Origin of the sequence: Planococcus donghaensis MPA1U2, assembly GCF_000189395.1 — a bacterium.
GTDB lineage: Bacteria > Bacillota > Bacilli > Bacillales_A > Planococcaceae > Planococcus > Planococcus donghaensis_B.
Genome location: NZ_AEPB01000064.1, coordinates 1 through 57,671 on the forward strand (window position 1 = coordinate 1; position 57,671 = coordinate 57,671).

A 57,671-nucleotide genomic window follows, 5' to 3' on the forward strand; every position below is an offset into this window, starting at 1 on the left:
AGAGGAATATGCGCGTTCCAACAAAAATACGCGCGCTCACCACAAATCCGGCAATTTCTTTTATTCAAAGAGGTAGGCGGTCGATATCCCTCGCCATCTTCTGTATAATAAAAGAATACGCATCACAGAAATCAAGAAGGATGGATCCCATGCGAAAAGCTGTACACTACATAATCATCGCCATCTGTGTCATACTGATTTTCTTCCTGTACAATAAAGCTTTGGGATCGATTCCATTTATGGTTCTGGCGATTTATTTATTTTATTTCGGATGGAAACAAATAGATCCGAGAAAAAAGAATACACGGTAGCGGAGACTAGTTAGTTTGTATATAATGAATTAAGTTAAGAAGAAGAAGGGACGTGCACGGAATGAAAATTCGTGAATTATCTAAAGAAGAACTAATAGAAGAGTCGTTTGTAGACTTGACATATGCAATGTTGGAAGAGACACATGAAACAAAAACATATGCAGAACTTGTTGCAGAAATCGAGAAATTATTGAACTTGTCTAAAGAAGATATGAAAGAAAGGTTAGTCCAATTCTATACGGATCTAAATATTGACGGACGCTTTTTAATCTTGGGCGAAAACCGTTGGGGTCTTCGTGAGTGGTACCCGGTTGAACAAATTGAAGAAGAATCGGCACCAACTGTTAAAGCACGTAAAAAGAAAGCGAAAGTTGCTGACGATGAAGGCTTTGACGATTTAGATGAATTGGCATTAGAAGATGAGTTGGAATTCGAAGATTTCGGCGAAGACGATGACGATGATGACGACGACGATGAAGTGGTTAAATCACCTATCGAAGTGCTTGATTTTGATGCGGATGACGACAAAGATGAAGACGACGTATTAGTTGAAGATATGGATGGCAATATCATCGATGACGAGGATGACGACGAAGACGAAGACGACGAAGAAGATGACTTGAAGTAATCTGAACATTTTTTCACCTTGACTTATAAGGCCAGACTGGATAATATTTTATTTGGGCTCCTTATACATAGGAGAGATGATTCGTACAGTTTACGCGCTCCCCCTGCATGCAGCAGGAGGAGCGCTTTTTATTTTTACAATAAGAGGAGGAACTAAGCATGACAAAGTATATTTTTGTAACCGGTGGTGTTGTATCATCGCTTGGAAAAGGAATTATAGCAGCATCATTAGGCCGTTTATTAAAAAACAGAGGATTGAATGTAACAATTCAAAAATTCGATCCGTACATCAATATAGATCCAGGAACTATGAGTCCATATCAGCACGGGGAAGTTTTTGTGACGAATGATGGCGCAGAAACGGATTTGGATCTTGGTCATTACGAGCGCTTTATCGACATCAATTTAAATAAATACTCAAACGTAACAACAGGGAAAGTGTATTCGACTGTTATTCAAAAAGAACGTCGTGGTGATTACTTGGGCGGAACAGTTCAAGTTATTCCACATATCACAAATGAAATCAAAGACCGCTTATTGCGTGCTGCAAAAACTGCAAATGCAGATGTGGTCATCACTGAAATTGGTGGAACCGTTGGCGATATCGAATCACTGCCATTCTTAGAAGCGATTCGTCAAATGAAATCAGACCTTGGCCGTGAAGAAGTAATGTATGTTCACTGTACGTTAATTCCATACCTTGGCGCAGCGAAGGAAATGAAAACAAAACCAACTCAGCACAGCGTAAAAGAGCTTCGGAGCCTTGGAATTCAACCAAATCTAATTGTTGTGCGCACAGAACACCCAGTGCCACAAGACATGAAAGATAAAATTGCGTTGTTCTGCGATATCAAATCAGAAGAAGTTATCGAATCACGTGATGTTGATGTGATTTACGAAATGCCGCTTCGCTTGCAAGAGCAACATATGGATCAAATTGTTTTAGATCATTTCGGAATCGAAGCTCCAGAAGCAGACATGACGGATTGGAAAACACTTGTTGAGAAAGTGCAATCACTTAAAAAGAGCGTGCGTATCGGCCTAGTAGGTAAATACGTTGAGCTGCAAGATGCCTATATTTCTGTTGTAGAGGCATTAAAACATGCAGGCTTTGCATTCGACTCTGAAATCGAAGTAGATTGGATTAATGCAGAACACGTAACAGCTGAAAATGTTGCAGAAAAACTAAAAGATTGCGACGGCGTCCTAGTTCCTGGTGGATTTGGCGATCGTGGCGTTGAAGGGAAAATTGCAGCTACTCAATATGCACGCGAAAACAACGTACCGTTCTTCGGTATTTGCTTGGGCATGCAATTAGCATCTGTTGAATTTGCTCGCAACATCATGAATTTAGAAGACGCACATTCTTCTGAATTGAACGCAAAAACAGCTTACCCAGTTATCGATTTACTACCTGAACAAAAAGACATCGAAGATTTAGGCGGTACACTTCGTCTTGGACTGTACCCAGCGAAACTTGAAAAAGGTTCAAGAGCGCACGAAGCCTATGGCGAAGAGTTAGTATACGAAAGACACCGTCACCGTTATGAGTTTAACAACGAATACCGTGAAGCTTTCGAAAACGCTGGATTTAAATTTACAGGCACGAGCCCAGATGGTCGTCTAGTGGAAATTATTGAAGTGACTGACCACCCTTGGTTTGTAGCTTGTCAATTCCACCCAGAGTTTATCTCGCGTCCAAACCGTCCACAACCATTGTTCCGTGACTTTGTTAAAGCAGCTATCGCTAACAAATAAACGACAAAAGCCTTCCCTTAAGACAAAGGGAAGGCTTTTGTATAGAAGGTTTTTTATTCAGCTAGTAGTTTATCAATGCGCAATTTAACGGCATAATAAATATAAAGACCAGCAAATGTGTGCGGAACTAACGCAGCTTTGCCACCGTCCTGTAAAAAGGAAGGTTCTTCACTAGTTAAGGGGAAGAAGGCATCTGCCAAGTCACTGTCGGTTGAAGAGGGCGCAACAAGTGCAAAAGGAATGCCAGCATCTGACAGGCGACCGGCAAGTTCCACACCTTCGCTATGTGGTGCTAAAATGAAGACGCGATCGATATCAGTCACAATGCTTGTAGGTGACCAGTCAGCTGCAACGAATAAAGGTTCATCGCTATAGAGGGCAGCAGCTGTCACAGCCTTCATCTCACCGAACGCAGCGATAAAAATTGTGCCTTCTGCAATAGCGGCTTGCGCCAATACAGCCGCAATGCTGTCGAAGGCTTCGTGTTCTTCTGAAAGACGCTCGAATACACGAGTCAATTGAATTGTGAACAAATCCATAAAAATCACCTCGTGTAAAAAAGTATAGCAGATAAAGGAGAGGCTCTTTTTGAAAACCGTTTTGATAGTAGACGATCAGCCAGGAATCCGGTTGTTGTTAAAAGAAGTCTTCACCAAAGAAGGTTACCAAGCGATAACAGCTGGAAGTGGTTTAGAGGCGATTGAAAAAGTTCAAGAAATTCCACCAGACCTCGTCTTATTAGATATGAAAATTCCAGGTATGGATGGCATCGAGATCTTGAAACGCTTGAAAAAAAGCAACCCAAGTATTCATGTTTTGATGATGACGGCATACGGGGAACTGGACCTAATTCGAGAATCCATTAATTGGGGCGCAGAGCATTATTTTACGAAGCCTTTTGATGTTTTTGAAGTTCGCGATGCTGTTAAGCAATTATTAGATTAGCATTTATCGAAGAAGTAGCGTAAATAGTGGGTTTTTGATATAGTATAAAAGATATTCGCTTTAAACATTGCTGAGGAGGAAATTTAAATGCCGTTAGTTTCTATGAAAGAAATGATGATAAAAGGTAAAGAAGAAGGATATGCAATTGGTCAATTCAATTTGAATAATTTAGAGTTTACGCAGGCTATTCTTCAAGCCGCACAAGAAGAAAACTCTCCAGTTATTTGTGGGGTTTCTGAAGGTGCTGCTCGCTACATGGGCGGATTCACTACAGTTGTTAATATGGTCAAAGGATTAATGCATGACTATAAAATTACAGTTCCCGTGGCGATTCATTTAGATCACGGTTCGAGCTTTGAAAAATGTAAAGAAGCGATTGATGCAGGATTCACATCAGTTATGATTGATGCTTCTCATCACCCGTTTGAAGAAAACATTGAAATTACAAAACAAGTTGTAGAATATGCTCGCCAACACAACGTTTCAGTTGAAGCTGAATTAGGAACTGTTGGTGGACAAGAAGACGATATCATCGCTGACGGCGTTATTTATGCTGATCCAAAAGAATGCAAACAAATGGTTGACGAAACAGGTATTGATTGCCTAGCGCCTGCTCTTGGATCTGTTCACGGCCCTTACAAAGGTGAGCCGAATTTAGGATTTAAAGAAATGGAAGAAATCTCACAGCAATGTGACGTGCCTCTTGTTTTACACGGTGGAACAGGAATTCCGTTAAAAGACATTCAACGTTCAGTATCTCTTGGTACATCAAAAATTAACGTGAACACGGAAAGCCAAATTACATCGGCTCAAGCAGTTCGCGATGCATTAAACAACGATCCGGATGTTTACGATCCACGTAAATACATGGGACCAGCTCGCGAAGCCATTAAAAAGACGGTAATGGGTAAAATGCGCGAGTTTGGAAGTTCTCAAAAAGCGTAAGTAGAAAACAAAAAAGAGGCGAGAGAAGCGTTCAAAAGACGACTTCTCTTTTTCCCATGATACTGGAGGAGAAAAAACAATGAAGTTTTTTATTGATACAGCAAACTTTGATGAAATTAAAGAAGCACACGCTTGGGGAATTCTTTCAGGTGTAACGACAAATCCATCATTGGTAGCAAAAGAAAAAAATGTCTCATTCCATGATCGCTTAAAAGAAATCGCTGCATTAGTTGATGGTTCAATTAGCGGCGAAGTTATTGCACTTGATGCAGAAGGCATGATCAAAGAAGGCCGTGAGCTTGCAGATCTTGCACCAAACATCACAGTGAAATTGCCAATGACACCAGAAGGCTTGAAAGCTTGTTCAGTTCTTGCTTCAGAAGGCAAAAAAGTAAACGTTACATTGATCTTCAGTGCTAACCAAGCATTGCTTGCAGCACGTGCAGGAGCGGCTTACGTTTCACCATTCCTTGGACGTCTTGATGATATCGGACATAACGGCATGGACTTGATCGCAACAATCGCAGAGATGTTTGCAATCCATGATATTTCTTCAGAAATTATTGCAGCATCTATCCGTCATCCGCAGCACGTTACAGAAGCTGCTTTAAACGGTGCACATATTGCAACAATGCCGATTAAAGTTATGCACCAAATGTTCAAACACCCATTAACAGACCAAGGAATCGAAGCGTTCCTTGCAGATTGGGAAAAGCGTTCAGTTTAAAATAAGGTCAGATAAAAAATAATCAGGATCCTTCTTACCAATAAGGTAAGAAGGGCACTGACCGCTTAAGCGGAGAAAACCTAAGTTGTGATCGGCAATCCTTTTATAGCCGAACCAATTGAACTTTTCAGGCTAGCTTAACAGCCAGAAAAGTGGATAAAGGAGAAATTCAATGGATGTTTATAAAATAAAAGGCGGCAATCGCCTTTCCGGTACAATTAAAGTCAATGGTGCTAAAAATAGTGCAGTTGCTTTGATTCCTGCATCGATTTTGGCAAATTCGCCTGTATCGATTGAAGGGTTACCGGGAATTTCTGATGCATGGACACTGAAAAGTATTTTGGAAGAAATCGGTGGAGAAGTAACATTTGAAGATGGAACGATGACTATCGATCCAACGAAAATGATTGATATGCCATTACCAAATGGTAACGTCAAAAAATTGCGAGCATCTTATTACATGATGGGCGCGATGTTAGGGCGTTTTAAGCATGCGGCAATTGGTCTACCAGGTGGCTGTTTCTTAGGACCTCGTCCAATCGACCAACATATTAAAGGCTTTGAAGCACTTGGCGCAAAAGTTACAAATGAACACGGTGCCATTTATTTGCGTGCTGATGAACTTCGCGGAGCTAAAATTTACCTAGATGTAGTGAGTGTTGGAGCAACCATCAATATTATGTTGGCAGCTGTTATGGCAAAAGGGCAAACAACGATTGAAAATGCTGCAAAAGAGCCAGAGATTATTGATGTTGCAACATTATTGACGAATATGGGTGCAAAAATCAAAGGTGCTGGAACAGATGTTATCCGTATCGACGGAGTTGAAGAATTGCATGGAACAAACCATACAATTATTCCTGACCGTATCGAAGCTGGAACATTTATGATTATGGCAGCAGCTGTAGGCGATGGCATAACAATTGATAACGTTATTCCATTCCATATGGAAGCATTGACTGCTAAATTACGTGAAATGGGCGTTGATGTGCAAGAAGGCGAAGAATCGATTTATATTCCAAAGTCCGAGCAATTAAATGCGATTGATGTGAAGACATTGGTTTACCCTGGATTCCCAACTGATTTGCAACAGCCGTTTTCTGTCTTAATGACGCAAGCTCATGGTTCTTCTATGATTACAGATACGATTTATTCAGCTCGCTTTAAACATATTGACGAACTTCGTCGAATGAGTGCAAGTGGCCGTGTTGAAGGGAGAGCTGCGATTGTAACTGGTCCAACTCCATTGACCTCTGCAACCGTAGTAGCATCTGATTTACGTGCAGGAGCAGCTTTAGTAATTGCTGGTTTACTCGCAGAAGGTGAAACTGAAATTCGTGAAATTTATCATATCGAACGAGGCTATTCATCTATTATCGAAAAATTACAAGGGTTAGGTGCTGATATTCGGAGAGAGACAATTGATCCGGTAACAAGCATGAAGTCTGACCTTAGCCAAGACACGAATTGACTCTCTGTTAGTGCAAAAATATATGCTACAATAATATAGATATAGTTAATGCCGAACGGAGGAACTAAAAGTATGGAACGAAGTCTATCGATGGAATTAGTGCGCATCACTGAAGCAGCAGCAATTGCTTCTTCAAAATGGATGGGCCGTGGCTTAAAGAACGAAGCAGATGACGCAGCAACAACAGCAATGAGAACCGTATTTGATACGATCCCAATGCGTGGAGTTGTCGTTATTGGTGAAGGAGAAATGGACGAGGCTCCTATGCTTTATATCGGTGAAGAGTTAGGGACGGGTAATGGTCCAGAAGTGGATGTTGCCGTAGATCCTTTAGAAGGTACAAATATTGTAGCAGCGGGTGGTTGGAATGCGTTAGCAGTTCTAGCAATCGCTGACCGCGGTAACCTTTTAAATGCACCAGATATGTATATGGAAAAAATAGCGGTTGGACCGGAATCAGTCGGCAAAATCGATATTAATGCACCTGTCATTGATAACCTTCGTGCAGTGGCAAAAGCCAAAAATAAAAACATCGAAGAAGTTGTCGCTACATTGATGGATCGACCACGTCATCAAGACATCATCGATCAAATCCGTGCAGCGGGCGCTCGTATTAAACTAATTTCGGATGGCGACGTAGCTGGTGCAATTAATACAGCGTTTGACCAAACCGGCGTAGATATTTTATTCGGTATTGGTGGTGCCCCTGAAGGCGTTATCGCGGCAGTTGGTTTGAAATGCCTCGGTGGTGAAATTCAAGGGAAACTTCTTCCTCAAAACGAAGAAGAAGCGCAGCGTTGCATTGATATGGGCATTGACGTAAGCAAAGTCCTAATGATGGACGACCTTGTAAAAGGCGATGACGCTATTTTTGCAGCAACCGGTGTTACAGACGGTGAATTGTTAAAAGGCGTTCAGCTAAAAGGTGGATTTGCAGAAAGCCATACATTGGTTATGCGAGCAAAATCAGGAACAATCCGCTTTATCGAAGGGCGTCACAGCCTGCAGAAAAAGCCGAATCTTGTAATGAACGATTAACGATCCTACTTCATAAAATGAGTCCGGCATTTTGCCGGACTTCTTCTTTAAAGATCTTCTCAATCATTCACTACTGATCCTCAATAATTCTACAAACAAAATAATACAAATAAGAGTGGTGTCCGATATATGGCAACGATTACAATCTCCGCATTGGAGAATATGACGCTAAAAGAACTTTATAATTTAGCGAAAGAATACAAACTAACCAACTACAGTAAGCTAACTAAAAAAGAACTTATTTTTGCGATTTTGAAAACACGCGCAGAACTAGAAGGTTTTTTCTTTATGGAAGGTGTATTGGAAATTATTCAATCAGAAGGTTTTGGTTTCTTGCGACCAATCAACTACTCACCAAGTTCGCAGGACATTTACATTTCGGCTTCACAAATACGTCGATTTGATTTGAGAAATGGTGACAAAGTTTCAGGGAAAGTGCGTCCACCAAAAGAAAACGAACGTTACTTTGGCTTGCTTCAAGTAGAAGCAGTGAATGGCGAAGATCCAGAAGTGGCAAAAGAACGCGTCCATTTCCCAGGACTTACTCCGCTTTATCCAGATCGCCATATTCGTTTAGAAACGACACCGGCGCACTTGTCTACACGCATCATGGATTTAGTTTCACCTGTTGGGTTTGGTCAGCGTGGATTGATTGTTGCGCCGCCAAAAGCAGGAAAGACGATGTTGTTAAAAGAAATCGCTAATTCGATTACAACCAATCACCCAGAAGCAGAATTGATCGTTTTACTAATTGATGAACGTCCAGAAGAAGTGACGGATATCGAACGATCTGTAGACGCTGATGTTGTGTCATCAACTTTTGATGAAGTACCTGAAAACCATGTGAAAGTGGCAGAACTTGTTCTTGAGCGTGCAATGCGTCTTGTTGAACATAAACGTGATGTGGTCATTTTAATGGACTCGATTACCCGTTTGGCACGAGCATATAATTTGGTTATTCCGCCAAGTGGTCGTACACTATCAGGAGGAATTGATCCAGCGGCTTTCCATAGACCTAAACGCTTTTTCGGAGCAGCCCGTAATATTGAAGAAGGTGGCAGTTTAACAATTTTAGCTACAGCTTTAGTAGAAACAGGGTCACGTATGGACGAAGTCATTTACGAGGAATTTAAAGGAACAGGCAATATGGAATTGCATCTTGACCGTTCTTTGGCTGAGCGCCGTATTTTCCCAGCACTTGATATTCGCCGTTCTGGAACGCGTAAAGAAGAGTTGCTTATCGAACCTAAACAACTTGAAAAACTGTGGGCGATTCGAAAAACTTTCTCAGATTCGCATGATTTCGGCGAACGTTTCTTAAAGAAATTAGGCCAAACAGATACCAACGAAGAATTTTTCGAGCAATTGGCTACGGAAATGAAAACACATCGAAGCAATAAGAAGATGATCTAAGTACTTGCAAAAAATGCGGGTATTTGATAAGATAATGTTAGTGATTTAAATCAAAGCTATTGCATATACGGTCTAAAGAACCGTGTAAGGCAATAGTAAAATAGATTAAACTCTGTTCCAGATGGTTCAGGGCGAGAGGAGAAAATTATTATGAAAACAGGAATTCACCCAGATTACAAACAAGCTACAGTAACTTGCTCATGTGGGAACTCTTTCACAACTGGTTCTGTAAAAGAAAACATCAACGTTGAGCTTTGCTCTGAATGTCATCCATTCTACACTGGACGTCAGAAGTTCGCTGCAGCAGACGGCCGCGTAGATCGTTTCAACAAAAAGTACGGCTTAAAAGAAGAAATCAACGAGTAATATTTGCTCAGCAACAGACTGGAACTGGGAATTTTCAATTTGCGAATTTCCATCATCCAGTCTTTTGCTTTCAAGTATCAATTAAAATTATACCTGCCTCGCGCGAAAACGCCAGGCGGGTATTTTTTTCGGTTTAAATCTGAAAAAACACCTTACATATCCCAAAAAATCAGCAGAATGCAGCATTATTTTGGTATGATAAATAGAGGGCTAACTTAGTAAAAATAAGCTTTTGATCAAGAATACAAGTCTGTAGATAGCATCACTTATTAGCGTTAATAACCATGGTAAAGCAACATTACAAAGTGTTTGAAAGGGGTCTCACCTATGTATGTCATGAAACAAACGGGATGGGTTGAATTGATTTGCGGGAGTATGTTTTCCGGGAAATCAGAAGAACTAATCCGCCGTGTCCGCCGTTCCCAATTCGCAAAACAAAAAATTGCTGTTTTTAAACCGAAAATCGACGACCGTTATAGCAAAGAAGCGGTTGTTTCGCATAATGGTGCAACTGTAATTGCACTACCGATTTCACGCTCTTCCGAAATGTGGGATTACATCACGGACGAATTTGATGTAATCGCGATAGATGAAGCTCAGTTTTTTGATGAAGCCATCATCGAAAATGTCCAGAAACTCGCCAATCACGGTTTCCGTGTAATTGTTGCAGGACTCGACCAAGACTTTAGAGGCCGTCCGTTCGGACCAATGCCCGCACTACTCGCAATCGCTGAGCAAGTAACCAAACTTCAAGCGGTCTGCACAGTTTGTGGTTCTCCAGCTAGCCGAACGCAACGCTTAATCGACGGAAAACCAGCAGGATCCGATGACCCGACTATTTTAGTAGGCGCATCAGAAGCCTACGAACCGCGCTGCCGCCACCACCACGAAGTCCCAACAGGTGTAACCGTTAGCGAATAAACTTTTAATAACATTTACAAAGATATGGAGCAAACTAGCGGAGACTCTGCTGATTTGCTCCATATCCAAAAAATACTTTGGCTATAATTAATAGTTACTTATAAAGTTTTACAACATATTTAGAAGAAAAAGCGGAAGGCGGCGAAGTGCGAAGATATGCTCCTGCATCGCTTCGCTAGCTTCGTCGCAAAGCCATTGGCCGAATTGCATTCGTTCAATGACTTTCCTAGGGGATTAGGACGAGCTGAAGACCCTGGACTGAGCGGAGCGAGGGAAGCGGCTGAAGCCGGCCCCCCTGGAAAGCGTCCGCCTGGAGCGATTTCTTCATTAGAATAAATAACCAAAAATTAGAACTTGAGGTGACACCTATGTTTGATCGATTACAATCAGTAGAAGATCGGTATGACCGTTTAAATGAATTGCTAAGTGATCCAGATATCGTTAGTGATACCAACAAGCTACGTGACTATTCAAAAGAACAGTCAGACTTACAAGAAACGGTTGAAACGTACCGTGAATACAAAGATTTAACAACTCAATTGACTGAAGCGAAAGCGATGTTTGACGAGAAAATGGATGCTGACATGCGTGAAATGGTCAAAGAAGAAGTTAATGAACTAGAACAACAGGTTTCTGTTGTAGAAGAACGCCTTCACAAATTATTGATTCCGAAAGATCCAAACGATGACAAAAACGTTATCATGGAAATTCGTGGAGCAGCGGGTGGTGACGAAGCGGCTTTGTTCGCTGGAGACTTATACCGCATGTATACGCGTTTTGCTGAATCCAATGGATGGAAAATCCAAGTGATGGATTCGAACCCAACTGGTCTTGGCGGATTTAAAGAAATTGTCTTTATGATTACCGGTAAAGGTGCCTATTCAAAAATGAAATATGAAAACGGCGCACACCGTGTACAACGAGTTCCTGAAACAGAATCAGGTGGGCGTATTCATACGTCAACTGCTACAGTGGCTTGTTTACCAGAAGTCGAAGAAGTAGAAGTAGATATTCATGAAAATGATATTCGTACCGATACGTATGCATCTTCCGGAGCTGGTGGACAATCCGTAAACACGACCATGTCTGCTGTTCGTTTAACGCATCTTCCAACGAATACGGTAGTAACGTGTCAAGATGAGAAATCGCAAATTAAAAACAAAGCGAGTGCAATGAAAGTATTGCGTGCGCGTGTTTATGAAAAATTCCAGCAAGAAGCTCAAGCTGAATACGATGCAGTTCGTAAATCAGCTGTTGGGACAGGAGACCGTTCTGAACGAATCCGCACATACAATTTCCCTCAAAACCGTGTAACTGACCACCGAATCGGTTTGACGATTCAAAAGTTGGATCAGATCTTGCAAGGGAAAATGGATGAAATTGTCGATGCATTAATCGTGGAAGAGCAATCTGCTCGTATGGAAAGTCTCAATAATGACCAAGCTTAAGTACGTTTATGAGGCCCTGAAGAGGGCTTCTTCTTTTTTACAGGAACACGGCCGTGAAGAAGGAGCTGCACGAATTTTACTTCAGCACGAACTGGGTCTCTCATATTCCGGGTTAATCGCCTCTATGCGAGATGAAATAAGTGACGCGCAATTGGAGAACTTCTGGGCAACTATTGAACAACATGCAAAAGGAATTCCTGTTCAGCATTTGACTGGGACTGAAGAATTTTACGGCAGGAAATTTCGCGTAAATGCAGATGTGTTAATTCCGAGACCAGAAACAGAAGAGTTAATAGAAGAAACGCTGCAATTAATCGAGCGTCATTTAGTAAAAAAAGAGTTAGCGCTTGCAGACATTGGCACTGGGAGTGGCATTATTGCGATTACGATGAAATGCGAATTGCCGCACGCAAATGTTACTGCAACCGATATCTCACAGTCAGCGCTAGAAACAGCAGCGCAAAATGCAGAAACGTTAAATGCGGAAATTGACTTTCGGTTAGGAGACTTAACAAAACCAATCGAAAATGAAAAGTGGGATGTTATTTTATCCAATCCACCGTATATTGCTTATTCTGAGGCACCAGACTTATCGGATAGTGTGCGCGATTTTGAACCACATCATGCATTGTTTGCAGATAACGAAGGTTTAGCGCTATATGAAAAAATGGCAGAGCAATTTCCAAAAATGCTAAATAAACCTGGGATAATTGGCTTTGAAATAGGTTATCAACAAGGAAAAGCCGTTGAAAAAATGTTAAAAGATGCTTTTCCTGATGCTTTCGTCTATTGTAAAAAAGATATCAACAAAAACGACCGAATGGTTTTTGCTGTAATTGAGTAACTTATACACAGATTACGCACAAGACGCATGTTTTTATCCACGGATTGTGGGTAAAAATTGAAAAACCCTTAAAAATAGGAGTTGTTCGTGTGAAAACGGAAATGATTGTTGTGGATAAAAATGTGGATGAAGAAAATAGTTATGCACAAGCTGTGGAAAACTTGAAATCAGGTGAAGTTGTCGCTTTTCCTACAGAAACAGTTTACGGATTAGGAGCAGACGCGACAAATTTTGAAGCAGTTAGCAAAATATTCGAAGCAAAAGGACGCCCGGCAGATAATCCTTTAATTGTCCACGTGGATAAGAAAGAATCTGCATTAAATTATGTGCAAGAAGTTTCTGCAAAAGCGTTGCAATGTATGGATGCTTTTTGGCCAGGGGCGTTAACACTGATCATGCAAGCAAAGCCAGAAACGTTTGCGAATAATGTAACGGCAAACCTTCAAACAGTAGGAATTCGTGTGCCAAACCACCCTGTAGCGTTAAAGCTATTACAAGAAGTGAAATTACCTTTAGCAGCACCAAGTGCAAATACGAGTGGAAAACCAAGTCCAACGTTGGCCAGTCATGTTCGTCACGACATGGATGGTAGAATTCCGTTAATTTTAGATGGTGGCGCTACAGAAATTGGCATAGAGTCAACTGTATTAGATACCACTTGTGAACCACCAGTTATTTTGCGTCCTGGAAAAATAACAAAAGAGCAGATTGAACAGGTAATTGGCACAGTTCGTACATCGTCTGGAAACAAAGACAATGTGCCGAAATCACCAGGGATGAAATATATGCATTATGCACCTACTGCACCTTTATATTTGATTGAAGATGAAAAAAGCTTGATTGAAAAAGCGATACAATATGTGCAAGAAAAAGGAAAGCGTGTAGCTGTTATTAGTGAAACGGATTATCCACTTGCAGATTTCAATTTTCCATTATCAATGGAAAGTTTATATGCTAGTTTGCGAGAATGTGATTTAACTGATGCAGATTTAATATTAGCGCCAGTAAAATCAAGTGACCAAGATCAGGACGCATTGATGAACAGACTTGAAAAAGCAGCAGACCATAAATGGTTTAGTTGATCGGGTGAAAGGAGATAGATGATGAAGATTCTTTTTGTTTGTACGGGTAATACATGTCGCAGTCCTATGGCTGAAGCAATTGTGACAGCTAAAAATTTGAAAGAAATAGAAGCTCGTTCTGCGGGAATATTTGCAGGGGAAGCCCCTCTTTCTGAAAATGCACAGCTAGTATTGAACCAACAACAAATTTCTTTTAGTCATACTTCAAAACCATTAGATAGAGAAGACTTGGAATGGGCAGAACTGGTTTTAACGATGACCAATTCGCATAAAACAGCGATATTGCAAGCTTACCCTGAAACAGCAACAAAGCTTTTTACATTAAAAGAATTTGCAGCTGATTCAACAGCAGATGTTAGCGATCCTTACGGTGGACCACTCGCGCTTTATGAAAAAACATTCCAAGAGTTAAAATTATTAATCGACAAATTAATTGTGAAGTTGACTTGAATGAAAAGGCAGACAATCCGAGAGGCTAGTCTGTCTTTTTTGCGTGAAAATGGTAGAATTGATTTAAAGCGTAAAAGGTTTTGGACATAATTCGACAATGACGCTTTAACGGATCTATAAATTTGATTTCAAGAAAAGAGGGTTTATTATGAAAGTGGCAATCTCATCAGATCACGGCGGCAATAACTTGCGTAAGGAAATCGTTAACTTAATGAACGAAATCGGAATTGAATATCAGGATTTTGGTCCACATACAGACGATTCGGTAGATTATCCGGATTATGCAAAACCGGTTGCAGATCGCGTAGCAAGCGGAGAATTTGATCGCGGGATTTTGATTTGTGGGACAGGCATTGGCATGTCCATCTCTGCGAATAAAGTAAAAGGCATCCGTTGTGCTCTTGTTCATGATGTTTTCAGTGCAAAAGCAACAAGAGGGCATAATGATTCAAATATTTTAGCAATGGGCGAGCGCGTTATTGGCCCAGGACTTGCACGTGAAATTGCTCAAACTTGGTTGACTGAAGAATTCGAAGGCGGCAGACACGAAAAACGCATCCAAAAAATCACGGACCTCGAAAAATAAGGAGGAGTCGACATGCAAACTTTATGGCAATTGCAACTTGAAGAGGTTTTAAGTGAATTAGAGCAGCAGATCGAGTTCAGGAAAGGCCAAGTGTTTGTAGTCGGCTGCTCAACATCAGAAGTAGCAGGAAAACGCATCGGAACAGGCGGAGGGCTTGATATTGCCGAAAGCTTGTTTGAACCTTTAGAAAAATTCGCAGCTCGTCACCATATTTTTTTAGCATTCCAAGGTTGTGAGCATATTAATCGTGCTTTAACAGTAGAACGTCGGGCAGCTGAAAAATATGGTTGGGAGCCTGTCACCGTTGTACCAGCTCCAAAAGCGGGCGGTTCGTTGAGTGCATATGCATTCAGCAATATGGTCGATCCGGTAGTGGTAGAAGAAGTTCAGGCACATGCGGGAATTGATATTGGACAAACAATGATCGGAATGCATTTAAAAAGAGTTGCCGTTCCCTTGCGTACTTCTGTTAAACTAGTAGGTGAAGCGATCGTGGCATCTGCAACGACACGACCAAAATTAATTGGTGGTGAACGTGCGCGCTATAATCGTGAGCTTGTTCAATCACGGGAGGGATATACGGATGGAATTGATTAAGACGCAAGACCCAGCAGTATATGAAGCGATGAATGCAGAGAAAGAAAGACAGGAAGCGAATATCGAATTAATCGCTTCGGAAAACTTTGTTTCACAAGCGGTAATGGATGCACAAGGATCGGTGTTAACGAACAAATATGCAGAAGGCTATCCGGGCAAACGCTATTACGGTGGCTGTGAACATGTAGACGTTGTTGAAAACATCGCTCGCGACCGTCTGAAAGAAATTTTTGGTGCGGAACACGCGAACGTTCAACCTCATTCTGGATCTCAAGCCAACATGGCAGTTTATACAGCAGTTCTAGAAAAAGGCGATACGATTCTTGGGATGAACTTGAACCATGGCGGACATTTAACACATGGGAGTAAAGTGAATTTCAGTGGTATGCAATATAATTTCGTTGAGTACGGTGTGACAAAAGAAGAGCAATTGGTAGATTACGAGGCAGTTCGTCAAGCAGCATTAGAACATAAGCCAAAAATGATTGTTGCCGGAGCGAGCGCTTATTCTCGTCAATTGGATTTTGCGAAATTCCGTGAAATTGCTGATGAAATCGGAGCATACTTGATGGTTGATATGGCCCATATTGCTGGTTTAGTTGCTACTGGTGCTCATCCTAACCCAGTTCCACATGCTCATTTTGTAACATCGACTACGCATAAGACACTCCGTGGTCCACGTGGTGGATTAATTCTCTGCAAAGAGGAATTTGCGAAAAAAATCGATAAAACAATTTTCCCTGGAATTCAAGGTGGCCCGCTTATGCACGTAATTGCAGCAAAAGCTGTTGCATTTGGTGAAGCGCAAAAACCGGAATTCAAAACCTATATTGAACAAGTCGTGAAAAATGCTGATGCATTGGCAAATGCGCTAATTGCAGAAGGTGTAAATATCGTATCTGGCGGCACAGACAATCATTTGCTGTTGCTTGACCTTCGCTCGTTAAACTTAACGGGGAAAGTTGCAGAACATGTTCTTGATGAAGTGGGTATTACAACAAACAAAAATACCATTCCTTTCGACCCGGAAAGTCCATTTGTTACTTCGGGTATCCGTCTAGGAACTGCTGCCGTTACATCTCGTGGATTTAAAGAAGAAGACATGAAAGAAATTGCTGCAGTTATGGCGATGCTTCTGAAAAATCCAGAGGACGAAAATAGCAAAAAAGAAGCTGCAGAACGTGTTGCAAAGTTAACTGCTGCGCACCCGTTATATAAATAAGTTCACACAGCTGCCAATTATATATGTTGGCAGCTGTATTTTTATACTATAATAGAACTATCCTTAAGCAATCGAAGGCAAATCTAATATTTAAAACAAACTATACATATTCTTTAAAGGGGGCGCGTCGTATGCACACGCATGAACTAATAAATGATAATAAAGTAATCATGGAGTGGCTACGCCGTCTCGGTGTTAAATTCCATACATCGTTCTTAGTCATCAACTCCGAAGTAGAAGATCAGCCTATCGTTTATGCAAATGATGCCTTCTTTAAAATGATTGGCTACAGTGAAGAAGAGACGTTAGGACGTAATGGCCGATTTTTACATGGAGAAAAAACATCGCAAAAAGCGAGTGAAAACATACACGCTTGCATCGCTTCTGGGGAAACAGGAATCTTTGAAATCGTTAATTACCGAAAAAACGGCACTCCTTTTTGGAATGAACTATCTATTCAACCACTAACGTTTCCTGAAAAAAACCTTAAGTTCACGTTGTTGCTTCAACGCGATATTACCGAAAGAAAGCGTACAGAGGCGATGATTAAGCTTCAAAAACAAACCTATAAAAAAATCGAAAGTGGTCATAAACTTAGTTCGATTCTGCAAAATATTTGCCATACATGTGAATCGTTTTTTATTGATGGTGCGAAATGCACGGTTTTGTTGATTGATAATGAGGAACGAATATACACAATTGGCGCTACGCAGTCGATGCCCAAAAGCTTTGAAGAAGCGATTATTGGCTTGAAAGTAGAGGAAGATATAGGGACTTGTGGAGCAGCATTTTACCGAGGGCAGCCAGTAATAGTTGAAGATATGACTACAAATTACTTGTGGAGAAATCATCAACATTTAGTGGAGAAATACGGTTTAGTTTCAAGTTGGTCGATTCCAATCTTGAATATGGAAGATGCAACTATCGGTACATTTGGAATCTATTTTCCAGCACCAGTAACGCCAGATGAAAAAGATTTAAAATTCATGGAAAGTGTTGCTTCGATTGTATCTTTAGCCATTAAGTACTCACGTCAACACGAAGAAATTTTGAGGTTGGCCTATAGTGATGGGGATACAAATTTACCTAACCGAAATTATTTTAGAAACGAAATTGATAAATTGTTGAAAAAAAGCAAAGAAGGCTTTGTTGCTTTTATTTCAACAGATGAATATACAAAAGTGGTAGATCAGTATGGTCATCGTGCTGGGGACGCGCTCATGGGTGAAATCGGAAAACGCTTAATGCTGCATCAAAATTCTTCGGAAAATTTGATCGCTCGTTTTTCGGATTCAACGTTATCGCTGTATAGCATTACACCATTTGTCAAAATTCCAGAATACCTCGAACAGCTTATGCGTGGGTTTGCTGATCCTATCAAAGTAGGCGATATCGAATTATTTTTAACTTTGAAAATAGGCGTTGCGATCGTCATGCCGCACCAAAAAGATTCAGAAGAGTTAATCCGATGCTCAGACAGTGCGCTATCACAGGCGAAATTGCGCACAGGCGAAGCGATTTGCTATTTTGAAAGTGAGCTGGATGAATTTTTAATGCGAGATTTACGGGTTGCCAACGAATTAACGGCAGCGCTAAACCGCAATGAAATTGGTGTTCATCTGCAGCCGAAAGTCGATTTGGAAACGGGTGAAGTTTTAAGTTTTGAAGCTTTGGCACGTTGGACATCGCCAGACTTAGGCGTTATTCCTCCTGATATCTTTATTCCTGCGGCTGAGAAAAATGGCAAAATTAGATTGTTAGAAAAAAGTATTTTAAAGCAAGTACTAGAATGGATGAAAAAAAGAGTAGATCAAGGTTTAAAAATGAGACAAGTAGCGATTAACATATCTGCTGATCATTTTTTTCATCATTCTTTTGTACCGAACTTACTTGATATGACAACTGCTTACGGAATTGAACCAAAGTGGATTCGGTTAGAAATTACTGAACGTATTGGTTTTGTTGATATTGAAACTGCCAATAAAGTATTCAAGCACTTGAGATATTGTGGCTTTACAACGTCAATTGATGATTTTGGAACAGGCTACTCATCTCTTAGCTATCTCCAAAAGCTACCGATCGAAGAATTGAAGATTGATCGCTCGTTTATCTCGAATATGGATGAGCCAGGAACTTTGGCGATCATCCAAACGATTATCCAACTTGCGAGTAATTTGAATATGCATGCAGTAGCAGAAGGCGTAGAGACAGATAAAGAACGGAAGATTTTGTTGCGTCTTGGTTGTAAAGAAGGACAAGGTTATTTCTTCTACAAACCGATGCCACTTAACGAAGCGTTTCTATTATAAAAAGAATTGTGAAAACCAGAGAATAAATCTCTGGTTTTTTTTTGCGAAAAATTTTATAGGCGAAAATAACTGAATAATCCCAAAGCGGAAACTGACAACTTGAACGAAAGATTTTCTGTTATACTATTTAAGATAATGTTTGAAAAGGAGAGATAGGCCGTGGGAAAAGTATATGTTTTTGATCATCCGTTGATCCAGCATAAAGTGACTTACATCCGTGATAAGTCGACAGGTACTAAAGAATTTCGTGAATTGGTGGATGAAATTGCTACATTGATGGCATTTGAAATCACACGCGACTTGCCGTTACAAGAAATCGATGTGGAAACACCGGTACAAATGGCTAAGTCAAATGTTCTTGCAGGAAAAAAATTAGGCGTCGTTCCTATTTTACGTGCGGGAATTGGTATGGTAGATGGTATTTTGAAATTGATTCCAGCTGCTAAAGTTGGCCATATCGGCTTATACCGTGATCCAGTTACGTTGCAACCCGTCGAATATTATTTGAAGTTGCCTTCTGATGTGCAAGAACGTGAATTTATCGTTGTGGATCCAATGCTTGCTACAGGTGGATCAGCGATTGAAGCAGTTAACTCGATGAAAAAACGAGGCGCTGTAAAAATTCGCTTTATGTGCATTATTGCAGCTCCTGAAGGTGTGGAAGCTTTACAAGAAGCGCATCCGGATGTAGACATCTTCATCGCGGCTTTAGATGAAAAGTTAAATGAAAAAGGATATATTGTTCCAGGTCTTGGAGATGCTGGCGACCGTTTATTCGGAACAAAGTAAGAGAGCGAGGTAAATCAGTTTGACGAAAAAGTGGAAAGTAATGACGATATTTGGTACGCGTCCAGAAGCAATTAAAATGGCACCGCTTGTTTTGGAACTTCAAAAACATCCGAAAACCATTGAACCACTTGTAACGGTAACGGCACAGCATAGAGAAATGCTTGATCAAGTATTAGAGACATTCAAAATCACACCTGACTTTGATTTGAACATCATGAAAGATCGCCAAACATTGACCGACGTCACTATGCGCGCAATGCAAGGACTTGATGGAATCATGAAAGAGGCAAAGCCAGATATAGTGTTAGTGCATGGCGATACAACGACAACTTTCGCTGCGAGCCTAGCTGCTTTTTACAACCAAGTAGCAGTCGGTCACGTAGAAGCGGGCTTGCGTACGCATAACAAATACTCGCCATTTCCTGAGGAGATGAATCGTCAGTTGACGGGAGTCATAGCAGACATTCATTTTTCACCAACTGAAAAATCAGCTCAAAACTTGCTTGATGAAAACAAGAAAGCCGAAACAATTTATGTTACGGGCAATACAGCAATCGATGCTCTCCAAACAACAGTACGCGAAACGTATTCACATCCGATTTTGGAAAAAATCGGGAGCAACCGAATGATTTTATTGACAGCACATCGCCGTGAAAATCTAGGGCAGCCGATGCGCAATATGTTCCGCGCGATTAAGCGCTTGATCGAAGAGCACGATGATATTCAAGTGGTTTATCCTGTACATATGAACCCAGCTGTTCGAGAAGTAGCGGATGAAGTGTTAGGGCGTGATTCACGCATTCATTTGATTGAACCACTCGAAGTTTTAGATTTTCATAACTTTGCAGCCCGTTCCTATTTTATTTTGACCGATTCTGGCGGAATTCAAGAGGAAGCACCATCATTGGGCAAGCCAGTATTGGTTTTGCGTGATACTACTGAACGTCCAGAAGGCATTAGTGCAGGAACGTTGAAACTAGCAGGTACAGATGAAGAGACAATTTACGGCTTGGCGAAAGAATTGTTGACCGACGAAACTGCGTACAAAGCAATGTCTCAAGCTTCTAATCCGTATGGAGATGGAAAAGCATCTGCACGGATTGTCGAAGCGCTGCACACATATTTTTCAAAACTGTAAGTGAGTAAAACGGCCAATTCCACATTTTTTGTTGTCTAGTTGCATCGGCCAACTCCTCGGGATCAGAAATCATTCTGGCTAAGCGGTAAAAGACACCGCTTTACCATTCTGCTTTCTGACCGTCGGAGCTAAAACGGCCGATTCCACATATCTTGTTGAAATTTGTCCACAATATGTCAGAGGTAAATCGCTTGTGAAGTTTTTCACTTCTACTAATTGACATGATTTTACCCCTAATGTATGCTTACAAAGGGTATGCATGAGATGGTTTTCTTACATAGATTATGTAGGTGGAAGCCTGATGCGACTGCTCTTTTTGAGGGTATAATGTCAAATCAACGAGGTTCGAGGGGGTTGTCATGCACCCAACAAAAAAGCCCTTACAAGCGATGGCAATTTACAGCGCCATTCTGTCACAACTTGTTGGGTCCGTACTCATCGGGGTGTTCACGGGTATGTGGCTTGATGAAAAGGTAGGAACCGCACCATTTTTCATGATCATCTGCCTATTTATAGGCATCACTGCCGGTGTTTGGGCAATGCTTCAGACCGTCCGCAAATTCGAATCAGGAGACAAGTAGAAAATGGATGGACTAAGGGAGATATACACAAGACTAAAAAAGATGATTATTTTCATCTTAGCGCTCTACGTTATTGGTTGGGGGTTTACCTCTTATCAAGAAGTGTTCGCGGGTCTCATAATCGGAACTTTGTTCGGCATTTATAATATGTGGATTCTTGTTCGTCGGATGGAGAAATTTGACCGTGCGGTGGCTGAAGGCTCGAAAGTTCGTTCGCTTGGAACGGCATTACGGTTTGCATCAGGTGTTGCTGCTGTGGCGATTGCAATTTTGTTCGCAGAGCACATTCACTTGGTCAGTACGGTAATAGGGTTGATGGTCCCTTATGCTCTGTTGTTAACAGAGCGGATTATTTATCACGTGAAACACCATTAACAATGTGGAAAGAGAGGTGAAACTATCGTGGAACATGGCGCTCCTATGCACGAGGTGTTCGGGATCTGGTTCAACCTATCAAACGTTATGATGCTACTTGTAGCCGCTCTTATCGTCTTCCTTATTGCTTTTGTCGCTACGCGGAATTTGCAGCTCAAACCAACGGGCATGCAAAACTTCATGGAATGGATCATGGATTTCGTGAAAGGGATTATTAACAGCAATATGGATTGGAAAGATGGTGGCCGATTCCATGTTCTTGGAATCACCTTAATCATGTTCATTTTTGTTGCGAACATGTTAGGTCTTCCATTTGCAATAGTTGTTAACGGAGATCTTTGGTGGAAATCACCAACAGCTGATCCAACAGTAACAATGACATTAGCCGCTACGGTACTCATCTTGAGTCATTATTATGGCATCAAGTTGAAAGGGTTAAAAGGATATGCCGGAGGCTATATTAAGCCAATGCCATTCTTATTCCCACTAAAAGTCATTGAAGAATTCGCAAATACGTTGACACTCGGTCTACGTCTTTACGGGAACATCTATGCGGGGGAAATCTTGTTAACTTTGTTAGCAGGTCTCGCATCAGCAAGTATTTTTGGATTTGCAGCAGCTATCCTGCCAATGATGTTATGGCAAGGCTTCTCGATCTTTATCGGGGCAATTCAAGCGTTCATTTTCGTTATGTTGACAATGGTTTATTTATCGCATAAAGTTGCCGACGACCATTGAGTATAAAACCGCTCTTATGAGCAAAAAAAAACAATTATCCTGAGGAGGACATTTTAAAATGGGTTTATTAGCAGCAGCAATTGCAGTAGGTTTAGCAGCACTAGGTGCAGGTATTGGTAACGGTCTTATCGTTTCAAAAACAGTTGAAGGTATCGCTCGTCAGCCAGAAGCTCGTGGCGTATTACAAACAACAATGTTTATCGGGGTTGCATTGGTTGAGGCATTGCCAATCATCGCTGTAGTTATCGCGTTCATCGTAATGAACCGCTAGTATTTTTATACAAAATTTAAATGGTGGGGATGCTACTATATGGTTTTCGCCATTTAAACTTGTATGCAACATTTGCATTTGAAAGTTCATCTTGTACTAAATAAAGATCTTACTATAGAAGAAATTGCATTTTAGGCTCTTGAAGGGAGTGAAACAATCGTGTTTTTTGATCACCTCGTACTCGGTGCAACCGGGGAGTTTTTGAATATTGGAGACATTCTCGCTACACTTGTCATCTTCATTGGGTTAATGTTGCTTTTGAAGAAATTCGCATGGGGTCCTTTGATGGGCGTAATGCAGCAACGTGAAGATTTGATCAAGAGTGAAATTGAAACAGCTGAAAACAGCCGTTTAGAATCTCAAAAAATGCTTGAAGAACAGCGTGGTCTACTTAAAGACGCACGTACACAAGCACAAGAAATCGTTGAAAACGCTAAAAAGCAAGGCGAAGTTTCGCGTGAGGAAATTATTACAACAGCGCGTGCTGAGTCTAGCCGTATGAAAGAAGCAGCAGTTCAAGAAATTGCAAACGAAAGAGATAAAGCTATTTCAGCTGTTCGTGAAGAAGTTGTGGCATTGTCACTACTTGCTGCTACGAAAGTGCTTGAAAAAGAAATCTCTGAGGAAGACAACCGTCAGTTGATTAACGAAACGATTGCGAAGGCAGGCGAAGTTCAGTGAGTCAAGTTGCAGAACGCTACGCTTTAGCATTGTTCCAAGTCGCTCAAAAGCATGAATCGTCTTTGGATATCGAACATGATTTACGTGAAGTGAAAAAAGTCTTTGAACTGACTCCAGAACTTTACAATTTGATTGTATCTCCAAAACTTTCGGCTGATAAAAGAACAAACTTGATCAATGAAGTGTTTAGTGGGGCAAATCCGTTTGTCGTAAATACACTTCAATTGATGGCAGAACGCAAACGTTTAGATGAAGTAAAGTCAATGGTAGACGAATTTATTACTTTGTCTAACAATGCACAAGGAATTGAAGATGCAGAAGTTTATTCTACACGTCCTTTGACTGAAGAAGAACGCTCTTCTATCTCTTCCGTATTCGCTAAAAAAATCGGGAAACAATCTTTACGAATTGAAAACATTATCGATCCATCGTTAATCGGCGGATTGCGTATTCAAATCGGAAACCGCATTTACGACAGCAGCGTGAGCACGAAATTAGCACGTCTGCAACGTCAATTAATCGGTTAATTATGAAATTATGAGAGGGTGACATACATGAGCATCAAAGCTGAAGAAATCAGCGGTCTGATTAAACAACAGATTGAAAATTATCAATCAGAGATGAAAGTTGACGACGTTGGTACAGTAATCACCATTGGTGATGGTATCGCACGCGCTCATGGCCTCGACAACATCATGGCTGGAGAACTTGTAGAGTTCTCTACTGGTGCTATTGGTATGGCGCAAAACTTGGAAGCCAACAACGTTGGTATCATTATCCTTGGCCCATACAAAGACATCAAAGAAGGCGATGAAGTACGTCGAACTGGCCGTATTATGGAAGTACCAGTAGGAAACGAACTTATTGGACGTGTAGTAAATCCACTTGGACAACCTGTTGACGGTCTTGGACCAATCAACACAACAAAATCTCGTCCAATTGAAAGCCCTGCACAAGGCGTTATGGCCCGTAAATCGGTTCATGAACCACTTCAAACAGGTATTAAAGCTATTGACGCACTTGTGCCAATCGGTCGTGGACAGCGCGAATTGATTATCGGTGACCGTCAGACAGGTAAAACTTCTGTAGCAATCGATACAATCTTAAACCAAGCTGACCAAGATATGATTTGTATCTATGTTGCAATCGGACAAAAAGAATCTACTGTACGTAACGTAGTAGAAACTTTCCGTAAAAATGGAGCTCTAGATTACACAATCGTTGTAACGGCTTCAGCTTCACAACCAGCTCCATTATTATACTTGGCTCCTTATGCAGGTATCACTATGGCTGAAGAATTCATGTTTGAAGGCAAACATGTGTTGATCGTCTATGATGATTTAACAAAACAAGCATCTGCTTACCGCGAACTTTCACTATTGCTTCGTCGTCCACCAGGCCGTGAAGCTTATCCAGGTGACGTTTTCTACTTGCACTCACGTTTACTTGAGCGTGCTGCGAAATTAAACGAAACTCTTGGAGCAGGATCTATCACAGCATTGCCGTTCGTAGAAACGCAAGCTGGCGATATCGCTGCATATATTCCTACAAACGTTATCTCGATTACAGATGGTCAGATTTTCCTTCAGTCGGATCTATTCTTCTCGGGTGTACGCCCAGCAATCAACGCTGGTCTTTCTGTATCACGTGTAGGTGGTTCAGCTCAGATCAAAGCAATGAAAAAAGTTGCGGGTACATTACGTCTTGACTTAGCGGCTTTCCGTGAACTTGAGTCATTCTCTCAGTTCGGTTCAGACCTTGATGCTGCAACTGCTGCGAAACTTGAGCGTGGGAAACGTACAGTTGAAGTCTTGAAACAAGACTTGAACAACCCAATCAAAGTTGAAAAACAAGTTGTTATTTTCTATGCGTTAACTCGTGGATTCCTTGACGATATCGCTATCAACGACATTTCTCGCTTTGAAGCTGAATTGACAAGCTGGTTGGATACAAACCACACAGAAATTTTGGATACTATTCGCACAACTCAAGGCTTACCTGCTGATGACGCATTTGCTGCAGCGATTAATGAATTCAAACGCACATTTGCTAAATCTGAGTAATACCGAGTTCGAATATGAAGAAAAAATAATAAGGTGGTGAAATACCAGTGGCATCATTACGCGATATAAAAAACCGAATTACGTCAACAAAGAAAACAAGTCAGATCACAAGAGCCATGCAAATGGTTTCTGCATCTAAACTAAGCCGTGCGGAAGTAAATGCGAAAGCATTCGTTCCATATATGCACAAAATTCAGGACGTAGTAGCATCAATCGCTGCCGGGTCTTCGGACACGAGCAACCCGATGATGGTCGCTCGCCCTGTAAAGAAAACCGCTTATTTAGTGATTACATCAGATCGTGGTTTAGTAGGCGGATATAACAGTAATATTCTTCGTACTGTTATGAGTAGAATTCGTGAACGACACACATCTAATGACGACTTTGTTATCCTAAGCGTTGGCCGGAAAGGAAAAGAATTCTTTACAAAACAAGGAATGACAATTCTTGAAAGTGCAATTGCACTTCCGGATCATCCGACGTTTGCGGATATTAAAGAAATAACGCGCAAAGCTGTTGGTATGTTCTCAGATGGTACGTATGACGAAGTTTATATGTACTACAATCACTTTGTTTCAGCAATTCAACAAGAAGTCACAGAGAAAAAAGTCTTGCCGCTGACGGATATTCAACCGACTGGATCAACTGCATCTTATGAATTTGATCCTTCAGCAGAAGCGATTTTGGAAGTTCTTCTTCCACAATACGCAGAAAGCTTGATCTTTGGGGCTGTTCTTGACGGCAAAGCGAGTGAACATGCTGCTTCCATGACAGCAATGAAGAGCGCGACCGATAATGCGTCTGATTTGATTAATGGACTGACACTACAATATAACCGTGCACGCCAAGCGGCAATTACTCAGGAAATCACTGAAATTGTCGGCGGAGCATCTGCTTTAGAATAAGAAATGCAGAGGTGCCCATCTAGATTCGACGGGCTTAAGACAGAACGCACAGGAAATGTAATTTCCGAAGTGGGCTGACTTAAGACCCCGAGAATCTGGGCACCGGAGCTAGACAATAAGAAATGCAGAGGTGCCCATGTAGATGGGCACTATATTCTGCTAATACTAAAACTGCGAACTTCTTTAAATAGAAGTTTTTAAAAACGTAAGACAGGAGGGAACAGCATGAACACAGGACACGTTCTTCAGGTTATGGGACCAGTTGTAGATGTTAAGTTTGCTAACGGCCAACTTCCAGCTATCTATAATGCCCTAACTGTAAATATTGATCGTCCCGGACAAGCTCAAGTTGTTTTGACACTTGAAGTGGCTCTTCACCTTGGTGACGATTCAGTCCGTACAATCGCGATGGAATCTACTGATGGATTACAACGTGGTTCAGTAGTAACTGACTTGGGCAGAGCAATTTCTGTTCCAGTTGGAGATGTAACATTAGGTCGTGTATTCAACGTACTTGGTGAAATTATCGATTTAGGGGAAGAAATTCCGTTAACAGAGCGCCGTGACCCGATTCACCGTTCTGCACCTACATTCGAACATTTATCCACAGAAGTTGAAATTCTTGAAACAGGTATTAAAGTTGTTGACTTGCTTGCTCCTTATATTAAAGGTGGTAAAATCGGTCTCTTCGGTGGTGCCGGTGTAGGTAAAACAGTTCTTATCCAAGAATTGATCAACAACATCGCACAAGAACACGGTGGTTTATCCGTATTCGCTGGTGTTGGTGAACGTACACGTGAAGGAAATGACTTATTCCACGAGATGAGCGAATCTGGTGTTATTAAGAAAACGGCAATGGTTTTCGGTCAAATGAACGAGCCACCAGGCGCACGTATGCGTGTTGCTTTGTCTGGTTTGACGATGGCTGAATACTTCCGTGACGAACAAGGCGCGGACGTTCTTCTTTTCATCGACAATATCTTCCGTTTCACACAAGCAGGATCTGAAGTATCGGCATTACTTGGTCGCATGCCATCAGCAGTTGGTTACCAACCAACACTTGCTACAGAAATGGGTCAATTACAAGAACGTATTACAACAACAAGTGCAGGTTCAGTAACATCTATCCAAGCAATTTATGTACCAGCCGATGACTATACGGATCCGGCTCCGGCTACAACTTTCGCTCACTTAGATGCAACAACTAACCTTGAGCGTAAACTTTCTGAGATGGGTATTTACCCAGCGGTAGATCCTTTAGCTTCAACTTCTCGTGCATTGTCACCTGAAATTGTTGGTGCGGAACATTACGCAATCTCACGTGAAGTTCAAGAAACTTTACAACGTTACAGAGAATTACAAGATATCATTGCTATCCTTGGTATGGATGAGTTAAGTGATGAAGACAAGCTGACGGTTAACCGTGCACGCCGTGTTCAAAACTTCTTATCTCAAAACTTCCACGTTGCTGAACAGTTCACAGGACAAAAAGGTTCTTACGTTCCAGTTCAAGAAACGATCAAAGGATTCCGCGGAATTCTTGATGGAAAATATGACCACTTGCCAGAAGATGCTTTCCGTTTAGTTGGCCGCATTGAAGAAGTTATTGCAAAAGCTAAAAGCATGGGCGTAGAAGTCTAAAACCAGGGACCAGGAGGGAAAAAAATGAAGACCATTACAGTCAATATTGTCACTCCCGACGGCCCGGTATACGATTCAGAAGTATCTATGGTTATTGCAGTTACATCAACAGGTGAGATGGGTATTTTACCAGGTCACATTCCAACAGTTGCTCCTCTTGGAATCGGTGCAGTCCGATTAAAGAAAGAGAACTCTACAGAATTAGTTGCTGTAAATGGTGGATTTCTAGAAATCCGCCCTGAAAAAGTGACTATCCTTGCACAATCGGCTGAACGCGCGACAGACATTGATCTATCACGTGCTCAAGAATCCGCTAAACGTGCAGAAGCACTCTTACAGGCAAATAAAGATGAAATCGACTTTAAACGTGCAGAATTGGCGTTAAAGCGTGCGATGAATCGTATCAACGTTTATGAGGGTAACATTTAAAGAAAAGTGAAAACGGCCGTTCAGCTCCGACAGGCATAAGACAGACCAACAGTGTAGCGTTCTTTGCCACGCAGGTGGGCTGCCTTATGACCCGAGGAGTTGGCCGTTGGAACTAGACAGTAAGAAAAGCGTAAGTGCCCATGTAGATTCGATGGGCATAAGACGCACTGGCGAAGCGGCGTTCTTTGCCGTATAGAAAGAAAAGTGAAAGTGCCTGTTTAGCTCTGACAGGCATAAGACAGACCAGTAGTGTGGCGACTTTTGCCACACGGCTGGGTTGCCTTATGACCCGAAGAGCTAGGCACTTGCAACTGGACAGTCAGAGTGGCTTATGACCCTAGAATCTGGGCACTGAAACTAAAAAAAGTAAAAGCGGACAGAAGGGCAACTGACTTTTGTCCGCTTTTTCTAATTTAAATAAATTAATATCTAACGATGAGAGGATGAGTCAAATGGAAATGATGATTGGGCAAACTGCGTTAATATCGATCTTTAGTCATATTTTCTTCACGGGCGTCGCTTTTTACGCAATGCGTGCATTAATGATAGAAAAACTGGTACACAAACATCATATTTTACAGGCGCAAATTCTTTATATTTTTCTTAGTATTTCAATAGGGACCTTGGTATCTACTTTTTTCCTAAATATTTCATCGTGGTCACGGCAATTGCCTTATCTATTTTAAAATTGCCGTTTTGCCATGTCTTTGACACTCATAGCTATGGCAAAACGGCAAAATCTTTATTTCCTGGGAAATAAATTCGTGTATAAGGTTTAAATGCTATATAGAGGGGAAAAGGTCTAATAGCTTGTTATTAAAACGTGACTTTCTTCCCTGACGGACACAAAAACAACATGCTATTCGAATAACATAAAGTCCGAATCGAAATACAGCACAAAATGAGAGTAAATTTGCTTGATTTTTATTAAAAAAGAAGGTAATATGAGTAAGGTTTTGTTTCTTAAGAATGACTTTGGACTTTATAGCGTAAATAGGAATATATAGATGAATATTAAACACATGGAGGGCATATTAGTGGATCAGATTATCGTAAAAGGCGGCCAAAAGTTAAAAGGAAAGGTACGGGTAGAAGGGGCTAAAAACGCAGTTTTACCTGTATTGGCTGGAGCATTATTAGCTTCAAATGGCAAAAGTATTATTAAAGAAGTACCGAATTTAGCAGATGTTTATACAATTCAAGAAGTGTTAAGAAGTTTGAATGTAACTGTTGAATATTTCCCGGAAAAAAATGAAATGATGATTGATGCATCAGCAACTTTATCGAGTGAAGCTCAATTCGAATACGTTCGTAAAATGCGCGCTTCAATTTTAGTGATGGGACCTGTTCTTGCACGTAACGGTTTTGCACGTGTAGCTTTACCAGGTGGTTGTGCAATAGGTTCACGTCCAATCGATCAACACTTAAAAGGATTTGAAGCAATGGGCGCGAGTATTACCTTTGGTAATGGTTTCGTAGAAGCTAAAACAAATGGCCGCTTACGCGGAGCAAAAATCTATTTAGATTTCCCAAGTGTTGGTGCTACGGAAAACATTATGATGGCTGCTGCGTTAGCTGAAGGTACGACTATTATCGAAAACGCTGCTAAAGAGCCGGAAATTGTTGATGTGGCTAACTACATCAATGAAATGGGCGGTCGCGTTATCGGTGCAGGTACAGATACAATGCGTATTGAAGGTGTAGAAGAAATGCATGGCGCTACACATTATATTATTCCGGATCGTGTTGAAGCTGGAACATTCATGGTAGCTGCAGCAATTACTGAAGGCGATGTAATCATCGAAAACGCTGTTCCTGAGCATATGGCTGCGTTAATTTCTAAAATGGGTGAAATGGGTGTCGATATTAAAGAAACTGAAGAGGGATTACGTATTCGTTCTAATCGTCCACTTCGTTCAATTGACATTAAAACAATGCCACATCCAGGATTCCCAACAGACATGCAATCGCAAATGATGTCATTAATGCTTACTGCAACAGGTAACGGCATCTTGACAGAAACTGTTTTTGAAAATCGCTTTATGCACGTGGAAGAATTCCGTCGCATGAACGCTTCAGTGAAGATTGAAGGACGTTCTGTCATCATGGAAGGGCCATCTAAACTACAAGGCGCAGAAGTTGCTGCTACAGACTTACGTGCTGCAGCTGCATTAATTCTTGCAGGTCTTGCTGCTGATGGAATTACACGAGTTACCGAACTTTATCACTTAGATCGTGGATATGTAGGCTTCCATACAAAACTTGCTGCTTTAGGCGCTGATATTGAGCGTGTAACTGTTGAACAAGCTGAAGAGAAAGTCGAGCAATTGGTCTAATACCATTTATCATAAGCTTGCGGAGCTGGTTACCAGTTCCGCAAGCTTTTTTAATGGAATGGATGATGACAAGGAATTTTGTCAATGCAATCTTCACTATGATAAAATATTCAGTTAAGAGAAGGTTTTAATTCCTAATTATAGGCCTTCGTATCGGCAACTTAGAAAATAATGACTTACTTAACTGTTAAAGCATAATAAATGGCTTAAAAGGGGCGTGGGCTGAATGTTTTCTAAAGACATTGGAATCGATCTTGGAACGGCGAATGTATTAATATATGTTAAAGGTAAAGGAATTATTTTAAACGAACCCTCTATAGTAGCCAGAGACAGAAAAACTGAAGAAGTTCTGGCAGTGGGAAAAGAAGCAAGTAAAATGCTGGGTAGAACACCAAAGCACATTGAAGCGATTCGTCCGCTAAAAGACGGAGTCATCTACGATTTTGATGTGACTGAGGCCATGTTGAAGCATTTCGTGCATATTTTAAAACTAAAAGGTTTTATGTCCAAACCACGTATTTTGATTTGCTGTCCGACAAATATAACGAGCATCGAACAAAATGCCATTCGTGAAGTCGCACAAAAAGCAGGAGCTAAAAAAGTATATGTCGAAGTCGAGCCTAAAGTAGCTGCAATAGGTGCGGGACTTAATATTTATCAGCCGAATGCTAGCATGGTTATAGATATCGGAGGCGGAACTACAGATGTAGCCGTTTTGTCGATGGGAGACATTGTAGCGAGTGAAACGATTAAAGTGGCAGGTGACCGCTTTGATCAGCAAATTATGAAATATATAAAGCAAGAACATAAATTGTTGATTGGTGAAAAAACAGCTGAAAAAATGAAGATAGAACTTGGTACAGCAGGTAAACAGCTTGAAGAAAAAAAGATGGAAGTCCGGGGACGCGATATTTTAACAGGTTATCCGAAAACCTTAACTATCAGTTCGTTTGAAATCGAACAAGCATTAAGAGAGTCGGTAGATGCGATTGTTGAAGCAACGCGAGCTGTGCTCGAAAAAACACCGCCGGAATTGGCTGCAGATATTATTGAAAGTGGAGCAGTATTAACCGGTGGTGGGGCAATGTTAAATGGTTTAGATCAGCACTTATCAGAAAAACTAGAAATTCCAATTTCAATTGCAGACAATCCGATGGAATGTGTTGTGCTAGGTACTGGGTTAATGTTAGAGGCAAAAGACAATATTTTTCGTACACAAAAAACAAGATCGAACAGCAGATAGCAAAAATCACGCTTTCTGGTTATAATAACTAGAGTTTAAAAATTCGAGTTTCGCGTGAAAGTCGAAGAATTCAGTAGATGGAAAGGTTGACAAAGTGAATGGCTGAACTGAAGAAAAACTTTTCTTTTCGAAAAAAAGCTAAAAAAGACACGGCAGAGCCAACAAGTCCAAAAAAGACATGGTGGGTTCAAATACGCTTATTTCCAATTTGGCTTCGCATTGTGCTAGTCATTGCCTTAATCGCTTTAGCGGCTGTTTTAGGGGTAATGATTGGCTTTGGCGTAATTGGTGACGGCAGTCCCACCGATGCATTAAAATGGGAAACATGGCAACACATTTTAGATATTATGGGTGGCAAATAAAGCGGTATATGTAGGAGTAAATCGTATAGGTTACCCGTGAATGTAGAAAAAGGAGATGAATCGTTTGTTAACAACTGAACAAATTCAAGCAATTTTACCCCATCGCTATCCATTTTTGATGGTAGATCGTATTTTAGAAATTGACGCTGGCAAAAAAGCAGTCGGTTTAAAAAATGTATCTGCGAATGAAGATTTCTTTAATGGTCATTTCCCGGGTTATCCGGTTATGCCAGGTGTGTTAATCGTAGAAGCACTGGCACAAGTTGGTGCAGCAGCTGTTTTACAACTAGATGCAAATAAAGGTCGGTTAGCATTTTTTACAGGAATTGATAACTGCCGCTTTAAGCGACAAGTTGTACCCGGCGATCAGTTACGCTTAGAAGTAGTGTTAACAAAACTTCGAGGTTCAATGGGTAAAGGACATGCAATTGCTACTGTAGATGGTGAACTTGCATGTGAATGTGATATTCTTTTTGCATTAGGACCAGTCGCTTCCGAATAAAAAATACCTATGAAAAAGCTGTTGTCGAAAGTCACTTTATGACTTTCAACAACAGCTTTTTCAATTTGTGTAATTTCTAGGTTGTATTAGGCTTCGTCTTTACGAAGTCCTGGACGAGTCCGCATATCTGTTTCGAAACGTTCAAGCAACTCTTGTCCTTCAAGTCCATCTTCTAATAGTTCAGATAAAAGAGTTTCTGCGTATTTACGACGAGCCCGTTTTAACGTACCTTTCATTAATACCGAGACATGGTCGCCCATGATTTTAACATCCTTCACAACAACTTCAAAAGGCGCAGGTTCATTTTTAGGATAAGAAATAACAACTTGAACTGCAATCGTTTCGTTGCTTTCTTTTAAGCGATCAAAAGTTTCTTGGTGTGTTAAATCGATGAGCATTTCAAGAACCCATGAACGCTCTTTATTTTCCTGATTTATGATGATGCCATCATGTACCGGATAGTCAGTCACTTGCTCTTCTTTTTCAATACCTAACGACAGCATTTTAAATGTTTTCATGCAGCGATGCCTCCCATACTAGCTTTGTTACAGTATAGCATAGCACATTGAAGATTCAGTCGGCGAATCAAAGTAGCCATTGAAAAATAACAGATTTTTGCCAAATCTGATTTTTACTTAAGACAATGATTTTATAGAAACTTAATAAAATCAAGAAAATAAATTTCAAGAAATCTTTTTAAAAGCTTCAAAAATGAAATATGAAAGCAGAAAAACGCCGAAAAATTATTTTTTCAGTTTTGCAAAGAATTCAATCTTCTTAGTATGCTCTAAATAAGCAAAAGGAGGTGAGAAAATGAATCAAGTCGGAATTGTCGGTCGCTTAACAAAAGATCCAACGATGCGAGTCATGAATGAAGGTCGGGTACACACTTCCTTCGTCGTAGCAGTTTCTAGAAATTATAAAAATCAGAAGGGAGAAACAGAAACAGATTTCGTTCTTTGTTCCACCTGGGGAAGGCCCGCTCACAATGTCTCCAAATACTGTGTAAAAGGATCTTTAGTAGCGGTTACTGGCCGTTTGCAATCACGTTCCTATGACAAGGAAGATGGCACACGAATTTATGTAATAGAAGTGCTTGGTGACCAAATCCGGTTCCTCGATAAAAGAAAAGCGCAAGAAGAAACCACATCTCAGCACGAAACGCCACAAAACGATGCAGACTTCGATTTCCAACCGCCAGAAACTGAGCAAGTAAATGCATAGAAAGGAGGCACTTAGCGATGCCAAAAGATGTGCAGCTGCAACTGGAAGTGCATATGGAGCAACTAATTAAATTAACCGCTTTGCTGCATCAACGATTGGCAGAAGCGGAGAGGGAACTAAGTGAATTGAAAAAAATTTTTTGTACTGTTCAAAAAGGGTAAGGTTTCATGTCTAAAAGGGGAAATGCGGCCAGGTGGGGACCTGGCCGCATTATTTAACGCTAGTTATAGTGAGTACGTAAACAGTTCTTTCAAATCATTATCCGAAAGATCGGTCATCCATTGACTGGATTGAATAAACTCTTCGGACATCGATTGCTTTTGAACCAATAAAGAATCGATTTTTTCTTCAATCGTTCCAATGGTCACAAACTTATGAACATGAACAAATTGAGTTTGACCAATACGGTAAGCTCGGTCAGTCGCTTGGTTTTCCACCGCTGGATTCCACCATCTATCCGCATGTAAAACATGCGTTGCGGCCGTTAAGTTCAGCCCCGTGCCGCCTGCTTTCAACGACAAGATGAAAATAGGAAATTTCCCAGCTTGGAATTGAGCTACTAACGAATCACGTTGTTGTTTTGGCATGCTACCGGTTAGGAATGGCACTTCATGGCCATACAACTCGTTAATCGCTTGTTGAAGGATATGTCCCATACCGATGTATTGTGTGAATATCAAACATTGTTCCCCGCGTTCTGCAATTTCCCCGGCCAAGGTCACAATGCGCTCTAGTTTTTGAGAACGAGGAAGAATTTCAGCAGCATTCGTATAAGGCTCTTTCAAGTAAAGAGACGGATGATTACATAGCTGCTTTAATTTACTAAGCATTTTCAAGACTAATCCTTTTTTCTCGAAACCTGTGAGCGTCTCCATTTTCTGCACCGTATCCTGAACCAAGCCTTCATATAACGCGGCTTGCTCGGGTGTCAGTGGACAGTATTCTAGCTGTTCCTGTTTTTCAGGCAAGTTTAACTGCAAGTCCGGATCTTTTTTCGTCCGGCGGAGCAGGAATGGCTGAATACGCTGACGCAATTTTTCTTTATGTTCTTCAGAATTATCACGTTCGATTGGAATCATGAAATTTTCTTGGAATTGCTTGATGCGGTATAAGTAACCTTTATTGATAAAGTCAAATATCGACCATAACTCAGAAAGACGGTTTTCAATCGGCGTTCCCGTCAATGCAATATGGTGATCGCCTTTGAATTTCCGGATAGTACGCGATTGCTTCGTGTACATATTCTTAATATTTTGTGCTTCATCAAGCGTAATACTCGACCAATGCAGACTTTGCATTTCTTCTCCATCGGAAGACGCGATGCCATAAGTGGATAACACAACATCGGGTTTTTCTTTAGCTAAATAAAGATTAAATTCTTCGCCTTTTGGACGAACACTGCCGTAATGTGTCACCACTTTCAAGTCAGGAGCAAAGCGTTCTAACTCTTTTTGCCAGTTACCGAGCACCGAAGTTGGGCAAACAATCAACGAAGGATGCTCAGGTTTTTTCCCGTGAACATGGAGCAAGTACGTAATAAGCTGAACCGTTTTTCCGAGCCCCATATCATCTGCTAAACACAACCCGAATCCTTCTTGGCGCATAAACACTAAATAATCAAAGCCGATTTTCTGGTAAGGACGTAGCTCAGTTAATAAGTTTTTTGGTAACGGAGTTTCCGGTAAATCGCGCTTATCAAGAAGCTTATCGAGTAATGTTTTCAGTGATCTATTCAAATGAAATTCAACGAGTGGATCATCTTCTTCAGTTGTTTCCTCTAGCATAATTTCTGGTACGTTTTGGAACAACATATCTTTAATGGTCCAATCGGCGTCTTCTGCTTCTTCAATCATTTTCCGCAACTGCATCAATAAGTTTGAATCCACACGCACCCATTCATTGCCGATGCGGATAAACTCTTTGTTCTCCGTAACTAAACGTTGAAAATCCTGCATGCTGAGATCGTGTCCGTTTAATGAAAACTGCCAATCAAAATTAATAATTTGATCAAGGCCAACAACCGATGCTTTTTTAATCGTTGAGTTTACATTGGCTTTAACGCGAATTTTTGATTCTTGAACAGCCTTTAACCAAGATGGAATTGACACTTCTACACCAAACGCCTGCAAGATTTCGGCATCATTTCGCAAAAACTCAAGAATTTCTGAATCTGTCCATTCAACATGGTAAAAAAGGTCTTCATCAAAGCTTTCAATAGAAGGGCATAAACTTAATATTAAAGCTTGGCGATCTTTAATATCTGGTGCAAACGAACGCCATTTCTCTGGTAACGCTTTAGGTATCGGTTCATTTGCACGACGTTTAGAAGGAGACCAATAAACACTGCCTCGTTTTGAACGCATAACCACTTTAAAAGACCAATATTCATCTTCATCGGGTTCGCTTAATTGCACCGCAACTACGTAATCATCGGCATCGGGTAAACCTTGCCAACCAGCTTGTTGCACAAAGCCTTGAATATAAGGTAGTTGAGCAACCGTTAAGCCTTTTTGACGCAATTGATGATGAATCGTATCAGCAAGAAAAGCACGAATTTCGTTATCTCCATACTTTTTACTGATGACAATATCATCTGCTTCAACCGATACATGATCCCATAGATCAGGGTCACTTAACGAGTCAGCAACTTTTTCAGCAAGCTTAAGCCAACTTTCATCTTCTGGTCGTTGTCCAGCAAATGTTACGTAATGATGAGGTTCATTTTGAAACAAACGAACAAAATCAGCGGGTGTTAAGACCAAATCCAGCCCATCAGTTTGTGCCGTCAAGCCGTAGAAGCTATCTTTATCTAGAAAATACAAATATGACTTCCAGATTTCCGGTGGAATTCGATTGCCGGCTTCGTTGGCTGCCTGGATGCGGAAAAGTTCTCCACGATTGATGGTTAAATAGTAAAGACGGCTTCCTTCAGTTTGGAATTGATTCATATAAGATTTCCTTTCTCGATCTCTTCCTGGAGTGCACGTAAACGTTTGTTTTGTGTGCGGATTTCAGTAATATACGCAGTCCAAAACTCCATTTGACCGCTTTTTTTGCAGGCAGCTTTCATCTTTTTCCAGATTCGTACTGCTTGTTTATAGCTTGGACGGTTACGTTCTTCTAGATGCGATAATGCATATCGATGGAAAAGGGGAAGTACGTAATCCGGCGCATCGTTTTGGACTTCTTTAAGGCCACATTCCTCCGCAAAATACAAAGGAGAATTGTGAAGATGATGCAGTTCTGCCCATTGTTTATACATTTGTTTTTCGATTAAATAAGCCGAATACGCAGGCAAACCATAATGGCCAAATTGCTTAAACAAATCTTCCCAATCCAGTTCACTTAATTCGATTTGTGAAAACAAACGGCTAAGCGTTCGCACATATTGATGACGGTATTGTGTGTAAAGCCCTTCAAATAAGAAGGTTTTCACATGTGGCTTGATCGCCAACAACACATTTGTTAATGCTTGCAGGTGATTTTCGTCTTCAGCAAGAACTGCAAGAGCCACCCAGTCGTGCGTTTCGTTAGGCGATATTTTTTTAATATCGAGATCGTTTTTTAGTAAAATATTAAAAAAGGCTTTTAATCGTTCATCTGGATTTTTTAAAGCAACAAGTTCATCTTCGCGCAGTCTATTTGTTGTAAACAGATTGGTCCAAAATAGCTGGTAAAGAGAGAACCGTTGTGAAAATGAAGAATCTTTCACTTCGATAAATTCCCGAACCAAACCTTTTAAATGTTCAAAAAAAGCATCTGCTTCGAATGTGCGATGTTGCACACGCAACTGCCCAAGCAAATCACGTAATTCATGTAATTCATCATCAAACCACGTTTTGAAAAACGAATGATGAACTTCTTGAGTGCCTGAGATAAACGTCGCCCATACTTCTGTTAACGAGATAAAATGAGCATAGGTGCGGTAAAGAACTTTCCACTCACGCTCTAACGGTACGTAGGACAAAGCGTTTTTCAAACGTCCTTCATACATTTGTTCATAATAAAAATAATTACGGGTCGTATAATCAGGAATTGCATCTCGCCAAATGCTACGAATCAGTTTTGTCCATTGCTCCGGCGAGCGTTTTTCTGACAATAAAGCGAGTTGTTTGTTCTCAGGCTCACGCCATGAAGTTACCCACTCTGAAAGAGAACCGATTTTTTGATAAAGCGCAAAAATAACTGCCACTCGGTGACGACATGTTGGTTCTTGTGGACATGCGCAAATTGCTGTGAGCTTATCGAAGTTAAGGATTACCTTAACAGAGTGTGCATCTTTTACAATTGCCTCCAGTAATAGGCGTTCTTCATTGAATGATTGAATCTGGACGCCGTCATGCCGCACTAAAAAGACTGCTTTTCGAACCATTTCTTCATCCAACGCACGGGTCGGTAGAAGTGATTTGTCGATAGCAGCCATATAATTGTGTATTGTATCTTCGAATCTTTTCGCCAGGGATTGAACCGTAGCCATATGCATCGCCCCAAAATAAAACTTTCCCTCTATTATACGTCTTTCAGACTGCTCCGTAAATGATGAAGAATAGTTAGTGAAGAAACAGGGAAGAAACCTATGCATTTATTTTTTTCAGAATATTGTTTTATGTAAGTTAAATGGTATTATGAAAGTAGTAAAGGCCTAATTATATTGTTTAGGATAGGAGAATGTTCGTTGTTCAATTCGTTTATTTTAGAAATTCCTGACTTGCGCTCTGTATTGCAGCCAAAGGACGTATTGGGTTGGGAAGTAGTCTATGCGAGAGCTGATTTGGTATTTGGTAAGATCAGTTGGCAAATTTCATCAGATGGTAATTGTTACAGCATTCAAGACCCACGTCTATTTCCAGATTATTTGGAGCAGGTGCAAGTCGATTTTAAAATGAATCGAATCGTTTTTTATAAACGAGAAATGTCGGATGAAGAGTTTCATCATTTGGTGGCGTATATTATAGGGAAAGTGTCCATTTACATCGAACCAAATGAAATGCATTTTATGATTACGCCCCCACGTCACCGTCATCAACGAATGCGCACACGAAAATAATGTAACCGTTTTCTAAAGCTTGTGAGCTAGCCATAGTTGGTAGCTGATAGGCTTTTTTATTTCGGAGGGTTTTGAATAGTAATTTGAGGGGGAATTAACTTATTAATAATAAATTTTAAACTAACCAAACTGAATCTTAAGAGGTAGTAGAAGATAGAATTAATAGCGTTTTTATTACAAATAAATATTTTTTTGATAAAAAATGTGACGAAATAGTTTCTAAAACGTCTAATATATAAGAAAATTCTTATCCCTTTCTATTTTCGAATAGAGGGTTTTATGCTATAATTAAGGTAGTCAGAATATTAAAAAAATAAAAAGAGGGGTGATTATAATGTTGCATGTCAAACTTATGAAGCCGTTCTATACGAAGAAAGAAGGGCATCTAGTTAAATTTGTGTTTGCTTATCAGTATTTCTCAATTATGAAAGATGACGAGCTGTTCCACTTTATTCCGGTGGAAGGTAAAGAAATTATCGTCAACCTCAATACATTTCAAGTAGAGAATCTTTCTGAAGTGTTCGTCTTCCAAAAAGGCAATCGCTTTATCCGCTTGCCTCTTTACCAATTGTTGCTGGTGTCTGATATACACAAACATCTCCAAGCGATATTGCAGGAAGAAAGGGAAGAAGTCATTGAGGTGAACGACCAAACGAGAAAAGAAGCGACGGATGCCATTCATTTTCTAGAACAGGCAAACTACAGTCGTATGATTGATGAAGCTTTAAGTTCAGGAGATCGGGCAATGTTTGATGCATTACTGGCTCAGCAACGCGAATCAGAACAATTACATGGAGGTTTGTAAAGTGAATATAGCAGCCTATGGATAAAAACGTCTTTCCGGATCGACAGGGAGAGGCGTTTTTAAATGCGAAAAAATCCATGTTAAAAGCCCTTTTCCGATAGATTCAGAAAAGAGCTTTTAAATATCTACGTTATTCATAAGTCACCCCTTACATCAAAGTGTAAAAATTGATAAACAGCATAACTGCTGTAGAGCCAGCGACTCCGATTGCAAGATCTCCCCAACCTAGTTCTAGTACTTTATCAAAATTCATCATCTTCATCCGCTCCTTTTATAAAAGTTTTTTTTTGGAAGATCTTACTGTAAGTTAAGCTGTTTGTTAACTTGTTTTTAGTATAAATGATTGATTTATAATAAACATCGTCCAAAATAACTAAAAATTCTAAAAAATAAAATAAAATGATTATTTCTTGTTCTTTTGATCACAATCGGTTGCTGTTCGATTGAACTCTTACAGCGGTATTGGTACATTGAGTCATAGTAATGAAAAAAGACGAAAATCAGTAAAGGAGTAGATGTTGTGAGAACTTTACCAAAACGATTAAAAAAGGGGGATACGGTAGGGGTTATTTCCCCTTCAAGTCCACCAAATCAAGAAAACTTAAAAAAAGCATTGCCGTTTTTAGAAGAGCTTGGCTTAAACGTCAAACTTGGCAAGTCTGTTTACGAAGTTAACGGCTATTTGGCTGGAACAGACGAAGAACGCTTAGCCGATTTGCACGCCATGTTTGAAGACCCTGAAGTGTCCGGCATTTTTTGTGCAGGAGGCGGCTACGGAGCGGCACGATACGCAGACCAAATCGATTATGCGATGATCAAAGAAAACCCAAAAGTGTTTTGGGGCTATTCGGATATTACCTTTTTACATACAGCAATCGGCGAATACGCAAACTTAGTGACATTTCATGGTTCGATGCTCGCATCAGATGTTGGAAAACCGGAATTCCACGAACGCAGCAGACGTATGTTTGGCCAATTATTTGCACCATTTGAATTGCATTACACAGAAGAAGTGTCGCCACTTGAAACAGTGGTAGGTGGAGTGGCTCAAGGTGAGCTGGTCGGAGGCAATCTGTCGTTGATTCGCAGTGCAATTGGCACGAAGTTCGATTTGGACGTAAAAGGCAAGATTTTATTGATTGAAGATGTGGATGAAGAACCGGCTGAAGTGGACGAAATTCTTAATCATTTGCGTATGGCACGAAAATTTGATGAAGCTGCATGCGTTATTATTGGCGATTTCAAAAATGCTGAACCAAAAAAACGCAAGCCATCATTGACGTTAGAACAAGTTTTAGACAATTGCTTTAGCGATTTAAAAATCCCGGTTGTCAAAGGCTTTAAAATCGGTCATTGCGAACCGCATTTTTCTGTCCCATTAGGTGCGCTTGCTAGACTTGATGCGGATGCTAAAACCTTAACCATTCTTCCAGGCGTCGAATAACAAAACCGAAACGGAGTGAACAGTTTGTTGCAGACAGAATCCACGGCATGGGTATGCAGTGTTCCCGTTGCAACCGTTTGGACCGCCCCAGAAAAAGCGCGCCCAGTCGATGCAAAAGGAATTGGTGCACATTCCAATATCAATAACTGGCTACAAAGCATGAGTCCAGAAGACAATCAAGACTTGGTTAATAGCAACCGAATCCAAACACAACTTCTATACGGCGAACCGGTATTGATTGAAGAAGTAGTAGATGGTTGGGCGAAAATCATTGCACTTTGGCAACCGTGTCAAAAAGATGAGCGAGGCTACCCCGGCTGGGTACCTGTTGATCAATTAAAAGAAGTCGCAAATTTAGCAGAACTTGGCTTTGCTCGCGTAACGCAAAACAAAGCACAACTTTGGACAGAAGATTTCAAGCCGCTGAAAGTCGTGTCATTTAACACGACGCTGCCAGTAAAAGAGATTGGTGAATTTATTCGACTGCAAACGCCGGATGGAGATGCGTTAGTAATGACAGAAGCAGTGGAAATCGTTGACGCTTACAACCAAAATCTAAAAGGTAGTGGAGTAGACATCGCTAAGCTCGGTGCGAAGTTTTTGGATTTGCCTTATTTGTGGGCAGGGATGTCGAGTTACGGCTTTGATTGTTCAGGCTTTACGTATAATTTAATGAAAGCAAACGGTGTAATTATTTCACGCGATGCGGTAGATCAAGTGTCAGAAGGAAGCGAGATTGATCCACAGAATGTTGAAGCTTGGCATATAGGGGATGTATTGTTTTTTGCTCACGAAGAAGGCAAAGGAAAAATCCATCACGTCGGCGTGTATTATGGCAATGGGTTAATGCTTCATGCGCCGAAGCCTGGGAAGTCAGTAGAAATCATTGAACTGGCTGGGACAAAGCATGAAGTGGAGCTCTGTGCCATTCGTCGATTTACCGAAATCGAAGATCACGAAGACTAGAATAAAAGCAGCGAAAAGCAGTGTTTCTTTAAAGGTGAAATGGAAGTCAATTTGTGCTATAATAGACAGATAGCGTTTTAAAAAGAGAGGCGTGGTATTGATGGCTTTCCAACCCCATGAAAAAGAAGTATCAGAATTCGTAGCGGCGCGCTACATAGGCGAATGGATTTCTTTCACTCGTAACGGCGTCGATGTTAACGGCACCATCTTTAAAATTATGGACAACTCGGTGATTGTTGAAATTTCACCAGAAGACGCAAAAGAAATTGGTGCGGCATCCAACATGACCGTAATTTCACATAAGAAATATCGCATTATCGAAGCATAATTCGATAAAGAAAAGGCTGCTCCTCGTGAGCAGTCTTTTTTTGTTTGGATTTTTTTAGGGAGTTGTTGCTATGTGAATGAAATAGAGATCTCATGTGAACTTGAGTGAAATATGGGAGGGTTCATGTAAAAGGGTGAAAAGTTCATGTAAAGAGCTCAAAAGTTCGGGTAAGAGGATGAAAAGTTGCTGTAAGAGCCTGGATTCATGTAAAGAAGTAAAAGTTCAGGTAAGGGTGAAAAAAGTTCATGTAAGGGCCAGAAAAGTTCGGGTAAGAGGAGGAAAAGTTGCTGTAAGAGCCTGGATTCATGTAAAGAAGAGAAAAGTTCATGTAAAGAAGAGAAAAGTTCAGGTAAGAGTGAAAAAAGTTCATGTAAAGAGCTCAAAAGTTCGGGTAAGAGGAGGGAAAGTTGCTGTAAGAGCATGTATTCATGTAAAGAAATGAAAAGTTTAGGTAAGAGTGAAAAAAGTTCATGTAAGGGCCCGAAAAGTTCATGTAAAAATATAAAAAATCCATGTAAAAGCCAAAAAAGTTCAACTAAAACAAAAATTCATCATACCCATAACAACACGCCAACCCGGCTGCTATGCCTTTTGACTCAAACGATTGAAATATTGAAGAATGTACCAGCTAATGCGTTCCAAAGATGACACTTTTTTGGTAAAGTATAGTGAAGCAGAACGTCAATTGCCTTGAAAGGAACTATACGCATGATATCCGACTTCAAATTCTGGCACTTTTTCCCGAGACAAGGACAACTTATACATAATATAAAAACGACGGAAATGCGCGATGTGAACAAGCGCATTGCCTGGATTTTTGCGATTGGCCTAATGGTATTCGCAATGAGTGAGATCTGGGGGATGAATACAGATTCACTGACGCCGATTTTAGCAGCAGGAATGTGGGATGCTTATACATTAGCTCGCTGGACCTCACTTGTAGGGACGCTTCTTTGGGCAGGCTTTTATTTGGCTTTCCATCTGTACGGAGCGGCTTTTTTGTTCAATAAATTCATCAAAATAGCATGGCGCGCCGCACTTATTATGCAGCTCTACGTTGTTGCGTTGTTAATTATTGAAAAAGGATTGCTTTTCTTATTGTTTGCGTTGACCGGCTATACGATGTCTGTGTCACTTTTCTCGTTTGGTCCGATTGCGGCTACTTTTTTGGAACACGATTTTTTGATTTATTTCTTTAATCAATTGACGCTTTTCACGTCACTTATCATTGCGGTGCAATACCGATTTATCCGCAGCTTTACAAAAATTAACCCGAAACTGATTTTATTTGGCTTAATCATGCTCCACATATTGGCGGCGTTATTTGTCGCCTCGTTTAGTTTGATTCCAACAGATGATATGCTGAGCGGTTTTATGGATGGAGGGAGTCTCTTTGAATAGATTTTATTTTGTTGGGTTATCTATCGCAGTAGTGGCTTTTTTAACGGCTAATGGACTGTTGATGTTTGGCGAAAAAAGCATTTTGCCGAAAAGTGTTTATGTTAGCGAGTATGAACAAGCCTACACCGGTACATACACCATTGATTTGTTTAAAGAAGCATTGACAGTACCACAAGAAACGATAGACATTTATGTGCAAGACCATGAAGCGCTTCAGCAGTGGACGGTTCAAGAAGGCGACAGTGTAACTGCCGGATCAGAACTCGCTGTATTAAATGAAGCGGAAACGGCTGATCAGCGAGCGGTATGGGAAACGCAGAAAATTGCGCTCGAAGGTCAGCGCAACGAAGTCCAAAGTTCGTTGACGTCGCTTCAACAAGCGAAAGCTGCTCAAGGTGGAGTGGTCTCGCGAGATGCCTCTAATAATTCGCAAATAACGAATGAAGATGAGGATGTCATTGATTTTGATGTAAATGTTTCAGTTGGTGTCGCAGTGCCGCAAGATGGCTCATACGATGCCGGAATCGCTCAAGCTGAACAAGAACTTGCTTCGATCGAAACACAATTAGCGGTATTAGAAGCGCAATTAGCGCAAAGTCTTTCAACTCCATCACTCATCAGCCCGGTAGACGGCGTGGTATCCAAAATCAACCGAGAAACAGAACCGCTGAGTATTGAGATTTATTCGAATGAAAAAATATTCCTCAGCTATGTACTTGAAGACGAATGGCCGTTGGTTCAAGTAGCAGATCCAGTCAACATTCAAGGAGAAGGCATTGAGGGAATTGCTAAAGGAACCGTTCAAAGTGTTTCAGAAATGCCTGCTGAAGAATCTAGATGGCTAGAAGCTTATCATCAATTAGAACCACACGAGCAAAACAATCCGTTAGCGTATTACGAAATACGAATCGCTGTAGAGTTGCCGGTCGAAAACAAATTGCCTTTTGGCAGTAACGTCAACACGGCTATCACGTTAGAAACAGCTGAAAATGCGGTTGCTCTTCGGACACCATGGCTGTTCGATTATGACGGAGAAGTTGGAAAAACGCATACCTTGAACATCGATGGTCGACCAAAAACGGTGCCTGTTACTGCTGAGTTTGAAAAAGGTGCGAAAGCAGTACTAGCAGAAGGTCCTGAAGCTGGCGCCATCGTGATTCACGAAGAAAAACTTGAACATTTTGTTGCGCCGCCGAAAGTCTTTATGCCTTTCCCGATTCGCCAACCTGATTTTGAAGTCGCCAAAAACACATATTGGCGTGCGTATGTTGAATATTTACTGGCACGTTAATGGATCTACTCAACCCGAAAGCTGCTGCTTTCGGGTTTTTAGCTGATTTAACAGCGAGACAACTGGGTTAATTTGGAGCAGGCAATAGTGTACGATAGATGAAGCAAAAGAAAAATGGACGGGAGTGTACGTGATGGAAGAAACGGATTGGCGTTTTAAAATAGCTCACCGAGAAGCATGGATTGGCGTAGGGTTAGCCCTATTTAATTTTATTTGGTGGTTTGGTTTTGCATATGGTTTAGGCTCGCGTCCAGTTGAAGAGTATAGCTATATTTTTGGCTTGCCAGATTGGTTTTTTTATAGTTGCGTTGTTGGCTTTTTGCTGATCTGCGTGTTGGTGATTGTCATCGTAAAATTCTTTTTCACGGAAGTCCCATTTGATGAAGAGGAGGAGATCCGATGAATTACGCAGTATTGGTTCCAATGCTTGCCTTTTTAGTGATTATCTTTTTTATTGGTTATTGGTCAAGCCGTAAACTATCGGCGTCTTCCAACTTTATTAGCGATTATTTTCTAGGCGGACGGGAACTGGGTGGATTTGTACTTGCGATGACAATGGTTGCGACATACGGCAGTGCCTCAAGTTTTCTTGGTGGTCCCGGAACAGCTTATACGATGGGCTTTGGGTGGGTACTCCTTGCCATGGCGCAAGTTGTAACCGGCTATTTCGTCTTGATGATTCTTGGGAAAAAATACGCCATCATGGCACGTCGCTACAAAGCAGTCACGATGATTGATTTTCTAAAAGCACGGTACAATAGCACAATTGTGGTATTGTTATCGGCTTTTAGCATTATCGTTTTCTTGTTTTCTGCGATGGCGGCGCAATGGATTGGAGGCGCAAGACTCGTTGAATCATTAACCGGCTTATCGTATAACTCAGCTTTGTTTTTATTTGCGATTAGCGTGTTGGTATATGTCACGATCGGTGGGTTTCGCGCGGTTGCCTTAACCGATGCTGTGCAAGGAGCAGTAATGCTCGTCGGAACACTTGTCCTATTGATCGCTGTTATTATCGCGGGTGGTGGAATTCCGAATATCGTCAACGATTTGATCAATGAAAACCCGAACTTGGTTACACCATACGGCGCAGATGGCAATTTGACGACCGCTTATGTCTCGTCATTTTGGATACTGGTTGGCGTCGGCGTTGTCGGCTTGCCACAAATTGCGGTGCGCGCCATGTCTTATAAAAATTCACGGTCGATGCATCGGGCATTAATTATCGGCACAATTGTTACCGGATTTATTATGCTCAATATGCATTTAATCGGTGTTTTTGCACGTCCGGTTATGCCGGGAATCGAAATTGGCGACAAAGTCATTCCGCTTATTGCGCTAGAAACTTTGCCGCCATGGGTTGCAGGAATCGTGCTCGCGGCTCCAATGGCTGCAATTATGTCGACCGTCGATTCGCTGTTGTTACTTGTCAGTTCGTCGATTGTTAAAGATGTTTACTTGAATTACATCAAACCCGATGCCACGATGAAAACCATTAAACGGATCTCGTTTGGTGTTACAGGCATACTTGGAGTTATTGTTTTCTTACTTGCTTTAAATCCACCAGAGCTGCTGATTTTCTTGAATTTATTCGCATTTGGCGGGTTAGAAGCGGCGTTTATTTGGCCGATTGTTCTTGGGTTGTATTGGAAGTGGGGCAATAAATACGGAGCGATTGCTTCAATGGCGACGGGGATTTTCAGCTATATCGCCATTCATTTTTACAATATCGAATACGGCAATTTGTTCGGCGTACATACGGTGACGGTGCCAGTGTTGTTGTCACTTGCAGCTTTTATCGCCTTTAGCTTATTAATCAATAGAAAAGCGTATCAATACAATATAATAAAATAAAGACTTCTCTGCGGAGGGGCGAAAAGAGGTCTTGGCGATTGAATAAATGGAAAATCTACGGCATCTTAACGGCTGTCATGATTGTGTGGGGCTTTAATTTATCGGCAGTCAAATACATGTTGGGATATGTAGACCCTGTCACATTAACGGCTTTTCGTATTTTGTTAGCGGGATTGTCGGTAATGGCCATACTCGCGAGTTTTAAAATGTTCCGCTGGCCAGCCAAAAGTGAATGGAAATTTATTTTTCTTGGCTCGTTACTAAATGTAGTGGCACACCATTATTTCTTATCAAATGGTTTATCAATTACGACAGGTTCAAATGCAGGGTTAATTTTAGGGACAGGTCCGATGTTAACCGCAGTACTCGTGTCGCTCATTATGCGCAATTACCCGTCTAAGTTGCAGTGGCTTGGTGTGGTGATTGGGTTTGCGGGTGTTGCTGCGACAGTAATGGTTGGAAGTGGTGCGACATCTGGATTAAACGTGGGAGATATTTTTGTGTTTATCTCCATTTTGGCGCAAGTGTTGAGTTATATTGTCATTGCCAATGCAGCACGTACACTCGACCCGCGCATTTTAACGGGGTATATGTTTATTACAGGTTCACTCGTATTGTTTATCATTTCACTCCTACAAGAACCAGGAGAAATCAAAGCGTTCGCCGCAGTGCCTTTGTCATTTTGGGTAGCGTTTGTGTTTTCCGCGATGCTCGGAACAGCAGTCGGCCATATGCTTTATAATTACTCAATTGGCCAAGCAGGACCAACAAAAGCGGCAATCTTTATGAACTTGAATACCTTGTTTTCATTAGTCGGCGCCAGCGTGTTGTTAAATGAAAAAATCACGTTAGGTCATATATATGGATTAGTGCTTATTGTGATTGGCGTGCTGTTTGGATCAGGTGCAGCTGAAGATTTGTTGAAAAAACGCAAGAAACGGCTCGCACCTTGAGCCGTTTTTTTGCAGCCCTCTTTTTATTTGTGGTACAAGTATCTATAATGGAGATTAGATAGATAAATAGCTTTAAGCAACTAGAGGAGTGAAGAGCCGTGGCCACGTTATGGGGAACGCCAGAAAAACTGCAACAATTACTATGTGAACTTGTCAGCTGGAAAAGTATGACTTTAACAGACGGAGAAGTGGAATTTGCTTACAATTTAAAAGACAAATTAATGGAGCTGCCATATTTTCAGGAAAATCCTGACTATATTAGCGCAGGTGAAGTGAATTGGGAACGCCAAAGCATCACCGCTCTTTACAAGCACCCAGAAGCCGTCGATACCATCGTTTTGCTTAGTCATTTCGATACTGTCCATACTGGCGAATACGGCGACTTGGAACCTTTAGCTTGTAGCCCGGAAGAATTAGGCGAAGCCTTTAAACTCATTCGTGACGAATTAGATGCCGATACAGTAAGAGATCTTGATTCTGGGGAATACTTATTCGGCCGCGGCACAATGGACATGAAAGCAGGACTTGCGCTTCACATGGCATTGATCGAAAAAGCTTCTATTGAAAATTGGCCGATCAATTTACTGCTCCTTACAGTTCCAGACGAAGAAGTAAACTCAGCAGGCATGCGCTATGGCGTTTCGAGATTACTCGACCTTGAGCGTAAGCACGGCTTAGAATATATTTTATTTTTAAACGGTGAACCTGTCTTTGGAATGAAACCTGGAGATACGTCTCATTATTTATATACGGGATCTATTGGAAAAATTATGCCCTCCGCTTTATTTTATGGAAAAGAAACCCATGTTGGAGAGCCTTTATCAGGTATTACCTCAAGTTATATTTCAACATACTTAACACATCGTATGGAATGGAACACAAGCTTTAAAGAAGTGGTCTACGGAGAAACAACACCTCTTCCAGTAACGTTAACCCAACGAGATATGAAATTAGAATACTCAGCCCAGACGCCTTATCGCACGTCAGCAATGTACAACGTTTTTACAATGGAACGCAACGCAGGAGAAGTATTCGATATTTTTGAGAATATCGCAATCGAAGCAGCTGCCCATTGCGAACGCGATTACCACGCCATGTGCGAACGTGAAAACATCGAACCCGTCGGCGGCATTAACGTCATGCGCTATGAAAAACTAATTCAATACGCGCGCAATAAATTCGGCCACGACTACATCACAGACTTGTTGCACGAAACATTAATGATGCCCGACTTAGACATTCGTGAAAAATCTATGCATGTTACAGATATTTTGCTCATCAACTGCCAAGAACTAACGCCGGCAATGGTGCTGATGTTCGCACCACCGTATTACCCGTCCGTTAATTCATCTGAAAACGAATTGGTCAAACGCTGCGTCGAACAAGTCACAACAAACGCCAAAGAAAAATTCGACCTCGAAGTCAAACAAGGTCATTTCTTCAACGGCATCTCAGACTTGAGCTACGTCAGCTACAACGACCAAAGCGACGGCTGGGTCGCGTACGAAAACAACACACCCGTTTACGGCGATTCGTACAGCATCCCATTCCAAGCAATGAAAGAGCTAAAAGCACCCGTCCTAAACGTTGGTCCTTACGGTAAAGATGCACACAAACGCACAGAACGTCTACACATCAAAAACACATTCGAAGAAATGCCGGTCCTATTAGAAGACATGATCCTCTCAATACCCGTAAAAAGTCGCCACTAAGGCGGCTTTTTTTTGTGGGGATTGTTGGGTAGAGGGGCGAGTCGTGTAAAGAAGTGAAAAGTTCATGTAAGAGTCGAAAAAGTTCAGGTAAAGAGCTCGAAAGTTCGGGTAAGAGGAGGAAAAGTTGCTGTAAAAGTGCGATTCATGTAAAGAAGCGAAAAGTTCAGGTAAGAGTGGAAAAAGTTCAGGTAAAGAACTCAAAAGTTTGGGTAAGAGGAAGAAAAGTTGTTGTAAAAAGTGCGATTCATATAAAGAAGTGAAAAGTTCATGTAAGAGTGAAAAAAGTTCAGGTAAAGGGCTCAAAAGTTCATGTAAGAAAACAAAAACTTCATGTAAAAGAAAATCACTTATGTTTTGTGGCTTTTCGCTCGCGAAAAGCGTCTTTAGGGGTTGGGTATATCGGTTTTAAAGAGGGTGAATGAGAGCGACATTAACAGAAACTTTATATAGAAATACTCACACACCCCCTCCAAATCTCATATTTGCCCCGTATAGCCTCTTCAAAAATCATATTTGGATATAAATGGTAAAATTCTAAAAACCCTGCTAAACTAATAAAAAAGGAGGGAGTATATGATTATCAAACACCGAGAAAAACCAGCAAAAATTGCAGGCTACGAAGCGTTATTAAAAAGAATTTCACCAACTCACCCAAAGCGAGCTAACATCAAAAACAGCTTGAATATTGCGAGAGCAGGTTTTAGTGGGGAAGAACGCTTGGACGAAGCGCTCGATTTTTTTGATCCACCTTATGCCTATCAACTTATCCAAGATTTTTCATTGCCGGCACCATACAAAATTCAAGTCGATACCGTGTTGATTACGCAAAGCTGCGTGATTTTACTTGAAGTCAAAAACATTACGGGGAAACTGCAATTCAAACAAAACCCGAGCGCACTCCATTCAATTTTGGCCGATGGTGAAATTAAGAGCTACAAAAGCCCCGTTACGCAAATGAATGAAACAGCGATCCGAATGGGCAAGTTTTTAAAAACCCTTGGCTATAATTTGCCGATTTCTAGCCTAATTGTCATTGCCCATCCTTCACAAATTGTTAAAGACGCACCACCAAACGCCCGCATTTTAGCAGTAGGCGAACTAAATTTTTATCTGTCGAACTTACACTTGCCAAAGCCCGCTCTTTCTACAGAAGAACTCTACCAGCTGGGCAACGCATTCCTCGCAGCACATCAAAACTATCAACCTTTTCCACTCGCTCCAAAATTTCAAATTGAACCGTCCGAAATCGAAGGGGGCGTTTTTTGCCCGCGTTGTCATTTCGGGAAAATGACGACAACCAAAGTCGCTTGGGAATGCGAAACGTGCAGGCTGATCAGTAAAGACGCTCATGTCCACACACTTCAAGAATGGTTTATGCTAATAAAACCCACCATCAACACAGCCGAGTGTCGTGATTTTATCGGACTTAAAAATTTAGACACCGCGAAACGATTTCTTCTTAACAACAATTGCCAGCCAGTTGGGGGAAGAAAATACCGTCAATACATCCAGCAATCATTTCACAAATAAAACCAACTGCTTAAACAAACAGAAAATTAGCTGATGAAAGTACACCCACTCAAACTCACTCCATTTTATTCTTCACCCTACTCCTGTACAATCAAACTATTAAAGCCTATTCATTAAACCAAAGGAGACTATCATATGAACATAGAGCAGCAAATACTTGAGTATTTCACCCATTTTCATACACATCCAGAAGTGAGCTGGAAAGAAGTTGAAACAACAAAAAAACTAGCGGCGATTATGACGGAACTAGGTGTGAAACATCACACGTTTCCAGATGTGACTGGGTTGATTGCTGAAATTGGTGAAGGACCGGAAGTGGTTGCGGTGCGTGCGGATATTGATGCCCTTTGGCAAGAAGTTGATGGCAAACTACAAGCTAACCATTCATGTGGACACGATGCGAATATGTCGATGGTGCTTGGTGCGTTGCTGTATTTGAAAGATGAAACACTAACGAAACGTGTGCGTTTTATTTTCCAGCCAGCAGAAGAGGTAGGGAACGGATCGCTTTCGATGATTGAGCGCGGGGCAATTGATGAGGTGTCGCATTTATACGGTGTTCATCTGCGTCCAATCGAAGAATTGCCGTTTGGGAAAGTGACGCCCGCGCTGCATCACGGATCGGGAATTTTCTTGAGAGGGAAAATTACAGGGGTCGATGCTCACGGAGCGCGACCGCATCAAGGAAAAAATGCCATCGATGTCATTGCGGCAATTCATCAATTCGTTAAATCGATTTATTTCTCTCCGTTTGAATCCTATTCGGCAAAGTTGACGCACATACAAACGGGTGGGGATAGCTTGAACATCATTCCAGGAAGTGCCAACTTTGCGATGGATGTCCGTTCGCAGTCAAACGACTTGATGAAAGAACTTCAGCAAAAAATTGGTGAAGGATTAGCAAGTATTGCAAAACTACATAATGTCGAAATCACATTCGAGTGGACAGATTACACACCTGCTGCTGAAGTGTCGGAAACAGCGATGCAAATTGCGGACGCAGCAATTCGAACAACACTGGGAGACGCTGCAACAGCTGCGCCGGTTCATACGACAGGTGCTGACGATTTTCATTTTTATACCATAAAAAAACCTGAATTACACGCGGCAATGATTGGCATTGGGGCAGACTTAACGCCAGGACTTCATCATCCAAACATGAGCTTTAACCACAAAGCGCTTGATATCGGTGCGCGCGTGCTGGCAAATACACTCAAAGCTACTTAATGAAAAATATCTTAAAACACTAAAAATTCTAAAGTTAGAATAACACATGATAAAATAACAGAGCCGACATCCGAGACCCTCTTTTACAAGAGGGTCTCATTTTTATATGTGTTGGAAAAGAACGTTTTTACACCTTAAAAAAAGGGTATTGAAGATAAGTTTATATTATAAAAAAAGGAGAGAAATAGAATGGATGCTATTTTAAAAGGGATTACCTGGTTCGTTGATAACGCCAACACGTTGCTTTGGACATACATATTAATTGCACTTCTTATGGGCCTTGGCCTTTACTTTACTGTTCGCACTAAATTCGTTCAAGTTCGTTTGTTTGGTGAGATGTTCCGTGTGATCATGGAGAAAAAAGATGGGGATAGCGGGATCTCAGCATTCCAAGCTTTCACAATTTCTACTGCTTCTCGCGTAGGAACAGGGAATATCACAGGTGTTGCTTTAGCCATTGCTATTGGTGGACCGGGAGCGGTTTTCTGGATGTGGATGGTCGCGATTATCGGGATGGCTACCGCTTTTGTTGAAAGTACATTAGCGCAAGTTTACAAAATCCGCGACGGTGAACAATTCCGTGGTGGTCCTGCTTACTACATGGAAAAAGCACTCGGCAACCGCAAACTCGGAATTGTCTTTGCTATTTTGTTAACACTGGCATTTGGGTTTATCTTTAACTCAGTTCAATCAAACACGATTGCTCAATCTTTTGAAGACGTCTTTAATATTCCAGATTGGACAATTGGATTAGGACTTGTCCTATTAACAGCCATTGTTATTTTTGGTGGCGTTAAACGAATTGCTAGAGTGACACAAATTGTCGTACCAGTTATGGCCACAATTTACATCATCGTAGCGATTTACATCATCATCATGAATATTACGGAAATTCCAGCCGTGTTCACGCTTATTGTGAAAAGTGCTTTTGGATTAGAAGAAGCAATCGGTGGCGGTATCGGTGCCGCCATTATGCAAGGTGTTCGTCGAGGCTTGTTCTCGAATGAAGCAGGTATGGGTTCAGTACCTAATGCTGCAGCTTCTGCCAATGTTTCGCATCCTGCAAAACAAGGACTTGTTCAAAGTTTAGGTGTTTTCTTTGATACGATTGTTATTTGTTCGGCGACTGCTTTTATTATTATCTTGGCAGGTCTTTACTCAACAAGCGAACAAATTGGAATTTTGCTAACGCAAGATTCGTTAAACGCTCACCTTGGCAGTTGGGCACCGTACTTTTTAGCAATTGCTATTATGTTTTTCGCCTTTAGTTCGATTATCGGGAACTACTATTATGGCGAAACAAATATCGAATTTATTAACGCTCACAGTGCTTGGTTAATGGCTTACCGCTTTGGAGTACTGGCAATGGTTATGTTTGGTGCACTTGCTCAAGTTCGATTGGTTTGGAATATGGCCGATTTGTTTATGGGCTTCATGGCTGTACTCAACTTAGTCGTAATTGCTTTACTTGGTAAAACAGCCTTTAAAGTACTGGAAGATTACACAACCCAACGTAAAGCTGGGAAAAACCCAGAGTTCTTTGCGAAAAACATCCCCGGTTTGAAAAACACGGAATGCTGGGGTGAAGGCGAAACTCGCCACAAATAATACCATCAGAAGACCTTTTTGCGCTCGCGCAAAAAGGTCTTTTTTTTTGATGTAATCCGCATTATTATCTCAAAGATTAGATTCTATAAAAATCAGATTTTTCAGAAAAAAGCATGCAATGTTTCCCCTTTTTTTCCTAAAATTAAACATAAAAATATGCATTGTTACACATTTGTAACATAAATGTAACCTTGATTCCGTGTTTTTACTGTTACAATCAAAAATATATTAAAGAAGTCATTAACGGTTGATGCCTGATCACCATCCCGAAATTTAACTAAAGAGGTGCCAAGTGAAGAAACGACTAATACTCATGATAATTGCTATTTTATTAATATCAGTTAGCCCATTCAACACGACACAGGCCAGTGCAGCTACACCAAACGAATTAATTACATACGCGAAGAAATTTTTAGGAACACCGTATAAATTTGGAGGAACAACTCCTTCAGGCTTTGACTGTTCTGGATACTTACGATATGTTTTCAATGAATTTGATATTTCGATTCCACGTACTTCTGTTGAGCAGTACAGCAACGGAACAGCTGTTAGCAAAAGCAACTTAAAAGAAGGCGATATGGTTTTCTTTTCAAATACGTACAAACCTGGAATTTCACATGCTGGAATATACATAGGTGACGGAGATTTTATTTCCGCAACAAGCAAAGGAATAACAATTGCGAACTTAAACACAAACCCATATTGGGGACCAAAATACACAGGCGCTCGTCGTCTTAGTGAAGTTAAAAACGAAACAACTACCGTATCAAAACCAGCTCTTTCAGTTGGACAATATTACGATGTATCTTCAAAATATTGGGCAGCTAAAGAAATCAAAGACTTAAGCGTTGCAGGAATCATCACAGGTAAAGGCAATGGCATTTTCAAGCCAAACGATAATGTATCAAGAGCAGAAGCGGCGACAATTATTGCGCGTGCATTAAAACTAACTCCGGTTAAAAGTTCTGCGTTCAAAGACGTACCCGCATCACACTGGGCAGCTGGCAACATTAACGCTGTCATGAAAGCAGGAATCGTTAACGGACGTTCACCAGGATACTTTGCACCAAATGAAAACATCACGCGTGCAGAAATCAGCAAATTGCTAACAAAAGCATTTGCCTTATCAGCATCAACGCCTTCAACATCATTTACGGATATTAAAGGTCACTGGGCTGAAAACTCAATTAACACAATCGCTGCACATAACTTAGCAAATGGCCACGACGACGGTTCGTTCAAGCCTAATGCAAATGCCAAACGTGCAGAATACACAGCATTTGTTCACAGAGCTATCGCAAACAAATAAATGCAATCAAAACTGCAAGTTCCCTCGAGACGATCGAGCGGACTTGTAGTTTTTTTATGGTGATTTTTGTGTTAAATATTGTAAATATATAATAATGTTAGGTAGTTATTGTTAACAGCTAGCTAAAACGCTTAAAAATGTGTATAGGAGGTGCGAAGTATTGTTTTGTTAGTCACGTTACAGTGAAGGGTAAAAGGCTGTGAAAGGCGTTTAGAAGAGTGGATTTGTGAAAGGCGTGTGGAAGAGTGTAGAGCTGGGTGAGCATGTGAAAATTTCAGGTAAAGAGATCAAAATGGGTGAATTTATGTAAGAGAGCGAAAAGTTCATGTAAGAGCACGGAAAGTTCATGTAAGAGAGCAAAAAGTTCATGTAAAGAGATAAAAATCGGGTGGATTCACATAAGAGCTTGAAAAGTTAAGGTAAGAACACTAAAAGTTCATGTAAGAGAGCAAAAAGTTCATGTAAAGAAGTCAAAAGTTCATGTAAAGAAGCTCGGAAGCTTATGAATTCATGTAAGAGCATCAAAAGTTCATGTAAAGAGATAAAAAGTTCCTGTAAAGAAGCGAAAAGTTCATGTAAAGAGGTCAAAATCGGGTGGATTTACATAAAAGCATGAAAAGTTAAGATAAGAGCACCAAAAGTTCATGTAAAGAGATAAAAAGTTCCTGTAAAGAAGCGAAAAGTTCAGGTAAAGAGATCGAAATCGGGTGGATTCATATAAGAGCAGCAAAAGTTAATGTAAGAGATTGAAAAGTTCATGTAAAGAGATAAAAAGTTTATATAAAGAAGTCAAAAGTTCGTGTAAGAAGCTCGGAAGCTTATGAATTCATGTAAGAGCACAAAAACTTCATGTAAGAAGAACAAAGTCTTGTAAATCCACATAAATACACGTGAAAGCGAAACAAACACCCACGCCCCAGCATATTCACCACGCCTATCCCACAAAAAAGGCCCAACCGGCATAACCGGTTGGGCCTACATTACTATTTCAACGCATTGTTAATTACTTCAGCGCTTTCTGCGCGAGTAATTGGGTTTTTCGGGCGGAATGTGTTGTCCGCGTAACCTTTAACGACTTTGGTTGCATAAGCAGCTTGAATCGCGTCGTAATAATACATAGTTTTTGGAACATCTTTAAAACCAGCTTGTTGAGTGCCGGAAAGTTTAAACGCAGATTGCATAATCAGTGCCATGTCGCCACGTTTAATTGGATCGTTTGGTCGGAATTCTTTTTCGTTAATTCCTTTAATATAACCTAATTCATAAGCACTGTTAATATAGCCAGCAGCGTAAGAATCTTTTGGTACATCGCTAAAATGGTGATTGGTATTGGTTTTATTCAACTTTAATGCACGGCCAATCATGGTAATGGCTTCTGCACGGGTAATGGTGGCATCAGGACGGTATGTGCCGTCAGTAAGTCCTGTGATAATGCCGCGATCAAAATTCTTTTGAATCGGTAACGTGTACCACACATTATTTTTTAAATCTGGGAACAAGGCAGCTTTGGTCTGGAGTGATTGTACTAAGCCATTGCCATACGTATTGTCGCGACCTTTTACACCAAGGTCGAATGCTACCCGGTTAACAGTTTCACGCAATTGCTTATTTGATAAATGCGGATAAGCTTCCATATATTGCGCAAATGTACCAGCAACAAAAGGAGAAGCGACAGATGTTCCTTCAGAAACAGCGTAATCTTCGTTAGATGTTGTTTTAGAATCAGTGAAACTACTTAAAATGCCTTCTCCAGGTGCCACAAGTTCTTGTGACGCGCCGTAATTTGAGAAATAAGACAGTTTGTTGAGTTTCGAAACAGATCCGACAGCAATAACAGACGGAAAACGTGCTGGGTAAA

At 40.9% G+C, this 57,671-nt stretch carries 58 protein-coding genes (1 of these 58 running past the window's edge); 53 read left to right on the forward strand and 5 right to left on the reverse strand.

Translation table 11 applies throughout. The features are described 5' to 3' along the window. Nucleotides 1-372: 372 nt before the first annotated feature. Nucleotides 373-939 carry a DNA-directed RNA polymerase subunit delta gene (gene rpoE, locus GPDM_RS15670; RefSeq protein ID WP_008432968.1) on the forward strand — a complete coding sequence of 189 codons (567 nt, stop codon included), beginning with the start codon at nt 373-375 and terminating at the stop codon, nt 937-939. Between the two features lie 158 nt (nt 940-1,097). Further along, nucleotides 1,098-2,696 carry a CTP synthase gene (locus GPDM_RS15675; RefSeq protein ID WP_008432969.1) on the forward strand — a complete coding sequence of 533 codons (1,599 nt, stop codon included), beginning with the start codon at nt 1,098-1,100 and terminating at the stop codon, nt 2,694-2,696. Between the two features lie 53 nt (nt 2,697-2,749). On the opposite strand, the gene GPDM_RS15680 is transcribed toward GPDM_RS15675, so the two are convergent. After that, nucleotides 2,750-3,235: a DUF2529 family protein gene (locus GPDM_RS15680; protein WP_008432971.1), complete on the reverse strand. Its 486-nt coding sequence runs from the start codon at nt 3,233-3,235 to the stop codon at nt 2,750-2,752. Between the two features lie 49 nt (nt 3,236-3,284). Between GPDM_RS15680 and GPDM_RS15685 the strand changes: the two genes are divergently transcribed. The 33 genes from GPDM_RS15685 (at nt 3,285) to fabZ (ending at nt 33,114) form a co-directional block, all read left to right on the forward strand. Continuing rightward, the gene (locus GPDM_RS15685; protein WP_008432972.1) at nt 3,285-3,641 is read left to right on the forward strand and encodes a response regulator; all 357 of its coding nucleotides are present in this window, start codon (nt 3,285-3,287) and stop codon (nt 3,639-3,641) included. A gap of 87 nt (nt 3,642-3,728) precedes the next feature. Beyond that, nucleotides 3,729-4,586 (forward strand): class II fructose-bisphosphate aldolase, encoded by an 858-nt coding sequence (locus tag GPDM_RS15690; RefSeq protein WP_008432975.1) that lies wholly within the window; start codon nt 3,729-3,731, stop codon nt 4,584-4,586. A 79-nt stretch (nt 4,587-4,665) separates the two neighbouring features. Next, a complete protein-coding gene (fsa, locus tag GPDM_RS15695) occupies nt 4,666-5,313 on the forward strand; it encodes a fructose-6-phosphate aldolase (RefSeq protein ID WP_008432977.1) in 648 nt (215 codons plus the stop codon). Nucleotides 5,314-5,485: 172 nt separating this feature from the next. Beyond that, on the forward strand, nt 5,486-6,784 hold the full coding sequence (locus GPDM_RS15700; protein WP_008432978.1) for a UDP-N-acetylglucosamine 1-carboxyvinyltransferase: 1,299 nt from the start codon (nt 5,486-5,488) through the stop codon (nt 6,782-6,784). A gap of 72 nt (nt 6,785-6,856) precedes the next feature. Continuing rightward, complete coding sequence (gene glpX, locus GPDM_RS15705) at nt 6,857-7,822, forward strand: class II fructose-bisphosphatase (RefSeq protein ID WP_008432979.1); 966 nt, start codon at nt 6,857-6,859, stop codon at nt 7,820-7,822. A gap of 129 nt (nt 7,823-7,951) precedes the next feature. After that, on the forward strand, nt 7,952-9,235 hold the full coding sequence (gene rho / locus GPDM_RS15710) for a transcription termination factor Rho (RefSeq protein ID WP_008432980.1): 1,284 nt from the start codon (nt 7,952-7,954) through the stop codon (nt 9,233-9,235). 150 nt (nt 9,236-9,385) lie between these two features. Beyond that, nucleotides 9,386-9,601, forward strand: coding sequence for a 50S ribosomal protein L31 (gene rpmE / locus GPDM_RS15715; protein ID WP_008432981.1), 216 nt, complete (start codon nt 9,386-9,388; stop codon nt 9,599-9,601). Nucleotides 9,602-9,928: 327 nt separating this feature from the next. After that, nucleotides 9,929-10,522 carry a thymidine kinase gene (locus tag GPDM_RS15720; RefSeq protein ID WP_008432982.1) on the forward strand — a complete coding sequence of 198 codons (594 nt, stop codon included), beginning with the start codon at nt 9,929-9,931 and terminating at the stop codon, nt 10,520-10,522. A 368-nt stretch (nt 10,523-10,890) separates the two neighbouring features. Beyond that, nucleotides 10,891-11,970: a peptide chain release factor 1 gene (gene prfA, locus GPDM_RS15730; protein WP_008432984.1), complete on the forward strand. Its 1,080-nt coding sequence runs from the start codon at nt 10,891-10,893 to the stop codon at nt 11,968-11,970. Next, on the forward strand, nt 11,957-12,814 hold the full coding sequence (gene prmC / locus GPDM_RS15735) for a peptide chain release factor N(5)-glutamine methyltransferase (protein ID WP_008432985.1): 858 nt from the start codon (nt 11,957-11,959) through the stop codon (nt 12,812-12,814). The genes prfA and prmC overlap by 14 nt, the downstream gene beginning before the upstream one ends. Nucleotides 12,815-12,903: 89 nt before the next feature. Next, nucleotides 12,904-13,896, forward strand: coding sequence for an L-threonylcarbamoyladenylate synthase (locus GPDM_RS15740; protein WP_008432986.1), 993 nt, complete (start codon nt 12,904-12,906; stop codon nt 13,894-13,896). Between the two features lie 21 nt (nt 13,897-13,917). Then, complete coding sequence (locus tag GPDM_RS15745; protein WP_008432987.1) at nt 13,918-14,346, forward strand: low molecular weight protein arginine phosphatase; 429 nt, start codon at nt 13,918-13,920, stop codon at nt 14,344-14,346. Between the two features lie 148 nt (nt 14,347-14,494). Further along, nucleotides 14,495-14,932, forward strand: coding sequence for a ribose 5-phosphate isomerase B (rpiB, locus tag GPDM_RS15750; RefSeq protein ID WP_008432989.1), 438 nt, complete (start codon nt 14,495-14,497; stop codon nt 14,930-14,932). A gap of 12 nt (nt 14,933-14,944) precedes the next feature. Continuing rightward, nucleotides 14,945-15,529 (forward strand): TIGR01440 family protein, encoded by a 585-nt coding sequence (locus GPDM_RS15755; protein ID WP_008432990.1) that lies wholly within the window; start codon nt 14,945-14,947, stop codon nt 15,527-15,529. After that, entirely contained in the window at nt 15,516-16,751 is a 1,236-nt protein-coding gene (gene glyA, locus GPDM_RS15760) for a serine hydroxymethyltransferase (RefSeq protein WP_008432992.1), read from the forward strand. The genes GPDM_RS15755 and glyA overlap by 14 nt, the downstream gene beginning before the upstream one ends. A gap of 131 nt (nt 16,752-16,882) precedes the next feature. After that, complete coding sequence (locus tag GPDM_RS15765; RefSeq protein WP_008432994.1) at nt 16,883-19,060, forward strand: EAL domain-containing protein; 2,178 nt, start codon at nt 16,883-16,885, stop codon at nt 19,058-19,060. A 159-nt stretch (nt 19,061-19,219) separates the two neighbouring features. Beyond that, nucleotides 19,220-19,849, forward strand: coding sequence for a uracil phosphoribosyltransferase (gene upp, locus GPDM_RS15770; protein WP_008432996.1), 630 nt, complete (start codon nt 19,220-19,222; stop codon nt 19,847-19,849). Between the two features lie 19 nt (nt 19,850-19,868). After that, nucleotides 19,869-20,987, forward strand: a complete 1,119-nt coding sequence (wecB, locus tag GPDM_RS15775) for a non-hydrolyzing UDP-N-acetylglucosamine 2-epimerase (RefSeq protein WP_008432998.1) — start codon at nt 19,869-19,871, stop codon at nt 20,985-20,987. Between the two features lie 359 nt (nt 20,988-21,346). Continuing rightward, complete coding sequence (locus GPDM_RS15780; protein ID WP_008433000.1) at nt 21,347-21,568, forward strand: AtpZ/AtpI family protein; 222 nt, start codon at nt 21,347-21,349, stop codon at nt 21,566-21,568. Nucleotides 21,569-21,571: 3 nt separating this feature from the next. Next, complete coding sequence (locus GPDM_RS15785) at nt 21,572-21,943, forward strand: ATP synthase subunit I (protein ID WP_008433001.1); 372 nt, start codon at nt 21,572-21,574, stop codon at nt 21,941-21,943. Between the two features lie 27 nt (nt 21,944-21,970). Continuing rightward, complete coding sequence (gene atpB, locus GPDM_RS15790) at nt 21,971-22,681, forward strand: F0F1 ATP synthase subunit A (protein WP_008433002.1); 711 nt, start codon at nt 21,971-21,973, stop codon at nt 22,679-22,681. 58 nt (nt 22,682-22,739) lie between these two features. Beyond that, nucleotides 22,740-22,952, forward strand: a complete 213-nt coding sequence (atpE, locus tag GPDM_RS15795; protein WP_008433003.1) for a F0F1 ATP synthase subunit C — start codon at nt 22,740-22,742, stop codon at nt 22,950-22,952. A 159-nt stretch (nt 22,953-23,111) separates the two neighbouring features. Further along, nucleotides 23,112-23,633 (forward strand): F0F1 ATP synthase subunit B, encoded by a 522-nt coding sequence (atpF, locus tag GPDM_RS15800; protein WP_008433005.1) that lies wholly within the window; start codon nt 23,112-23,114, stop codon nt 23,631-23,633. Then, nucleotides 23,630-24,160, forward strand: coding sequence for a F0F1 ATP synthase subunit delta (locus GPDM_RS15805; protein WP_008433007.1), 531 nt, complete (start codon nt 23,630-23,632; stop codon nt 24,158-24,160). The genes atpF and GPDM_RS15805 overlap by 4 nt, the downstream gene beginning before the upstream one ends. Before the next feature lie 27 nt (nt 24,161-24,187). Further along, nucleotides 24,188-25,696: a F0F1 ATP synthase subunit alpha gene (gene atpA, locus GPDM_RS15810; RefSeq protein ID WP_008433009.1), complete on the forward strand. Its 1,509-nt coding sequence runs from the start codon at nt 24,188-24,190 to the stop codon at nt 25,694-25,696. Between the two features lie 47 nt (nt 25,697-25,743). After that, nucleotides 25,744-26,601: an ATP synthase F1 subunit gamma gene (atpG, locus tag GPDM_RS15815; protein ID WP_008433011.1), complete on the forward strand. Its 858-nt coding sequence runs from the start codon at nt 25,744-25,746 to the stop codon at nt 26,599-26,601. 225 nt (nt 26,602-26,826) lie between these two features. Continuing rightward, complete coding sequence (gene atpD, locus GPDM_RS15820; RefSeq protein WP_008433012.1) at nt 26,827-28,242, forward strand: F0F1 ATP synthase subunit beta; 1,416 nt, start codon at nt 26,827-26,829, stop codon at nt 28,240-28,242. 24 nt (nt 28,243-28,266) lie between these two features. Continuing rightward, nucleotides 28,267-28,671, forward strand: a complete 405-nt coding sequence (locus GPDM_RS15825; protein WP_008433014.1) for a F0F1 ATP synthase subunit epsilon — start codon at nt 28,267-28,269, stop codon at nt 28,669-28,671. 452 nt (nt 28,672-29,123) lie between these two features. Then, nucleotides 29,124-29,357 carry a DUF1146 family protein gene (locus GPDM_RS15830; RefSeq protein WP_008433017.1) on the forward strand — a complete coding sequence of 78 codons (234 nt, stop codon included), beginning with the start codon at nt 29,124-29,126 and terminating at the stop codon, nt 29,355-29,357. A 351-nt stretch (nt 29,358-29,708) separates the two neighbouring features. Then, nucleotides 29,709-31,007 (forward strand): UDP-N-acetylglucosamine 1-carboxyvinyltransferase, encoded by a 1,299-nt coding sequence (gene murA, locus GPDM_RS15835; RefSeq protein ID WP_008433020.1) that lies wholly within the window; start codon nt 29,709-29,711, stop codon nt 31,005-31,007. A gap of 226 nt (nt 31,008-31,233) precedes the next feature. Further along, nucleotides 31,234-32,250: a rod shape-determining protein gene (mreB, locus tag GPDM_RS15840; RefSeq protein ID WP_008433022.1), complete on the forward strand. Its 1,017-nt coding sequence runs from the start codon at nt 31,234-31,236 to the stop codon at nt 32,248-32,250. A 98-nt stretch (nt 32,251-32,348) separates the two neighbouring features. Further along, nucleotides 32,349-32,612, forward strand: a complete 264-nt coding sequence (locus GPDM_RS15845; protein ID WP_008433024.1) for a DNA-directed RNA polymerase subunit beta — start codon at nt 32,349-32,351, stop codon at nt 32,610-32,612. Nucleotides 32,613-32,676: 64 nt separating this feature from the next. Further along, on the forward strand, nt 32,677-33,114 hold the full coding sequence (gene fabZ / locus GPDM_RS15850) for a 3-hydroxyacyl-ACP dehydratase FabZ (RefSeq protein ID WP_008433025.1): 438 nt from the start codon (nt 32,677-32,679) through the stop codon (nt 33,112-33,114). Between the two features lie 86 nt (nt 33,115-33,200). Here fabZ and GPDM_RS15855 read toward each other — a convergent pair whose 3' ends face one another. Beyond that, nucleotides 33,201-33,632 carry a YwpF family protein gene (locus GPDM_RS15855; protein WP_008433027.1) on the reverse strand — a complete coding sequence of 144 codons (432 nt, stop codon included), beginning with the start codon at nt 33,630-33,632 and terminating at the stop codon, nt 33,201-33,203. Nucleotides 33,633-33,927: 295 nt separating this feature from the next. On the opposite strand from GPDM_RS15855, the gene GPDM_RS15860 reads away from it, so the two are divergent. Beyond that, nucleotides 33,928-34,338 carry a single-stranded DNA-binding protein gene (locus GPDM_RS15860; RefSeq protein ID WP_008433028.1) on the forward strand — a complete coding sequence of 137 codons (411 nt, stop codon included), beginning with the start codon at nt 33,928-33,930 and terminating at the stop codon, nt 34,336-34,338. Between the two features lie 17 nt (nt 34,339-34,355). Further along, nucleotides 34,356-34,499, forward strand: coding sequence for a hypothetical protein (locus GPDM_RS16775; protein ID WP_008433030.1), 144 nt, complete (start codon nt 34,356-34,358; stop codon nt 34,497-34,499). 63 nt (nt 34,500-34,562) lie between these two features. Here the strand turns inward: GPDM_RS16775 and GPDM_RS15865 are convergent, their stop codons facing one another. After that, nucleotides 34,563-37,286 (reverse strand): DEAD/DEAH box helicase, encoded by a 2,724-nt coding sequence (locus GPDM_RS15865; RefSeq protein WP_008433032.1) that lies wholly within the window; start codon nt 37,284-37,286, stop codon nt 34,563-34,565. After that, nucleotides 37,283-38,815 (reverse strand): hypothetical protein, encoded by a 1,533-nt coding sequence (locus GPDM_RS15870; RefSeq protein ID WP_008433033.1) that lies wholly within the window; start codon nt 38,813-38,815, stop codon nt 37,283-37,285. Before GPDM_RS15870 ends, GPDM_RS15865 begins: the two co-directional genes overlap by 4 nt. A 198-nt stretch (nt 38,816-39,013) precedes the next feature. On the opposite strand from GPDM_RS15870, the gene GPDM_RS15875 reads away from it, so the two are divergent. The 16 genes from GPDM_RS15875 (at nt 39,014) to GPDM_RS15950 (ending at nt 55,813) form a co-directional block, all read left to right on the forward strand. Beyond that, a complete protein-coding gene (locus GPDM_RS15875) occupies nt 39,014-39,385 on the forward strand; it encodes a hypothetical protein (RefSeq protein ID WP_008433035.1) in 372 nt (123 codons plus the stop codon). 334 nt (nt 39,386-39,719) lie between these two features. Next, the gene (locus tag GPDM_RS15880) at nt 39,720-40,190 is read left to right on the forward strand and encodes a hypothetical protein (protein ID WP_008433036.1); all 471 of its coding nucleotides are present in this window, start codon (nt 39,720-39,722) and stop codon (nt 40,188-40,190) included. Nucleotides 40,191-40,710: 520 nt separating this feature from the next. Beyond that, nucleotides 40,711-41,634, forward strand: coding sequence for a S66 peptidase family protein (locus GPDM_RS15885; protein ID WP_008433041.1), 924 nt, complete (start codon nt 40,711-40,713; stop codon nt 41,632-41,634). A gap of 15 nt (nt 41,635-41,649) precedes the next feature. Beyond that, nucleotides 41,650-42,600: a C40 family peptidase gene (locus tag GPDM_RS15890; RefSeq protein ID WP_237704172.1), complete on the forward strand. Its 951-nt coding sequence runs from the start codon at nt 41,650-41,652 to the stop codon at nt 42,598-42,600. 100 nt (nt 42,601-42,700) lie between these two features. Beyond that, nucleotides 42,701-42,928 (forward strand): DUF2187 family protein, encoded by a 228-nt coding sequence (locus tag GPDM_RS15895; protein ID WP_008433044.1) that lies wholly within the window; start codon nt 42,701-42,703, stop codon nt 42,926-42,928. Nucleotides 42,929-43,022: 94 nt separating this feature from the next. After that, entirely contained in the window at nt 43,023-43,370 is a 348-nt protein-coding gene (locus tag GPDM_RS15900) for a hypothetical protein (protein ID WP_139046216.1), read from the forward strand. Between the two features lie 341 nt (nt 43,371-43,711). Next, on the forward strand, nt 43,712-44,329 hold the full coding sequence (locus GPDM_RS15905; RefSeq protein ID WP_050789224.1) for a hypothetical protein: 618 nt from the start codon (nt 43,712-43,714) through the stop codon (nt 44,327-44,329). Beyond that, nucleotides 44,322-45,620, forward strand: coding sequence for an HlyD family secretion protein (locus GPDM_RS15910; RefSeq protein WP_008433049.1), 1,299 nt, complete (start codon nt 44,322-44,324; stop codon nt 45,618-45,620). Before GPDM_RS15905 ends, GPDM_RS15910 begins: the two co-directional genes overlap by 8 nt. A gap of 133 nt (nt 45,621-45,753) precedes the next feature. Next, complete coding sequence (locus tag GPDM_RS15915) at nt 45,754-46,023, forward strand: YhdT family protein (RefSeq protein ID WP_008433051.1); 270 nt, start codon at nt 45,754-45,756, stop codon at nt 46,021-46,023. Continuing rightward, nucleotides 46,020-47,474 (forward strand): sodium/pantothenate symporter, encoded by a 1,455-nt coding sequence (gene panF, locus GPDM_RS15920; protein ID WP_008433052.1) that lies wholly within the window; start codon nt 46,020-46,022, stop codon nt 47,472-47,474. Before GPDM_RS15915 ends, panF begins: the two co-directional genes overlap by 4 nt. Before the next feature lie 38 nt (nt 47,475-47,512). Continuing rightward, entirely contained in the window at nt 47,513-48,427 is a 915-nt protein-coding gene (locus tag GPDM_RS15925) for a DMT family transporter (RefSeq protein ID WP_008433054.1), read from the forward strand. 98 nt (nt 48,428-48,525) lie between these two features. Beyond that, nucleotides 48,526-50,139 (forward strand): M20/M25/M40 family metallo-hydrolase, encoded by a 1,614-nt coding sequence (locus GPDM_RS15930; protein WP_008433055.1) that lies wholly within the window; start codon nt 48,526-48,528, stop codon nt 50,137-50,139. Between the two features lie 573 nt (nt 50,140-50,712). Beyond that, the gene (locus GPDM_RS15935; RefSeq protein WP_008433057.1) at nt 50,713-51,669 is read left to right on the forward strand and encodes a nuclease-related domain-containing protein; all 957 of its coding nucleotides are present in this window, start codon (nt 50,713-50,715) and stop codon (nt 51,667-51,669) included. Nucleotides 51,670-51,804: 135 nt separating this feature from the next. Beyond that, nucleotides 51,805-52,896 carry an amidohydrolase gene (locus GPDM_RS15940; RefSeq protein WP_008433058.1) on the forward strand — a complete coding sequence of 364 codons (1,092 nt, stop codon included), beginning with the start codon at nt 51,805-51,807 and terminating at the stop codon, nt 52,894-52,896. A 189-nt stretch (nt 52,897-53,085) separates the two neighbouring features. After that, a complete protein-coding gene (locus GPDM_RS15945) occupies nt 53,086-54,504 on the forward strand; it encodes an alanine/glycine:cation symporter family protein (RefSeq protein ID WP_008433062.1) in 1,419 nt (472 codons plus the stop codon). Between the two features lie 292 nt (nt 54,505-54,796). Continuing rightward, nucleotides 54,797-55,813 carry a C40 family peptidase gene (locus GPDM_RS15950; protein WP_008433063.1) on the forward strand — a complete coding sequence of 339 codons (1,017 nt, stop codon included), beginning with the start codon at nt 54,797-54,799 and terminating at the stop codon, nt 55,811-55,813. A gap of 983 nt (nt 55,814-56,796) precedes the next feature. Here the strand turns inward: GPDM_RS15950 and GPDM_RS15955 are convergent. After that, a protein-coding gene (locus tag GPDM_RS15955) for a S8 family peptidase (protein WP_008433065.1) crosses the window boundary here: on the reverse strand, nt 56,797-57,671 show its 3' portion. The gene runs 775 nt beyond the window's last position; 875 of the gene's 1,650 nt are visible here — the last part of the coding sequence; its start codon lies beyond the right edge, outside the window — the gene reads right to left on this strand; the stop codon is at nt 56,797-56,799.

Coding starts and splice junctions, on each gene's coding strand:
- glyA (WP_008432992.1), top strand. CDS start 15,516: ATGGAATTGATTAAGACGCAAGACCCAGCAGTATATGAAGCGATGAAT.
- GPDM_RS16775 (WP_008433030.1), top strand. CDS start 34,356: ATGCCAAAAGATGTGCAGCTGCAACTGGAAGTGCATATGGAGCAACTA.
- GPDM_RS15745 (WP_008432987.1), top strand. CDS start 13,918: ATGAAGATTCTTTTTGTTTGTACGGGTAATACATGTCGCAGTCCTATG.
- prfA (WP_008432984.1), top strand. CDS start 10,891: ATGTTTGATCGATTACAATCAGTAGAAGATCGGTATGACCGTTTAAAT.
- GPDM_RS15780 (WP_008433000.1), top strand. CDS start 21,347: ATGCACCCAACAAAAAAGCCCTTACAAGCGATGGCAATTTACAGCGCC.
- GPDM_RS15870 (WP_008433033.1), bottom strand. CDS start 38,815: ATGGCTACGGTTCAATCCCTGGCGAAAAGATTCGAAGATACAATACAC.
- mreB (WP_008433022.1), top strand. CDS start 31,234: ATGTTTTCTAAAGACATTGGAATCGATCTTGGAACGGCGAATGTATTA.
- GPDM_RS15765 (WP_008432994.1), top strand. CDS start 16,883: ATGCACACGCATGAACTAATAAATGATAATAAAGTAATCATGGAGTGG.
- GPDM_RS15720 (WP_008432982.1), top strand. CDS start 9,929: ATGTATGTCATGAAACAAACGGGATGGGTTGAATTGATTTGCGGGAGT.
- GPDM_RS15785 (WP_008433001.1), top strand. CDS start 21,572: ATGGATGGACTAAGGGAGATATACACAAGACTAAAAAAGATGATTATT.
- rpoE (WP_008432968.1), top strand. CDS start 373: ATGAAAATTCGTGAATTATCTAAAGAAGAACTAATAGAAGAGTCGTTT.
- fsa (WP_008432977.1), top strand. CDS start 4,666: ATGAAGTTTTTTATTGATACAGCAAACTTTGATGAAATTAAAGAAGCA.
- GPDM_RS15945 (WP_008433062.1), top strand. CDS start 53,086: ATGGATGCTATTTTAAAAGGGATTACCTGGTTCGTTGATAACGCCAAC.
- GPDM_RS15680 (WP_008432971.1), bottom strand. CDS start 3,235: ATGGATTTGTTCACAATTCAATTGACTCGTGTATTCGAGCGTCTTTCA.
- prmC (WP_008432985.1), top strand. CDS start 11,957: ATGACCAAGCTTAAGTACGTTTATGAGGCCCTGAAGAGGGCTTCTTCT.
- GPDM_RS15860 (WP_008433028.1), top strand. CDS start 33,928: ATGAATCAAGTCGGAATTGTCGGTCGCTTAACAAAAGATCCAACGATG.
- glpX (WP_008432979.1), top strand. CDS start 6,857: ATGGAACGAAGTCTATCGATGGAATTAGTGCGCATCACTGAAGCAGCA.
- rho (WP_008432980.1), top strand. CDS start 7,952: ATGGCAACGATTACAATCTCCGCATTGGAGAATATGACGCTAAAAGAA.
- GPDM_RS15700 (WP_008432978.1), top strand. CDS start 5,486: ATGGATGTTTATAAAATAAAAGGCGGCAATCGCCTTTCCGGTACAATT.
- rpmE (WP_008432981.1), top strand. CDS start 9,386: ATGAAAACAGGAATTCACCCAGATTACAAACAAGCTACAGTAACTTGC.
- GPDM_RS15880 (WP_008433036.1), top strand. CDS start 39,720: ATGTTGCATGTCAAACTTATGAAGCCGTTCTATACGAAGAAAGAAGGG.
- GPDM_RS15915 (WP_008433051.1), top strand. CDS start 45,754: ATGGAAGAAACGGATTGGCGTTTTAAAATAGCTCACCGAGAAGCATGG.
- panF (WP_008433052.1), top strand. CDS start 46,020: ATGAATTACGCAGTATTGGTTCCAATGCTTGCCTTTTTAGTGATTATC.
- GPDM_RS15905 (WP_050789224.1), top strand. CDS start 43,712: ATGCGCGATGTGAACAAGCGCATTGCCTGGATTTTTGCGATTGGCCTA.
- GPDM_RS15895 (WP_008433044.1), top strand. CDS start 42,701: ATGGCTTTCCAACCCCATGAAAAAGAAGTATCAGAATTCGTAGCGGCG.
- GPDM_RS15855 (WP_008433027.1), bottom strand. CDS start 33,632: ATGAAAACATTTAAAATGCTGTCGTTAGGTATTGAAAAAGAAGAGCAA.
- atpD (WP_008433012.1), top strand. CDS start 26,827: ATGAACACAGGACACGTTCTTCAGGTTATGGGACCAGTTGTAGATGTT.
- GPDM_RS15675 (WP_008432969.1), top strand. CDS start 1,098: ATGACAAAGTATATTTTTGTAACCGGTGGTGTTGTATCATCGCTTGGA.
- rpiB (WP_008432989.1), top strand. CDS start 14,495: ATGAAAGTGGCAATCTCATCAGATCACGGCGGCAATAACTTGCGTAAG.
- GPDM_RS15940 (WP_008433058.1), top strand. CDS start 51,805: ATGAACATAGAGCAGCAAATACTTGAGTATTTCACCCATTTTCATACA.
- GPDM_RS15845 (WP_008433024.1), top strand. CDS start 32,349: ATGGCTGAACTGAAGAAAAACTTTTCTTTTCGAAAAAAAGCTAAAAAA.
- GPDM_RS15825 (WP_008433014.1), top strand. CDS start 28,267: ATGAAGACCATTACAGTCAATATTGTCACTCCCGACGGCCCGGTATAC.
- GPDM_RS15755 (WP_008432990.1), top strand. CDS start 14,945: ATGCAAACTTTATGGCAATTGCAACTTGAAGAGGTTTTAAGTGAATTA.
- atpE (WP_008433003.1), top strand. CDS start 22,740: ATGGGTTTATTAGCAGCAGCAATTGCAGTAGGTTTAGCAGCACTAGGT.
- atpA (WP_008433009.1), top strand. CDS start 24,188: ATGAGCATCAAAGCTGAAGAAATCAGCGGTCTGATTAAACAACAGATT.
- GPDM_RS15865 (WP_008433032.1), bottom strand. CDS start 37,286: ATGAATCAATTCCAAACTGAAGGAAGCCGTCTTTACTATTTAACCATC.
- GPDM_RS15935 (WP_008433057.1), top strand. CDS start 50,713: ATGATTATCAAACACCGAGAAAAACCAGCAAAAATTGCAGGCTACGAA.
- GPDM_RS15690 (WP_008432975.1), top strand. CDS start 3,729: ATGCCGTTAGTTTCTATGAAAGAAATGATGATAAAAGGTAAAGAAGAA.
- GPDM_RS15830 (WP_008433017.1), top strand. CDS start 29,124: ATGGAAATGATGATTGGGCAAACTGCGTTAATATCGATCTTTAGTCAT.